At 41.7% G+C, this 45522-nt stretch carries 39 protein-coding genes, 1 tRNA gene and 1 other RNA gene; 27 read left to right on the top strand and 14 right to left on the bottom strand.

Annotated features, from left to right (window positions below; genetic code table 11):
* The 10 genes from Q0P34_RS04590 to Q0P34_RS04545 all read left to right on the top strand — a co-directional run.
* Window positions 1-537 (top strand): spore germination protein (locus Q0P34_RS04590; protein WP_294953540.1); only part of this gene is annotated, 537 nt, incomplete at its 5' end.
* Window positions 530-1561: a GerAB/ArcD/ProY family transporter gene (locus Q0P34_RS04585; RefSeq protein ID WP_294953537.1), complete on the top strand. Its 1032-nt coding sequence runs from the start codon at window positions 530-532 to the stop codon at window positions 1559-1561. The genes Q0P34_RS04590 and Q0P34_RS04585, both read left to right, overlap by 8 nt.
* Window positions 1554-2672, top strand: coding sequence for a Ger(x)C family spore germination protein (locus tag Q0P34_RS04580; protein WP_294953534.1), 1119 nt, complete (start codon window positions 1554-1556; stop codon window positions 2670-2672). Before Q0P34_RS04585 ends, Q0P34_RS04580 begins: the two co-directional genes overlap by 8 nt.
* A gap of 8 nt (window positions 2673-2680) precedes the next feature.
* The gene (locus Q0P34_RS04575; RefSeq protein ID WP_294953531.1) at window positions 2681-2809 is read left to right on the top strand and encodes a hypothetical protein; all 129 of its coding nucleotides are present in this window, start codon (window positions 2681-2683) and stop codon (window positions 2807-2809) included.
* 88 nt (window positions 2810-2897) lie between these two features.
* A complete protein-coding gene (locus Q0P34_RS04570; RefSeq protein ID WP_294953528.1) occupies window positions 2898-4265 on the top strand; it encodes a citrate synthase in 1368 nt (455 codons plus the stop codon).
* 31 nt (window positions 4266-4296) lie between these two features.
* Window positions 4297-5091 carry a hypothetical protein gene (locus Q0P34_RS04565; protein WP_294953525.1) on the top strand — a complete coding sequence of 265 codons (795 nt, stop codon included), beginning with the start codon at window positions 4297-4299 and terminating at the stop codon, window positions 5089-5091.
* Window positions 5092-5102: 11 nt separating this feature from the next.
* Complete coding sequence (locus Q0P34_RS04560; RefSeq protein WP_294953523.1) at window positions 5103-6038, top strand: AEC family transporter; 936 nt, start codon at window positions 5103-5105, stop codon at window positions 6036-6038.
* Window positions 6039-6053: 15 nt separating this feature from the next.
* Entirely contained in the window at window positions 6054-7037 is a 984-nt protein-coding gene (locus Q0P34_RS04555; protein WP_294953521.1) for a hypothetical protein, read from the top strand.
* Between the two features lie 23 nt (window positions 7038-7060).
* Window positions 7061-7882, top strand: coding sequence for a stage 0 sporulation family protein (locus tag Q0P34_RS04550; protein WP_294953518.1), 822 nt, complete (start codon window positions 7061-7063; stop codon window positions 7880-7882).
* A 102-nt stretch (window positions 7883-7984) separates the two neighbouring features.
* Window positions 7985-8155 (top strand): 4Fe-4S binding protein, encoded by a 171-nt coding sequence (locus tag Q0P34_RS04545; protein WP_294953515.1) that lies wholly within the window; start codon window positions 7985-7987, stop codon window positions 8153-8155.
* Window positions 8156-8202: 47 nt separating this feature from the next.
* On the opposite strand, the gene Q0P34_RS04540 is transcribed toward Q0P34_RS04545, so the two are convergent.
* Complete coding sequence (locus Q0P34_RS04540; protein WP_294953512.1) at window positions 8203-9558, bottom strand: O-antigen ligase family protein; 1356 nt, start codon at window positions 9556-9558, stop codon at window positions 8203-8205.
* Window positions 9559-9731: 173 nt separating this feature from the next.
* Here Q0P34_RS04540 and Q0P34_RS04535 point away from each other — a divergent pair, with 173 nt between their 5' ends.
* The 3 genes from Q0P34_RS04535 to Q0P34_RS04525 all read left to right on the top strand — a co-directional run bounded on the left by Q0P34_RS04535 (window position 9732) and on the right by Q0P34_RS04525 (window position 13722).
* Window positions 9732-11558 (top strand): peptidylprolyl isomerase, encoded by a 1827-nt coding sequence (locus Q0P34_RS04535; protein ID WP_294953510.1) that lies wholly within the window; start codon window positions 9732-9734, stop codon window positions 11556-11558.
* 82 nt (window positions 11559-11640) lie between these two features.
* Window positions 11641-13461, top strand: coding sequence for a peptidylprolyl isomerase (locus tag Q0P34_RS04530; protein WP_294953507.1), 1821 nt, complete (start codon window positions 11641-11643; stop codon window positions 13459-13461).
* Window positions 13462-13518: 57 nt separating this feature from the next.
* Complete coding sequence (locus tag Q0P34_RS04525) at window positions 13519-13722, top strand: hypothetical protein (RefSeq protein ID WP_294953504.1); 204 nt, start codon at window positions 13519-13521, stop codon at window positions 13720-13722.
* Between the two features lie 342 nt (window positions 13723-14064).
* Here Q0P34_RS04525 and Q0P34_RS04520 read toward each other — a convergent pair whose 3' ends face one another.
* The 3 genes from Q0P34_RS04520 to Q0P34_RS04510 form a co-directional block, all read right to left on the bottom strand.
* Window positions 14065-15309, bottom strand: coding sequence for a 6-phosphofructokinase (locus Q0P34_RS04520; RefSeq protein WP_294953501.1), 1245 nt, complete (start codon window positions 15307-15309; stop codon window positions 14065-14067).
* Window positions 15310-15414: 105 nt separating this feature from the next.
* A complete protein-coding gene (locus Q0P34_RS04515) occupies window positions 15415-15861 on the bottom strand; it encodes a threonine/serine exporter family protein (protein ID WP_294953499.1) in 447 nt (148 codons plus the stop codon).
* The gene (locus tag Q0P34_RS04510; protein WP_294953496.1) at window positions 15858-16625 is read right to left on the bottom strand and encodes a threonine/serine exporter family protein; all 768 of its coding nucleotides are present in this window, start codon (window positions 16623-16625) and stop codon (window positions 15858-15860) included. Before Q0P34_RS04510 ends, Q0P34_RS04515 begins: the two co-directional genes overlap by 4 nt.
* Before the next feature lie 129 nt (window positions 16626-16754).
* Here Q0P34_RS04510 and Q0P34_RS04505 point away from each other — a divergent pair, with 129 nt between their 5' ends.
* Window positions 16755-19277 (top strand): glycoside hydrolase family 2 protein, encoded by a 2523-nt coding sequence (locus tag Q0P34_RS04505; protein WP_294953492.1) that lies wholly within the window; start codon window positions 16755-16757, stop codon window positions 19275-19277.
* A gap of 38 nt (window positions 19278-19315) precedes the next feature.
* Here the strand turns inward: Q0P34_RS04505 and Q0P34_RS04500 are convergent, their stop codons facing one another.
* From Q0P34_RS04500 to Q0P34_RS04490, 3 genes are all read right to left on the bottom strand, one after another.
* Window positions 19316-20143 carry a pyridoxamine kinase gene (locus Q0P34_RS04500; protein WP_294953489.1) on the bottom strand — a complete coding sequence of 276 codons (828 nt, stop codon included), beginning with the start codon at window positions 20141-20143 and terminating at the stop codon, window positions 19316-19318.
* Window positions 20144-20464: 321 nt separating this feature from the next.
* Window positions 20465-20554, bottom strand: a tRNA-Ser gene (locus tag Q0P34_RS04495).
* A gap of 55 nt (window positions 20555-20609) precedes the next feature.
* Window positions 20610-21143: an inorganic diphosphatase gene (locus Q0P34_RS04490; RefSeq protein WP_294953486.1), complete on the bottom strand. Its 534-nt coding sequence runs from the start codon at window positions 21141-21143 to the stop codon at window positions 20610-20612.
* A gap of 128 nt (window positions 21144-21271) precedes the next feature.
* Here Q0P34_RS04490 and hisH point away from each other — a divergent pair, with 128 nt between their 5' ends.
* From hisH to Q0P34_RS04465, 5 genes are all read left to right on the top strand, one after another.
* The gene (gene hisH / locus Q0P34_RS04485) at window positions 21272-21883 is read left to right on the top strand and encodes an imidazole glycerol phosphate synthase subunit HisH (RefSeq protein ID WP_294953483.1); all 612 of its coding nucleotides are present in this window, start codon (window positions 21272-21274) and stop codon (window positions 21881-21883) included.
* Between the two features lie 2 nt (window positions 21884-21885).
* Entirely contained in the window at window positions 21886-22644 is a 759-nt protein-coding gene (hisF, locus tag Q0P34_RS04480; protein ID WP_294953480.1) for an imidazole glycerol phosphate synthase subunit HisF, read from the top strand.
* A gap of 4 nt (window positions 22645-22648) precedes the next feature.
* On the top strand, window positions 22649-24007 hold the full coding sequence (locus Q0P34_RS04475; protein WP_294953477.1) for an MATE family efflux transporter: 1359 nt from the start codon (window positions 22649-22651) through the stop codon (window positions 24005-24007).
* Between the two features lie 211 nt (window positions 24008-24218).
* Window positions 24219-26909: a cation-translocating P-type ATPase gene (locus Q0P34_RS04470; protein ID WP_294953474.1), complete on the top strand. Its 2691-nt coding sequence runs from the start codon at window positions 24219-24221 to the stop codon at window positions 26907-26909.
* Between the two features lie 106 nt (window positions 26910-27015).
* A complete protein-coding gene (locus Q0P34_RS04465) occupies window positions 27016-27429 on the top strand; it encodes an EamA family transporter (RefSeq protein WP_294953471.1) in 414 nt (137 codons plus the stop codon).
* 67 nt (window positions 27430-27496) lie between these two features.
* Here Q0P34_RS04465 and iolC read toward each other — a convergent pair whose 3' ends face one another.
* From iolC to rnpB, 3 genes are all read right to left on the bottom strand, one after another.
* The gene (iolC, locus tag Q0P34_RS04460; protein WP_294953468.1) at window positions 27497-28516 is read right to left on the bottom strand and encodes a 5-dehydro-2-deoxygluconokinase; all 1020 of its coding nucleotides are present in this window, start codon (window positions 28514-28516) and stop codon (window positions 27497-27499) included.
* A 40-nt stretch (window positions 28517-28556) separates the two neighbouring features.
* A complete protein-coding gene (locus Q0P34_RS04455; RefSeq protein ID WP_294953465.1) occupies window positions 28557-29399 on the bottom strand; it encodes a class II fructose-bisphosphate aldolase in 843 nt (280 codons plus the stop codon).
* 20 nt (window positions 29400-29419) lie between these two features.
* Window positions 29420-29749: RNase P RNA component class A (gene rnpB / locus Q0P34_RS04450), an RNA gene on the bottom strand.
* 108 nt (window positions 29750-29857) lie between these two features.
* Here rnpB and Q0P34_RS04445 point away from each other — a divergent pair.
* The 8 genes from Q0P34_RS04445 (at window position 29858) to trpS (ending at window position 40006) form a co-directional block, all read left to right on the top strand.
* On the top strand, window positions 29858-31138 hold the full coding sequence (locus Q0P34_RS04445) for an LCP family protein (RefSeq protein ID WP_294953462.1): 1281 nt from the start codon (window positions 29858-29860) through the stop codon (window positions 31136-31138).
* Between the two features lie 68 nt (window positions 31139-31206).
* Entirely contained in the window at window positions 31207-32805 is a 1599-nt protein-coding gene (locus tag Q0P34_RS04440) for a beta-N-acetylhexosaminidase (protein ID WP_294953459.1), read from the top strand.
* 1 nt (window position 32806) lies between these two features.
* The gene (locus Q0P34_RS04435; RefSeq protein WP_294953456.1) at window positions 32807-34102 is read left to right on the top strand and encodes a M20/M25/M40 family metallo-hydrolase; all 1296 of its coding nucleotides are present in this window, start codon (window positions 32807-32809) and stop codon (window positions 34100-34102) included.
* Window positions 34103-34218: 116 nt separating this feature from the next.
* Window positions 34219-35472, top strand: coding sequence for a serine hydroxymethyltransferase (gene glyA / locus Q0P34_RS04430; protein WP_294953453.1), 1254 nt, complete (start codon window positions 34219-34221; stop codon window positions 35470-35472).
* A 13-nt stretch (window positions 35473-35485) separates the two neighbouring features.
* Complete coding sequence (locus Q0P34_RS04425) at window positions 35486-36673, top strand: CDP-glycerol glycerophosphotransferase family protein (RefSeq protein WP_294953450.1); 1188 nt, start codon at window positions 35486-35488, stop codon at window positions 36671-36673.
* Between the two features lies 1 nt (window position 36674).
* Window positions 36675-37796, top strand: coding sequence for a CDP-glycerol glycerophosphotransferase family protein (locus Q0P34_RS04420; RefSeq protein ID WP_294953447.1), 1122 nt, complete (start codon window positions 36675-36677; stop codon window positions 37794-37796).
* Window positions 37793-38977, top strand: a complete 1185-nt coding sequence (locus Q0P34_RS04415) for a PLP-dependent aminotransferase family protein (RefSeq protein WP_294953445.1) — start codon at window positions 37793-37795, stop codon at window positions 38975-38977. Before Q0P34_RS04420 ends, Q0P34_RS04415 begins: the two co-directional genes overlap by 4 nt.
* Before the next feature lie 15 nt (window positions 38978-38992).
* The gene (gene trpS, locus Q0P34_RS04410; protein WP_294953442.1) at window positions 38993-40006 is read left to right on the top strand and encodes a tryptophan--tRNA ligase; all 1014 of its coding nucleotides are present in this window, start codon (window positions 38993-38995) and stop codon (window positions 40004-40006) included.
* Window positions 40007-40047: 41 nt separating this feature from the next.
* On the opposite strand, the gene Q0P34_RS04405 is transcribed toward trpS, so the two are convergent.
* The 4 genes from Q0P34_RS04405 to feoB all read right to left on the bottom strand — a co-directional run bounded on the left by Q0P34_RS04405 (window position 40048) and on the right by feoB (window position 45445).
* A complete protein-coding gene (locus Q0P34_RS04405; protein WP_294953440.1) occupies window positions 40048-40515 on the bottom strand; it encodes a hypothetical protein in 468 nt (155 codons plus the stop codon).
* An 8-nt stretch (window positions 40516-40523) separates the two neighbouring features.
* Window positions 40524-41597 carry an alanine racemase gene (gene alr / locus Q0P34_RS04400; RefSeq protein WP_294953437.1) on the bottom strand — a complete coding sequence of 358 codons (1074 nt, stop codon included), beginning with the start codon at window positions 41595-41597 and terminating at the stop codon, window positions 40524-40526.
* Window positions 41597-42634, bottom strand: a complete 1038-nt coding sequence (locus Q0P34_RS04395) for a peptidoglycan bridge formation glycyltransferase FemA/FemB family protein (protein ID WP_294953434.1) — start codon at window positions 42632-42634, stop codon at window positions 41597-41599. Before Q0P34_RS04395 ends, alr begins: the two co-directional genes overlap by 1 nt.
* A 468-nt stretch (window positions 42635-43102) precedes the next feature.
* On the bottom strand, window positions 43103-45445 hold the full coding sequence (gene feoB / locus Q0P34_RS04390; protein WP_294953431.1) for a ferrous iron transport protein B: 2343 nt from the start codon (window positions 45443-45445) through the stop codon (window positions 43103-43105).
* Between the last annotated feature and the right edge of the window lie 77 nt (window positions 45446-45522).

The raw sequence follows: 45522 nt of genomic DNA, 5'->3' as shown, positions 1-45522 counted from the left end.
TTTCATCAGGAGCTCATTCCGTCCAATATGCTTTTTTTGATTGCGTCAAATGAAGCAACAACTCCGTTTTCGCTTATGGCAGAGGCCGTGTTTGTACATCTGCTGTATGAGATTATGCGTGAGGCAGGCTTGCGATTGCCTAAAAATATAGGACACGCAATTTCAATTATAGGTGCAATTATTATCGGTGACGCTGCGGTTTCGGCAGGAATTATCGGTGCCCCGATGCTGATTGTAATTGCCGCAACCGCTATTTCGTCTTATGTGATTTATCCGTTGTACGAACGTCTTACAGTGATAAGAATCGGCTTTATCATTCTCGGCGGAGTGTTTGGAATTTACGGAATAATGCTTGGCGCAGCTATGATGTTTTGCAATATTTGTGCAATTAATCCGTTTGGGGTTGCGTATTCATCTCCGTTGTCACCTCTTACCAAAAAAACACTTGTCGATGTCTTGGTTAGAGGTAGCTGGAAAAAGCTTGCTAAAAGGCGAGTGAGAGTATCTGATTTTGAGGGGGCAACGCTTGATGAGTAATGCATTGAGGGGCATGATATCGCAACGGCAGCTGCTTTCTGTTTTCTTCGTTTCAAGGCTTGTGGTATCGCTTACGAATATTCAGGCTGTGTCAATAGGCAAATTCAGCTCGGATATTTTGATTAGCTTTTCACTTTCGTTTTTGCTTACCTGCCTGCTTTCTCTGCCTGTGGTGCTTTGCCTAAAAGCAAAAAAATCACCCTTGAATTCAAGAGTGTTGTCGGTTGCATATTTGCTTTACTATGTGATGTTTGCATCGCTTTCAGTCAGCAGATTTGCTTATTTTGTCGCAACGGGAATAACCCGTGACAGTCCCATGTTTGTCTTTATTATCCTTGCGTTTGTCGCTGTCGGCTACGGTGCATATTTGGGAATTGAGGCGCTCGGCAGATTTGCCGTGCCGTGTGCCGTCGCAATTTCATTTGTTATAGCCGTGATTGTTGCCTTTAATTTCAAGAGCTTTGATTGTGTAAATCTTTTTCCTGCGTTGGAGAATGACAGTAGGCATATTATAGCAAATACCGTTATTTTCACCTCAAACACTATCGAGCCGGCACTTTTGCCTGTGCTTGCAGGACGAACGAACGGCAGTCCCGTAAAGCCTTATTATGTTGGAATAGGATGCGCATATTTATCTGTTTTTGTGCTTCTGTTGATGTGCAGAGGTGTGCTTGGTAACTCGGCGGATTTGCAGGCATTTCCGATATATTCACTTTTTCAGTGTGCAATCATTAACGATATGTCGCGTCTTGATATTTTGCATCTTGCTTTTTGGGTGCTTGCAGTTTTTGTTAAGTGTGCCGTGCTTATATATTGCTCGTCTGTTGTCTTAAAGAAATTCACTCATAAATCAAAGGTTATCGGTTTGTGTCTTGTCGGCTTTGCTTTATCGTTTGCGTTAAATGAATTTATCGGTATGTATTTTACGTATTATTCAAAGCCCTTGCTGATAGCATTGTTTTTGATTTTTGTTGTGATTGTGCCGTTAGTGAATCTTTTACTCGGGAGGAAAAGAATTGAGTAGGTTGTTAAAAATAGTGCTCGTAATTGTTATAATTGCCGTTAGCCTTTCGGGTTGCTCCGACAGACTTTCCGATATGTCGGTTGCACAGGGAGTAGGCATAGATAAAGAAAACAGCGGTGTAACAGTGAGTGTTCAGTATCTTGATTTGACCAAGGGTAATTCAACAACAGACAATCTTGATAAAAATATTACCTCTGTTCAATCACAAACGGCAGCTAATCCGTCAAGAGCACTTGCCTTGCTGTCAGGTGATTTAAGCACACCTATTTTTTTCGGGCAAAACAAGGTTATAGTATTCGGCAGTGAATATGCTGAAAGTGAACTTGACAGTCTTGTACAATATGCGTTGAGAACTGTCGACAGTCGTCCCGATGTCCTTGTTGCAATCAGTAGCTCAAAGGCGCAGGATATAATGAAATCAAGCGAAAATAAGGCAAGGGTCCCTGCGCAGGATGTTTATGATTTGCTTAAGGTTGGGGAACGCTCGGGGCTTACCTGTGCAGTTAATGTTAAGGATTTGCAAAATCATTATATCAGCAAAACAGCAGATGTTTTTTTGCCGGTGCTAAGTGTAAAAAATGATAAAACTCGAATTGACGGTATTGCCGTGTTCAGTGATAACAAGCCGGTTAAGGTGCTTAAAAATGCAGATGCTTTGGGATTTTTGTTGGTTAATTCAAGGGTGAAAAATGCATCTGTTGTTATCAAAGACAGCAGCTTTGGACTGATTGGTGTAGAGCTTGATTATATCAGAACAAAATGCAGGGCAGAGTATAGGGATTCGGCAGTTGTGTTCAACTGTGATATTCGCTTTAACGTTAAAATTAACGAGTCGCAAAAAGACTCTGTTGTACGGCTTGGGGCTGATGATGTAAAACGAATTGAGGCACTTGCAGAGAAAAAAATAAAAAGGATTTGCACAGATGCCGTATCAAAATGCTTAAAGGAAAAAAGCGACCCGTTTAGACTCGGTATGCTTCTTGCACGATATGATTCGGATGCGTACAATTCTCTTTGTAATGACTGGAAGAGCCATTTGCCTAATGTAAAGGTTTACGTCAGCACAAGGGCAAAAGCTTCCGTCGTCAATGCAAGCTACACAAGAGGGTAGCAAACGAATTGAATAAGGTGACAAGCTCGCTGTCCTGTCCCTGCGGTTTAATCATGGTTATCATAGGCAAAAGCAGGGTTACGGCAAACACAATGATGAATAATATGACAGCTCTTTTCAATGACCTCTCTCCTTGACATATATTATTTTATTTAGTATAATATATTTTCATATTGGGGTTTTATGCATAAAACCTAATTCTAATTTTTAACAAAGGAGGACATTATGGGTTCAAAATTTATTTCATCTATTCCAAAGGACTATGTTTCGGGCTTATGCGGCGAGCTTGAAAAAAATAATCAAATCAGACCCGGCGATTTTGAAAAATACCGTGTAAAGCGCGGACTCCGTAACCCTGACGGTACAGGCGTTATGGCAGGTCTTTCTCATGTTTCGTCCGTTGAGGGCTACTATATTCTTGACAATGAGCGTATCCCCAAGGAGGGCAAGCTTTCCTACCGTGGCTACAATATTCAGGATATTATTGCCGATTGCGTGGAAAAGGATAGGTTCGGCTTTGAGGAAATTGTTTGGCTTCTTTTGTTCGGTGACCTTCCTACAAGCGATCAGTTGGAGGGGATTAAATATGTTCTCGGCAAGTGCAGAACCTTGCCTGATGAGTTTGTTGAGGATATGATTATGAAGCATCCTTCAAAGGATATTATGAACAAGATGGCGCGTTGCGTTATGACCTTGTATTCCTTTGACGAAAATCCTGATGATATTTCTATTCAAAATGTTCTTCGTCAGTCGCTTCAGCTTATTGCCCAATTCCCGACAATTATGAACTCTGCATACCAAATTAAGCGCAGAGCATTTTACAACAAATCGATGTATCTTCATCCCATTAAGCCGGAGCTTTCAACCGCGGAGTCAATTCTTCGTCAGCTTCGTGCAGATAAAAAGTATACCGACGAGGAAGCGAAGCTTCTTGACATTTGTCTTATGCTTCATTCCGACCACGGCGGCGGTAACAACTCAACATTCTCAACCCGTGTGCTTACCTCAAGCGGTACAGATACTTATTCCGCAATTACTGCCGGTCTCGGTTCACTTAAGGGCCCGCGTCACGGCGGTGCAAACATAAAGGTTGCTCATCAAATGGAATACATTATGGAAAATCTTGACGATTCCACAAATGATTCACAGATAAAGGATATGCTTGCAAGGATTCTTCGCAAGGAGGCAGGCGACGGCTCAGGCTTGATTTACGGTATGGGACATGCTGTTTATACACTGTCCGACCCAAGAGCAGTTATTCTTAAAAAGAGCGCAAAGAAGCTTGCCTTTGACCACGGCTTTGAAAAGGAGTTTATGACCCTTGATGCTATTGAACGAATTACTCCGCAGGTGTTTGCCGAGGTTAAGGGTGTTGAAAAGCCGATGTGTGCAAATGTTGACCTTTACAGCGGTCTTGTATACCGTGTGCTTGGCATACCTGAGGATTTGTATACTCCGCTTTTTGCCTCTGCAAGAGTTGCCGGCTGGTGTGCTCATCGTCTTGAAGAGCTTACAACATCATCAAAAATTATGCGCCCGGCATATAAGAGTGTAATTAAGTCAAGAGAGTTTAAGCCGTTGGAGAAAAGGTAGACTTATCTCGATTGCTCAGGGAGGGGAGAATATGAAAATAAAATATTCGCCTTTGAGTGTGATTTCGTTTTTTTCGGCTGTTGCCTTTAGAGCGTTCGGTGTTCTTTCCTCGCACGGCGGCGTGGCAGATATAGGTTTTTTGACGTGTGTATTGCTTTGCTTTTTGTTCATTTGGGCAAACACGCGAAAAAGGGAATTTTTAAGTGTTTGCGGTGTTCAAAGCAAGAGCAGGAAAAGCATAACTGTGTTTTCCGTTGTAGGATGCGTTGGATTTTTTGCAGACTTTATGTTTAATGCCCTGCGTATTCACAGCATTGCTTCATCAAATCAGGGTTACACTGTTGTAAGCCTTGTTACCTACGGCATAACGGGGATTATTGCTATTGTCTGTGCTGTTTGTATGGTTATGGTTGCAATGTCCTTTTCGAGGAATACACGGTATGATTTTAGAGAGCTTCGTGTTCTTAATATCGCACCTCTTTTATGGGCAATATTTAAGGGAGCATCATCGTTGCAGGAGTTTTCGCAGATTCTCGATCTTGATGCTGCTGTTGGCTACATAACTGTTGTCTTTTCAATATTATCGTTCTTTTGCTTCGCTAAAGAGGTTGATAATGACGGCAATGCGTACGGATTTTCCGCTTTTTCGTTTAAGTCGTTCGGTTGCATATCTGTCCTAAACCTGTTTTGTCAAATGGTAAATGCCGTGACAAATCGGGGTGATATGCTCGGCGTAAATACAATATCATCATACATAATGCTTTGTGTAGGCTTGTTTTCGTTTTCTGTCGGAAGAAGCATTTCACAAAATTCCAAAGCAGAATAGAGGTAGTATAATTGGCAGATTTTTTTAGCAATCTGCAAACCGTAGCAATTCAGGTTTTGATTTTATATCTGATTGCAGGCATTGGCTTTGCAGCTGACAAAACAAAAATATTTGTCAGGGCAGATGCTTCAAAGCTTGTAGATTTGATTTTCAATATGATTTTGCCATTTGCAATAATCAATTCCTTCCTTTCAATGGAAAGAACAAGGGAGCATGTTGTAGGGCTTGCAGTTTCTTTTTTACTTGCATTTTTAACTCATGGCTTGGGTATTGGTATTTCTGCCCTTTGCTTTAGAAAAAAGAGCCTTGCCCAACGCGGAATATACCATTATGCCATGGTGTTTTCAAATGCAGCATTTTTGGCGTTGCCGCTTGCACAAAGCGTTGTAGGCGAGGAGGGTGTTTTCTATTCCTCCTGTTATGTGGCAGTGTTTAACATTCTTGCTTTCACCTACGGTATAAGAGAAATTTCGGGAAGGAGTGCAAAGATACAGGTTAAGGATTTGTTTCTTAACCCCGGCTCAATCAGTGTAATTATCGGTGTGCCGTTGTTCCTTTTGCAGTTACAGCTGCCTGATTTTCTTATGGATACCATCGCAAGAGTAGGCGCCTGCAATTCGCCTATGGCTATGATCGTGTTCGGCACATTTTTCGCAAATTGCAATTTCAAAAACATCTTTGCAAAAAAAGAGGTTTATTTTGTTTCACTTATAAGATTGATTGTGGTTCCGCTTATTATGCTCTTCGTGTTTAAGCTTGTCGGAGTTGAGGGCAATATGCGTACCGCTCTTGTAATTTCCGCGTCGGCACCCGTTGCTACAAATACCGCAATGTATGCCGCAAAGTATAATAACGATACGGCACTGTCGTCAGAGCTTGTTGCACAAACAAGTATACTATCGGTTGCCACAATGCCTGTTATAGTTGCATTGGCACAAATTATTTAACATAAGGTTGGCACTATGAGGTTTGAAGCTTTTGTAGGTAATGAAAAAATTAAAGAGCAGCTCTCGTTTCTTGAGGCGTCGGGCAGATTGCCTCACGCCATTGTTATTGAGGGCGATGAGGGTATTGGTAAGCGTACCCTTGCGCGTGAAATTGCTCTGAACCTTATGTGCAGAGCAGAGGATAGACCTTGTAGGTCGTGCCCTCAATGCTCAAAGGTGCTTAAGGGAATACATCCGGATATTTATGAATACAGTGCAACAGGCAGCGCAAGGTCGTTCCACGTTGATACTGTTCGCGACGTTATTGAAAATGCATATGTTCAGCCTAACGAGGCGGATTATAAAATTTACATATTGGGAAACTGTCATTGTATGAACGAGAATGCACAAAACGCATTGCTCAAGATTTTGGAGGAGCCTCCGAAATATGTAATGTTTATCCTCACCGTAAACAATAAATCCGCCCTGCTTGAAACCGTGCTTTCGCGTAGCGTTGTGTTAACTCTTGAGGGTGTAAACGAAGCTGTCGGCGCAAGGTATATTTGCTCAATGGACGATAGCGTCGATTATGATGACGCCCTAAGGGCTTGTTCTGTTTGGGGCGGAAATATAGGCAAGGCAATCGAAAGCCTCGGCGACAGTAAGCTTTCAAGGATTAGCGGTATTGCCGTTGATGTTTGCAATGCTTTAACAGATAATAACGAGTATTCCTTACTTAAGGTTTGCTCTGTGTTTGACCGCGACCGAGAAACGCTTATTTCTACCCTTACACTTCTTAAGGCTGTATTTAGGGACGCTATGGTTTACTCAAAGGATTTTGATTCTATGTCGGGGCAAAGGGTTATTGCGGCAGAGCTTGCTCAAAGCTTTAGCAAGAAAAAGCTTATGAACCTTATTAATGCCTGCGAAGCCCTGCTTGATTTGGCTCTTAAAAACGGTAATAATGCAATTTTAATTACAAAAACCTGCTATGAATTTCGCAGGGCAATAGGAAGATAATAACTTGATTGGAGATATAACATATGACAAAGGTAGTTGGTGTTCGCTTTAAGGACACAGGCAAAACATATTATTTTGATCCTCAGGGTATTGAAAATATCAGCGCAGGCGATGTGCTTATTGTAGAAACCGCAAGAGGAATAGAAAACGGTGTTGCAACCACAGGCATAGAGGAGGTTGCAGATGAAGCGATTGTTGCACCCCTTAAGCCTGTTAAAAGAATTGCCACAAAAAAGGATTTGGCACAGATAGAAAAGAATAAGGCGGCAGAAAAGGAAGCATATGTAATATGCCTGAAAAAGATTGAGGAGCATAAGCTTGAAATGAACTTGACCGAGGTAGAGTATACCTTTGACGCCTCAAAGATTGTTTTTTACTTTACTGCAGAGGGCAGAGTAGATTTCAGAGAGCTTGTTAAGGATTTGTCCTCAACCTTCCATACCCGAATTGAGCTTCGTCAAATCGGCGTTCGTGATGAGGCAAAAATGATCGGCGGACTCGGTGTGTGCGGCAGACCGTTTTGCTGCTCCACCTTCCTTAACGATTTCCATTCCGTTTCAATTAAAATGGTTAAGGACCAGGGGCTTTCTCTTTCGCCTACAAAAATCAGCGGCTGCTGCGGAAGGCTTATGTGCTGTCTTAAATACGAGCAGAATTCCTACGAATACCTAAACAAGATTACCCCAAGGGTTGGCTCTGTTGTTGAGTGGGATTCAAATAGGGGAGTTGTAGTTGAAGCTGCTGTCCTTACCGGAAAGCTTAAGGTACAGCTTGACGGCTCCACCGAGGGCTCTGCTCCTGTTACGGTTATGAGAGACGTTGTAAAAGTAGTCAAAAATAAATAAATTTTAACAATTCTTATAAAGGTATTGACTTTTTTGCTCATCAAATGATATATTATTGTCAATAGAACAAATACTATTAATTCTTATTAGGAGGTATTCACAATGGCTTACGCAATTTCAGATGAGTGCATTATGTGCGGTGCTTGCGCTGCAGAGTGTCCTGTAGGTGCAATTTCAGAGGGCGATTCAAAGTTTGTTATCGACGCTGATACATGCATCGAGTGTGGCGCATGTGAGGGTGTTTGCCCGGTAGGCGCTCCTTCTCAGGAATAATAAATAGCATAATTAAAAGCACAGACGATCAATTCGTCTGTGCTTTTTTACATATTTACCGTTTCTTCCTCAACATCGTTGATGTAGTCGTCTGCCGTAAATTCCTCAAAGCTGTTTTTTTCCTCGGGAGAAAGCTGTATTTCATCCTGCGCCATACGAAGTGTTGCCTGCGAAAAGCCGAGCAGAACAAAGAACACCATCATTTCCTTTGGCGACTGCAATGTGTGCTCATAAAGTGACATTGTGATAAAGCCGATGATCGATGAGGTGTAAAGCACACCGTACGGTCTGTATGCCTTATCCTTTAGATAGAACAGCCTAAACAAACCGATTGCAAATACCGCTATTACAGCAGTAGCAAGTGCAATGCCGATAATACCGCCTTCGGTAGCAATTTGCAGGAATAAATTGTGTGCGTGAGAACGGTTTATACCTATTCGTGCAATGATTTCCTGATGTATGTTTTCCGTTCCTGCACCCATTCCGACAAACCAATTTTCCCTAAACAGCTGTGCACAAACCTCCCAAATGGCAAATCTGTTGTTGTTTGATGCAAGAAATTCGTCAGCCGATGTACTGTTTTTGTACCTTAATGCAATTGTAAGCGGTATTCCCACCGCAAGCACAAACATAAACGGAAGCAGTTTCTTGAATATTTTTTTACTGCTTATCAGTAGTGTTATGATAGACAGAGCAATGGCAATGTAAGCACCTCTCGATTCAGTGCAGAGAATACCCAGAAGAGATGTTATAAAGCATATTCTGCTTATTCTTCTGTTTTGGATATGCTTAAAGTAGATTGATGAAAATGCACAAAACGGAGTTGTCACAACAAGAAATGTAGCAAGTATAAGCGGATTGTCAAAGGTTGCGGCAGCTCTTGAGGGATAAGGACTGTTTACGATTTCAAACGGGAACAGATTAAATATCATCTCGTTGATTTCATAGTACAGCGGATTTGCAACAATAAAGTCAAACCAATCCGTATGCTTGGTAAGATTGTATGTTACAAATTCAAGAATAGCAATTAGTCCTATTATTCCCGACGAAATATTCAGTGCCGTAATGGCATTTTTCAGCTTGTCTTTGGTATTGATAAGGTTTGCCGTTTCTATGTAGAATAAAAAGCAACCCATCCACAGCAGACCTATAAGCGACGACAGAATGTGGGTGTCGCTCCATATTCCGGAGATTATCATATATCCCATATAAACCATTAAGGCTTTACCGAGCTGACCGATTTTTGCATTTCTGCCCGTTTTCTTAAAATGCTTCAAAAACGGAATGTAAAAGAAAAACACAAATAACGGAGCAATGTATTCGGGAAGAATGAACGATACACCTATGATGGCAAGAAGCCATCTGAACAGCCTGCTGTCGTTTTTTATGTTAGCAGAGCTCATAATTCACTCCTTAAAAAATATGTCGTATTATTTGTATGAATTGATAATACCACATAGCATATTTTATTGCAACATATTTATTTTATATTAATAATTTATAAAGTTGTTGCATTGTTGGGGTATTTGTAGTATAATCTATGCGTATTTATATTATTTTATTTAGGAGTGATTACGTGGACGAAAAGGATTTGGAATTGGAAAATCAAAATCTTGATTCTGCAAATGAACCTGAGGTTAATCCCGAAGTATCTGCTCAAGGCGAAGAGGCAACATCCGTAGCCTATGAGGAAAATGATAATTGGCAGTTTGAAGCAGAGGCACATACCTTAAACGCAAGTGTGGTAGAAAATGATATGTTCGAAATACACATTCCGGATGCATCGAGTACAGATTCATCTCAGTATGAAACTGCACAAAGACCTACAAAGCCAAAGAAGGCAGAGCAGGCGGAGGCTGCCGTTAAGAAAAACGGTATCAAGGGCGACAAGCTTAAGTTTATACTTCTTGCTTTTGTACTTGCATGCGTTATCGCAGTTTTGGGCGTGCTCGGTAGCTTTTACTATACAAAGCCAAATACCGATGAACGTATGAATCCGGGTAACGTTGCACTTGTTGTAAATGACACACCCGTTTCTATCGGAATGTATAATTATTACTATTCCTGCATCAGTCAAAATTATATTTCCTATGCACAGTACGGATATTATGATCTTGTTCCGTCAAAGGATTTCAGCAAGCAAAAAACTACTAATAATGATGGTGAGGAAGTAACTTGGCTTGAGCTCTTTGAGGAAGAAACCATTGATCAAATCCGTTACATCACCACCTATTATGAAAAGGCTGTTGCCGATGGTGTAACTCTCACCAAAGCTCAAAAGGAAAATATTCAATCAAGCCTTGACGGAATCAAGGATACTGCCGCAAGCAACAATGTTTCCGTTGACAGATATATTTCCGACACCTACGGCGATTATTGCGGCTATGCAACAATCAAGAAGATGCTTGAGCAATGCTATATTGCCGAAAATTATTATCAAAGACTTTCCGTTACCAAAAAGTATACCGATGAGGAAATTGAAAAGTTCTTCAACGAAAACAAGACAGATTACGAGAATGTAACCTTTGCTTACCTTCAGGTTCCTTACGAAGACAATAATGCACAGGCTACATTTGAAAAGTGTAATTATTATGTAAACCAAATTACGTCAGAGGACGATATGAAGAAGCTTATCCCAACCCTTTGCAAATCCTTGATTGAAAGCTATGTTGAGCAGGGATACGCTACTGATTTTGATACCTGCGCCCAGCTCCTTTCGGCAAATATCGAGGTTTCTATTTCAACAAAGGAAACAGGCTTCCTCGACGAGGCAATTAATTGGCTCTTTGATGAGGAAACAAAGGTTGGCAATGTTAAGGCATTTGATGACTCCGAAAACAAGGTTGTTTACATTCTTTACAAGGTTTCAGAGCCACAGCCGGACAAGGAAGAGGTATATTCCGTTCGTCAAATCCTCATTATGCCTGATGGTGTTGACACATCAACATCCGATGTTAAGCTTACAGATGAACAGCTTAAGCAGGCAAGGCAGGAGGCACAGAAAATCCTCGACAAATATAACGACGGTGCAAAGACCGAGGCTGAATTTGCAAAGCTTGCAGAAAAGTATTCAAAGGATACCGAGTCGACATCAAGCGGTTCATCGGGTAATTACGGTGGCCTTTATGCAGGTGTTCAGCAGGGCACTATGGTTCAAAGCTTTAACGATTGGTCTATGGACAGCTCAAGGAAGTACGGCGATACCGGAATAGTTGATTCAAAATACGGATGTCACATTATGTTTTTTGTGAACAGACAGCCAAAATATATTTATGATTGCGAAACCGATTTGAGAGATAAGGATGAAAAGGATTTCACAAAATCATCAGAGGTTAAGCTTCATAAGGGCGCTATGAAAAAAACAAAGGTTGCTACCCCACAGGCAAGCACCGACGGCGAATAAGCTTGCACAAAAATGATACTTGTAAAATAAGCTTTGATAGTGTAGAATACTATTGATAAAAATCAAAAAAGGATGAAAACAGATGGCAGAAAATAATGAAAAGCTTGCTAAATTAGAGGCAAAGTATGATAAGGCTTATGACAGAAAGGATGCTCTTGCAGAGCAGATTGAGTCATTAAGAAAGGATATTCTTAATGAGCCTGACCAAAAGAAAAAGAATAAGATGCGTGCAAAGAGAGAGCAGCTTATTAAGGAACGCGACAGCATCATTATTACAGAGGATACCGTAAAAATTCCTATGGCACCGAAAACAAAGAAGATTATAACAGCTGCTGTTGCAGTAATTCTTGTTATCGCATTGCTGTTTACATATGTTGCAACAGGCTTTGTTCGCAAGGGCATGGCATCAACTCTCGGTTGGCCACAAAAGGTGCTTACGGCATATACTCTCACCGATGCAGACGGCGAGAAGCACAGCATTAAGGTTAATACATACAATTACTATTTTGCTATGTACTATAACAATCTGCAGTCTACCGTAAGCCAGTACCAGCAGTACGGCATTGACCTTGAGGAAGCAAATCTTGATGTTGATTTTGACAAGAAGCTTTCAGAGCAAACAAGAACAGAGGACGGTAAAACAACAACCTGGCTTGAGTACATTCAGTCAGAGGTTGAGGACACTATTAAGGAAACATATATGTATTACTATCTTGCTGTTAAGGCAAACGATGGTAAGGAGCCTGAGATTACCGACGAGCAAAAGAAGGAGCTTAAGGATGCTCTTAATGATTATAAAGAAACTGCTCATAAGTACGGTTATACAGTATCAGGCTATATCGAGGCAGCTATGGGCCACGGTGTAACCAAGGAAGTGTTCAAGCGAGAGGCAACAATCGCTTATATCGCAGAGAATTATTCACAGGCAAACAGCGAAGAGCTTGCTAACAAGGAATATACAGATGAAGAACTTAATGCTTATAAGAAGGAACACCTTTCATCTCTTCAGTCTGTTGACATCAAGATGTTTGAGTGCGACAGCGAGGATGAGGCTATCAAGTTTAAGAAGGCATTAAAGGCTGACGGCTCAAACTTTGCCGAGCTTGCATCAAAGTATTCAGAGGACGATTTCGATAAAAAAGCAAATAAGAACCCTGTCGAAACAACATATAAGGATATGACTCGCTCAACAATGGAAAGCCTTCCTGTTGCTATCTCAACATCTGATGAAAAGGACAAGGAAAACGAAGAGGACAAAGACCATAGCGATCACGAGCATGTATATCCGGGTCTTGATTGGCTTTACTCAAAGGATCGTAAGGCAGGCGACATTAAGCAGGATTCTACAACAGTAGTTTATGTTATCAAGCCTGTATATCTTTCAAATACAAAGACAGTTAATGTTCGTCATATTCTTATCGCACCGGAATCATCAAATTCAAGCGATGAATCATCCTCAAAGTCAGCTAAGGATTGCTCTGCTGAGGAATGGGCAGCGGCAAAGAAGAAGGCAGAGAGTATTCTTAAGGAATACAAGAAGGGTGACAAGACTGCCGAAGCATTCGGCAAGCTTGCAAAGGCTAATTCATCAGACAGCAATGCCGACGAAGGCGGATTGTATGAGGATGTTATACCTAATAAGATGGTAAGCACCTTTAATGCGTGGATTTTTGATTCATCGCGTAAGCCGGGCGATGTCGGTATCGTAAAAACAGAGTACGGTTACCATGTAATGTACTTTGAAAGCTACGGCGATAAGTCTGTATGGCAGTATACAGCTCAAAATGCTCTTGCAACAGATGACAGCGAAAAAGTAAAGAACGATGCTGTTGAAAAGACGACAATCAAAAAGCATTGGCTTGGCTCTCGCTATTTCGAGATTGATACGGATATTGATGCTTAATCGGCTTACACAAAGGATTTAATTATGCAGTTGAACTCCAAAAAAGAGATTGAACAGTTGAAAAAGGAAAACGCACGATTAAAGGCGGCGTTGAGCGAGGCTGAATACGAATGTCAGCGACTTACTATTTTGAATTCCAATTTGGAAGCTCAACTCAGGGAATCTAATAGGGAGCTTGAAAAAAATATTGATGTTCTCCAGGCTCTAAAGGGTGATATTGAATCCATTGTGAATAATCTAAAAGCAACTGAAAACAAATAAATAAATCACAGAGCAGTTTTTACTGCTCTGTGATTTATACTGTCGATAAAGTGGGCTGAAACACGCCATATAAATTAAATAAACCGATTTGAGCCTCCATTGTGTAAAGGGAGGTGGGTGCGATTTATCGCACTCGGAGGGATTGTAAAAGCGGCTTAGACATCGAATCTAAGCCGCTTTTGGCGTTTTTCGCCTTTTGCTCGGTCGAGGTACCCTCGTACATCTTCCCTCACAAAATGCGAAATTCAGCACCATTTCTCAACAGTCTACCAGCGTGTCGAAATTTATAATTTGACTTTTTCGACACGCTGACAGATTGAACATCGAGTTCAATCTGTTTTTTTATTCCGTGTATTTTTGAGTGTTATTGTTCAGGTGCCTTACATCAATGTAGTCCGGCAGACCGTTGCGATACGGTACCTGCGGAATACCCACAACAAGAGGCCTAACGTATTCCAAAAATTCCTCGGTAACATAATTGCCCTCGGCATTTATCCATTCTCTCGGAACAGATTTAACGCTGTTGGCAATCGTGTGAACATCATCAGTTGAGTATTCAACACAGTATGGAGAATTGCAGGTTCTCTTTATGGTGGAAAACACACCCGTTTCTCCGCTTACAGCCGCATCTACTGCAACCATTCCAAGATTAAATGCTTCGTTAATGTCGGTAAGCGATGCGATATGTCCGGCACTTCTTTGCAAAACTCCGGGCTCCAAGGCTCTTACCTTACAACCTATTTCACCCTCGATAACACTTTTTAGGTATGCACCCACACCGCTAAGGCTTTTGTGACCAAACCTGTCTGTCGTTGTGCCTTCGGCGCTGATGTATTCGCCGCTGCTGTCGCGTATACCTTCACTTACCACAATAATCAGGGAATTATATTTTTCAAGGCCTGCCTTAACATCTTCAAGAAATTGCTCTACCGAAAATTCAACCTCCGGCAAATAAATCAGATGAGGTGCCAAAGCAGTACCCTCGCGAGCGAGAGCGGCAGCGCCTGCTATCCAGCCCGAATCTCTGCCCATTGCTTCTATGATATGAATACTTTTGATGTTGTATATTGTTGTGTCGTACGCAACCTCTCTTACACAGCTTGCGATGTACTTTGCCGCACTGCCGTATCCGGGTGAGTGGTCAATGCCTACAAGGTCATTGTCTATGGTTTTCGGTATGCCGACAAATTTTATATCACTGTTTATTTTCTTTGCATAATCGCTTAATTGCATAACGGTGTCCATAGAGTCGTTGCCGCCGATATAAAGAAAATATCCTATGTTGTGTTTTTTAAGCAGGCTAAAGATTTTTTTCATTTCCTCATCACTGCCCGATAGCTTGTATCTGCAAGAGCCAAGGAACATTGCAGGTGTGTGCTTCAGTCTGTTCAGTACATAAGGCATATCCTTAAATATGGAGGTCAGGTTAAGCAGTTTTTCATTCATAAAGCCGTCAATGCCGTTCACCATTCCATATATGGTGCCGATTTTATCATATTCAAATGCTCTTGTAATTGCACCTGCAAGTGAGGAATTGATAACTGCGGTAGGCCCTCCGGATTGACCGATAATTATATTTTTTTGCATTAATTCGTATCTCCTGATTTTTTACGGTATATATTATATAATTGTTTTTCTCTTTTTTCAACATAAAAGATGCAAGAATATATTTGTATTCTTGCATCTCTATGCTCATTTATTCTTTTTTAGTATAACCTCTTTGATATATGTTATCAAAACAGTACCCACAATAATTCCTGTTGCAAGACCAACCGTTACCGTTGCGGTTGCAATAAGCTTTTCCTTAAACATTGCCTCGTTACCGTCAATTAAGCTTTTCATTGTGTAGTATAAAGCTCCTCCGGGAATTAACGGAATTGTACCGGGCACAAGATATACATTTGACGGAGCCTTTAGTATTGCAGACATTGCCTGACTGTAAAGATAAACAAACAAGGCCGCAGCGAAATTTGCAAAAAACAGGCTTGAGGTTAGGTGGTTTATTATAAGAAAAACCGCCCAGCCAAGACCTCCGCCGATTGTTGCGGCGAGCACATTCTTTTCGCTCGCCCTAAAGTAAATTGCAAATCCCAAAGCACCTATGGTTGCAGTGATAATCTGAATGATGTATTCGTTCATTTCAGCATACCTCCCAACAAAATCATTGAGAGCGCATATCCTCCGGCAATGGCAGTAGCCGTAAACAATGCCTCAATTAGTTTGTAAAGACCTGCAACAATGTCCTTGTTGAACATTTCCTGTACGGAATTAACCAACAAAAGTCCGGGAATAAACAGCATAATGTCACCTATCATTATCTTGTCTATGCTTTCTCCCAATCCAAAGTAGGTGGATATTATTGCAAGCGCACCCGCAAAAAAGCTTGCCGTTAATGTGTAAACAATGTTGTTAATCTTTTTTAGCCTGAAGTGGTAATCCATAAGGTAAATAAATATACCCACAACAGCCGCGGCAAGTCCGTCACGCAGATTTCCGCCGAAGAATATGGCGAAGCTTCCTGCCGCAAGCATATATCCTATTAGCTTAAAAAACGGCTTTGGCTTTGTTTTTTTTGGATGCTTTATTATTTTGTCAAGCTCCTCAAGGTCGGGCTTTGCAGAGCAGATGTATTTGTATACCTCGTTGATTTCCTCAAGTCTGCCAAGGTCTGTTCCGCTTTTTGTAACTCTGACGCTTTGGGTAAAATGCTCTCCATCCTTGTTTTTTATTGTAGCAATAATTAGGGTGGTGATTGCATATATTTCCGCATCCTCAAAGCCGTAGATTTTGCAAAGGTTGATCATAGAGTCTTCAACACGCTTTACCTGTGCACCCGTTGCAACATATTGCTTGCCGAATTCCAATATATCTTCAAGAAAAAGGTCTGTTTGTTCTTTGTTCATATCATTTACCTCTCTTGCTTTTATTATTGAATATAAACCCCGTTTTGTCAATACATTTGTGTTGATTGACAAAGACTTTTGTGTATTATATAATTGTTATAATATATTTTCTGTAAAGGGATAGCTATTATGAAAAAAACTTTGAACGGTGCTTGGCTGTTTAGACAGGCAGATAAAAAAGAGTGGCTTGACGCATCTGTTCCGGGATGTAATTTTCTTGATTTGATGAATAACGGCGTTATTGAGGATCCGTTTTTGAAGGTTAACGAAAATGATGTTCAGTGGGTAGGCAAAACAGATTTTGAATATAAGCGTACCTTTGAAATAACAAAGGAGGAGCTTGAGGCAAAAAAGATTATTCTTGTTGCCGATATGCTTGATACTGTTTGTGATGTCAGCATAAACGGTGATTTGGCTTTCTCTGCCCAAAATTGCTTTATTAAGCATGAGTATGACATTAAGCCTATGCTTAACGTTGGAGAGAATGAAATAAGCATTTATTTCCATTCTCCTGTAAATTGGGTTAAGGATAAGTACAAAAAATGTATGACTCCTCCAAATTCAAACGGCCAAAACGGTATTGTACATATCCGTAAGCCGCAGTGCCATTTTGGTTGGGATTGGGGACCGATTTTGCCGTTGAGCGGTATCACGCAGGATATATTTATTGAAATTGTAAACGAGGGCAGGATTGACGAATTTACCGCATCTCAAGCCTGCAATATCACAGATGCCGTTATTGATGCAAATGTATCCGTAACATCATTTGATGATTGTGCTTGCAGCATTACTCTTTATGCTCCAAATGGAGATGTAATAAAGGCAGTTGACGGTACATCCGCTCGCTTTGAAATTGATAGCCCTGAGCTTTGGTGGACCTATGATTTGTCCGACAAAAAGGAACAACCTCTTTATACCGTCACCGCAACCCTTACACATAACGGAAAAGTGATTGATGAAAAAAGCAGGAAGCTCGGTATTCGCAAGCTTGTTCTTAACAGAGAACGCGATGAGTACGGTCAAAATTTTCAGCTTGTGCTTAATGATGTTCCTATTTTTGCAAAGGGTGCAAACTATATCCCACCGGACAGCCTTATTACCCGCTTCGGTAAAAAGGAGCTTGATTATCTTCTTGACGCGTTCCAATTTTCAAATATGAACGTTCTTCGTAATTGGGGCGGGGGATATTACGGCAGCGATGCGCTGTATGATGAGTGTGACAAAAGAGGTATACTTATTTGGCAGGACTTTATGTTTGCCTGTCAGGCATATCCGTTTTTTGATGAGGAATTTCTTGCCAATGTTAAGCAAGAGGTAGAGTATAATGTAAAGCGCATATCCTCGCATCCGTCGCTTGCATTGTGGTGCGGAAATAACGAAATTGAGGATATGCATATGGCATGGATTAATATGCCAAAGTATATCACCTGGACAGAGAAGTTTTTCTGGAATATACTTGAGCCTGAAATCAGAAAATATGACTCTCAAACTCCGTACACGCCCGGCTCGCCAATCGGTAAGAGCCATAACGTAGGAGTTTATGCAGACAATATCGGCGACACTCATCTTTGGGGTGTATGGCACGGCCTTAAGCCTATGGATTATTACAGAAAGAGGATGACCCGTTTTTGCAGTGAGTTTGGCTTTGAATCTCTCCCGGATATGAACAGTATTCGTATTTTTGCCGACAGGTCCGATTATTCTCTTAACAGTCCTGTGTTCCTGTCACATCAAAAGTGTATGAACGGTAATGACAAGATGGTTTATTACATCGCTACCCGATTTGATTTACCAAAGCATTTCAGAGATTATGTTTATCTCTCACAGGTAACACAGCTTGAGTGCATTAGGGATGCAACAGAGCATTGGAGAAGAAATAAGGGCAGATGCAACGGCTCAATGTATTGGCAGTTTAATGATTGTTGGGGCGTATGCTCTTGGTCGAGTATAGATTATTACGGTAACTACAAGGCATTACAGTACGGTGCAAGACATTTCAATGCACCTTTGACCGTGTCGTTTGAGGATACCAAGGATTACATAAAGCTCTTTGTTCTTAATGATTATATCGAGCCTCAAGACGTTGAGCTTGAATATTCTCTGTTTGATTTTGAAAAAGGGATTATCGACACCGTTACACAGGATTTAACCGTTGAAGTAAGAGCATCGTTTGACATCCCGCCTCAGTGGATGTCGGCAAAGAAGACAAGCGGAATAGTTGCAGTTCTTAAAAAGGACGGCAGGGTGGTTTCAAAGAAAACCTGCCTGCTTGATAAGGAAAAGAAGCTTGATTTGCCAAAGGCAAGGCTTTCAACAAAGATTTTTGTAAAAGGGGACAGCATAGAGCTTCACATCAAGACCGATAGGTTTGCAAGGCTTGTCAAGGCAGAATGCTCTGCTACACATCTTCCGTTTTCAGATAATTTCTTTGATTTGCTTCCTAATGAGGAAAAGGTTATCACAATGAAGCTTGACGGCTCTGTTGATGCAAGGACAGTTGCCCAAAGCATTGTTGTTTACAGCTTAACCGATATCGAGTTTAACACAAGCAAAATAAATTCCTTTGCAAAGCGTGCAAAGCTGTATTTCTCTCCTGTAAATATCGGCAATGCAATTCATCACGGCAAGGTTCCAAAGGACGAAAAGCTATAAAATAAAAAACTTGGGCTTACTGATTTAGCCCAAGTTTTTTATTTGTTGTACCTTGCAAGCAGAGGGAGTGCCTTTTCAAAGTTTACTCCGTATAGCCTCGCGTCTTTATCTCTCATTGTTTTTTGTATGCTTTCAAACACAAATTCACCTGCTATTTCAACGGATCTTTCAAGCGAATTGCCGTTTACAAGTGCACCTACGCAGGCAGACGAAAATACATCTCCCGTGCCGTAAAAGGTTTGGTCAATTTTTTCGTGAGCATAAAAGCCGATGCTGTCTATCTCGCTGTCGAAGCTTATTATTCCGTATTTACCGTCTTTTATTACACCCGTAATTATAGCCTTTTTTGCACCAAGGCATATCAGTTTGTTCAGTATGTAGGTTATGTATTCGTTATCGTAATCTGCTTGGTATTGCGTTCCTGTCAGCAGGCAGGCCTCTGTCAGATTAGGCACAATAATGTCTGCCATTGAGCATAGCTCTCTCATCTTGTCTGTGTGCTCATCGTCAAAGCCCGGGTACAGTGTGCCGTTATCAGCCATAGCAGGATCAACAAGAACAAAACAGCTGTCGGTTCTGAATTTTTCAATCATCCTTTCAACCAAGCTTATTTGCTCCTTTGAGCCGAGATAGCCTGTGTATATAGCATCAAAGGTAAAGTCTTGACTTTTCCAATGATTAATTATCGGTTCAATTATATCACACATATCTCTGTGAACATATCCGTCAAACAGAGTGTGGGTGGATAAAATTGATGTCGGTATAACGCTTGCCTCAATACCCATGGCAGAGATTATAGGCAATGCAACCGTTATTGAGCATTTGCCTAAGCAGGATATATCCTGAACGGTTACTATTCTTTTCATTCGTCCACCTCGCTTTAATACTGCATTTTGGGCAGGTTCGGATTATCTTATATTATAGCATATTACTGTACATTAAAAAAGTGCCAAAAGTGCATAAAATTTGAAGCACAAGTATAATGTTTTGCGATATTTTGGATGATGTTACAAAATGATTTGAAAATTTTGTTAAATCTGTATATTGTATGGGTTGGTAAAATTTAGTATAATAAACTCGGATCTATTTTTAGATTTGTTTTAATAAACCTAAAGTGCTCCCAAATCAGAATTACGCACTTATTAAAAAACAGACAACATGCAAGAGTTGTCTGTTTTTTATTTGTATGGCGGAGTGGGTGGGATTTGAACCCACGGGTGATTGCTCACACGATGGATTTCGAGTCCATGCCGTTATGACCACTTCGGTACCACTCCGTATTTATTTTGCAACGGGTGTTGCCCATTGCAAAAAATTTTTTGTATTATTGCGCTACATTTGAAATTTGTGAATGTAGCTGTCAATGCAATCCTGGATAATCCTGACAGCTTCTTCCTTTGGCTTAACCTCGGTAACAGATGTATTCTTGTCATGTTCAAGAGATTTGTACACCTCAAAGAAATGCTTTATCTCGTCAAACCTGTGGCTTGGGAGCTGATCGATGTCCGTATAGCAGTTGTAGTTAGGATCGTTTACCGGAACAGCGATAATCTTTTCGTCCTTTGCACCGCTGTCCTCCATAATCAAAACGCCGATTGGTCTGCATTCCACAATAGTCATCGGTCTTATTTGCTCACTGCAAAGCACAAGTACGTCAAGAGGGTCGTTGTCGCTTGCGTATGTTCTTGGGATAAATCCGTAGTTTGCAGGATAGTGGGTTGAGGTAAAAAGAACTCTGTCAAGCTTGAGCATACCTGTTTCCTTGTCAAGCTCATACTTGTTTTTACCGCCCTTTGAAATCTCAATTACTGCATAGAATTGATCCTTCTTAATTCTCTTCGGAGATATATCGTGCCAAATATTCATAGCCATCCCTCCTAAAAACACATTAGTATATTAACACTAAAGGATGCTTTTGTCAAACTAATTTATTTGACTTTTTCCGTCAATAAGTGCTATATTATATTAAGTAACAAATTTATTAGGAGAAATCTATGGTAGCAATTATTGATTACGGTGCAGGTAACCTGCAAAGTGTAAAAAAGGCTCTTGATTTTATCGGTGCAAAAAGTATCATCACCTCGGATGAAAATGAGATTAATGCGGCCTCTCATATTATTCTTCCGGGTGTCGGCTCCTTTGGAGATGCTATGCACTCAATCAGAGAAAAGGGCCTTGAGAATGTAATAAAAAAATCTGCAGACGGCTCAAAGCATTTTTTGGGTATTTGCCTCGGCCTACAGCTTTTGTTCGAATCAAGCGAGGAATCTCCGGGTGTTGACGGTCTTGGAATATTCAAGGGCAAGATAGTTACCATTCCTAAGGATAACGGATTAAAGGTTCCGCATATCGGATGGAACAGTGTAAGCCTTAAGCAAACAGATGGTATTTTCGAAAATTTAAGGGACAATAGTTATTTTTATTTTGTTCATTCCTATTATCTTAAGGACGCAGATGAAAAGGTCGTTGCCGGTACAACCGAGTACGGTGTGCCTATTCAGTGTGCTGTTCAGCAGGGGAGAGTAAGTGCAACTCAATTTCATCCCGAAAAAAGCAGTGAAGCAGGCTTGACCATTCTTCGCAATTTTGTTAATAGGGAGGACTGAATATGTACGCAAAAAGAATAATTCCCTGTCTTGATGTAAAAAATGGTAGAGTAGTAAAGGGTGTATCGTTTGTCGATTTGCGTGACGCAGGCGACCCTGTCGAATGTGCCGCTGCTTACGATAAGCAGGGTGCAGATGAGCTTGTGCTTTTGGATATTACGGCAACTCACGAGGGCAGAAGCACTATGATTGATATAGTTTCACGTGTTGCCGATACCGTTTTTATTCCGTTTACTGTTGGTGGAGGAATAAAAAGCGTTGACGATTTTAAGGAGCTTTTGCGTGCAGGGGCAGATAAGATTTCGGTTAACTCTGCTGCTGTTCGCAATCCTGATTTGATTAATGAAGCAGCCTACAAATTCGGCTCGCAATGCGTTGTTGTTGCTATTGATGCAAAGCGAAGAGAAGAGAGAGGTTGGGAGGTTTACCTTAACGGTGGCAGAATCCCTACCGGAATAGATGCTGTTGAATGGGCAGTAGAGGCCCAGCGCAGAGGAGCGGGAGAAATCCTTTTGACCTCTATGGATAAGGACGGTCAAAAGTCGGGCTATGATAACGAGCTTAACCGTGCCGTGTCTGAAAGAGTGGGCATACCCGTCATTGCGTCGGGCGGTGCAGGCAAGGCAGAGCACTTTTTGGACGCCTTTGTTGACGGAAAGGCAGATGCTGTTTTGGCAGCCAGCCTCTTTCATTTTAATGAGCTTCCCATACCGAAGCTTAAGGAATATCTTGATGAAAATAATATTAGTGTAAGAAGATGATTTTTTGAAAAATAATGAGAGTCAATCCGCTGATAAGCAATATGCAAGGATGACTCAAACTCCTGTAAACAGGCTTATATTTTCGCTGTCGGTGCCTACTGTAATCAGTATGCTCATAACGATGATTTACAATATGGCAGATACCTATTTTGTTTCAAAAATCAGTGTGTCTGCTTCGGGTGCTACGGGTATTGTATTCAGCTTTATGGCTGTGTTTCAGGCTTTTGGGTTTATGTTCGGTCAGGGTGCAGGCTCAAATATTTCAAGAAGACTCGGCGCCAAGGATATACAGACGGCAAAAAAGTTTTGCTCTACTGCATTTTTTATATCCTTGGCATTAAGTATAATTATTTCGGTATTTGGTATTGTGTTTCTGGATAGCCTGATGTCCTTTTTGGGCAGTACACCTACCATTTTACCTTACGCAAAAAGGTACGGGTTGTTCATTTTGATTGCAGGTCCTGCAATGTGTACAGGCTGTGTTATGAATAATATTTTGCGGTACGAAGGGCTTGCAAGGCTTGCTATGGTTGGTTTGACCTTTGGCGGATTGCTTAATATCGCCCTTGACCCGTTGTTCATTTTTGTGTTTGATTTGGGCATTGCCGGTGCAGGTCTTGCAACGGCAGTCAGTCAATATGTCAGTATGGCTATATTGCTTTCGGCATTTGTGCTCAAAAAATGCCAATGCCGTATCAATCCAAGGCTTGTACAGCTCAATCCAAAATTTGTTTGGGAAATTGTTGCCACAGGTTTTCCAAGCTTTATGCGTAATGCACTTGGCAGTATTTCCACTATGGTTCTTAATGTAATGTCTGCGCCGTACGGAGATGTATGCATTGCCGCAATGAGCATATCAAACAGATGTGCAATGCTTATTTTCAGTGTTTGCGTCGGTATCGGTCAGGGCTTTCAGCCTGTTTGCGGGTTTAACTACGGAAGCAAAAATTATGATAGAGTTCGTAAAGGCATCGGTTTTTTGTGGGTATACGGTACAGTTACTGTTGCTGTACTTGCGTCGGCTATGTATATTTTTGCACCTTTTGTTGTCAGCAGGTTTAGGCATGAGGCAGAAATTATAGATATTGGCTCAACAGCACTTCGCTTCCTTTGTATATCGCTTGTTTTTTTGCCGACAGCTCTTACGGCAAATATGACATTTCAAAGCATTGGCAAAAAGGGCAGAGCATTGTTTCTTGCCTGCTGTCAAAACGGATTGTTCTTTGTTCCGCTTGCGATGATTTTGCCTAAATTCTTTGGCTTAACGGGTCTTGAGCTTTCTCAACCGATAGCATATGTGATATGCGCGGTTGTGTCTGTACCGTTTTTGCTGTCGTTTATGAAGCAGTTAAGAAACTGTTAATAATTAGTTTGTTGACTTTTTTTGCCAAATATGCTATATTTATTAAATACAAGGGAGTAATTCCATGCGATAGCGTGAGTTAAATCAACATCATGCCAAAATAGGCTGGTTTAACTATTAAGAATGAGACTTGTGCATAGTGTAATACTATGTATAGGTCTTTTTATATATACTAACAGGTCTTTTATAAATTATTAGAAAGGAGCTTTCTATGAAAGAATATTTGGAGCAAAAAGAGGATGTTCTGTCACAGGTTGAATCCAACGAAAACGGCTTAACCTCGGCGCAGGCATCGTCAAGACTTGAAAAGAACGGCAAGAACAAGCTTGCCGAGGGTAAAAAGGACAGCCTGATAAAACGCTTTTTGTCACAGCTTGCCGACCCTATGATTATCATTTTGATTGTTGCAGCCGTTATCAGTGCTGTTACAGCCGCTGTAGGCGGTGAGGGTGAGGGCTACGCAGATGTAATCATCATTATGGTTGTAGTTATTATCAACGCAGTTCTCGGCGTTTATCAGGAAAGCAAGGCTGAAAAAGCAATAGAGGCGTTGCAGGAAATCGCCGCAGCTACGTCCAATGTTATTCGTGACGGTAAGGTTGTTACCATTAAAAGTGAAGACATTGTTGTAGGTGATGTCATTGTCCTTGAAGCAGGCGACAGCGTCCCTGCCGATTGCCGTATTATAGAATGTGCTTCTATGAAGATAGAGGAATCTGCACTTACGGGTGAATCCGTTCCCGTAACAAAAACTGCAGATGTCATTGATCCTCTCGGCTCCGACGATGTACCTCTCGGCGACAGAAAAAATATGTGCTATATGGGCTCATCGGTTGCATACGGCAGAGGTAAGGCTGTTGTAGTTGCAACAGGTATGGATACGGAAATGGGCAAGATTGCCGATGCTCTCACACAGGCAAAGGACGAGGAAACTCCTCTTCAAATTAAGCTTAATCAGCTTTCAAAGATTTTGTCATTTATCGTACTTGGTATTTGCGTATTTATATTTGTATTTGATATTGTAAGAGCAGCTGTTGTAGGTGATGCTATAACATTGTCATCAACACTTGAATTCTTTATGGTTGCGGTATCTCTTGCAGTTGCAGCAATTCCGGAGGGACTTGCCGCTGTTGTTACCATTGTTCTTTCAATCGGTGTTACAAAGATGTCAAAGCGCAATGCTGTTATCCGTAAGCTCACAGCCGTAGAAACCTTGGGCTGTACACAGATTATTTGCTCTGACAAAACAGGTACATTAACCCAAAACAAGATGACTGTTGTTGACCATAGAGGAACTGACGAAAAGCTTCTTGCAACCGCTATGGCACTTTGCTGTGATGCCGAAATTCAGGAGGACGGCACGGTTAAGGGTGAGCCAACCGAGGCAGCACTTGTTGTTTATGCAGATAAGCTCGGCCTCAAAAAGTCAGAGCTTGAGCAAAGCTTTGCAAGAGTGGGCGAAGCACCGTTTGATTCGACCAGAAAGATGATGTCAACCGTTCATAAAACAGAGAATGGCTATGTTCAGTATACAAAGGGTGCTCCCGATATTGTACTTTCTCTTTGCACATCTGCATATCTTGATGGCAAAAAAGTGCCTATGACAGATGAAATTCGCACCGCCATTGCAGATGCAAATAAGGAAATGGCAGATCAGGCTTTGCGTGTTCTTTGTGCGGCAATGCGTACCTATAAGGAGCAACCGTCAAACGAGCCTCAGGAGCTTGAGCAGGATCTTTGCTACATCGGCTTGGCAGGTATGATAGACCCTGTTCGTCCCGAGGTTGTGGATGCTATTAAGGAATGTAAAAACGCAGGCATCCGTCCTATTATGATTACAGGTGACCATAAGGATACTGCTGTTGCCATTGCAAAGCAGTTGGGCATTATTGATGACAGTCACAATGCTATTACCGGTATGGAGCTTTCAAAGATGTCCGACGAGGAGCTTGATGCCAATATTGAAAGGTATTCGGTATATGCCCGTGTTCAGCCGGAGCACAAGGTTCGTATTGTTCAGGCTTGGAAAAAGCGCGGTATGATTACTGCTATGACCGGTGACGGTGTAAACGATGCCCCGTCAATCAAAAATGCAGATATAGGCGTTGGCATGGGTATCACAGGTACAGACGTAACAAAGAACGTTGCCGATATGGTGCTTGCCGACGATAACTTTGCAACCATCGTTTCCGCTGTTGAAGAGGGCAGAAGGATTTACGATAATATCCGTAGCTCAATTCAATTCCTGCTTTCGTCAAACCTGTCGGAGGTGTTGTCTATATTCTTTGCAACCCTGTTCGGCTTCACATTGTTTGAGCCTGTTCATTTGCTTTGGATTAATCTTATTACAGACTGCTTCCCGGCACTCGCACTCGGTCTTGAAAAGGGAGATCCGGATATTATGAAACGCAGACCGCGTAACAGCAAGGACGGTATCTTTGCAGGCGGTATGGGCATTGATTGTGCATACCAAGGCGTTATGGTAACTGTTCTTACCCTTGTTGCTTATGTTGTAGGTATTATGATGGCAAGCCCCGAGCATCTTTCTCTTGCACAGGTATTTGCAGTAAACGATGCTTCCGACGCTTCACATTTTATTCACCAAAACGGTATGACTATGGCGTTCCTGACACTTTCTATGTCAGAGATTTTCCATTCGTTTAATATGCGTTCACGCCGTCAGTCAATTGCAAAAATGGGCAGTATGAACTGGTATCTCGTCGGCGCCATGGCATTGTCGCTTGTGCTGTCAACCGCAGTTATTTATATCCCGTTCTTAAGCAAGGCATTTGATTTTGCACCGATTGATGCAAGAGAATACTTTACGGCTCTTCTTTTGGCATTCCTTGTTATCCCTATCGTAGAGATTGTAAAGCTTATTCAACGCAAGGCAAACAAGTAAACAATATAACAAATATCCCCTCGGCTTTCGTTTTAAGACCGAGGGGTAATTATTTCCTTTACATTTCCTCGTTTTAGGTATAGAATAACTTTAGAGGTGAATGTGTATGTGGCTTGTTTTTGCTTTGCTTTCAGCGGTGTTTGCGGCACTAACATCTATTTTTGCAAAGGTCGGCATAGAAAAGGTTGATTCAACCCTTGCTACCGCTATCAGAACGGTAGTAGTTGTGGGTATGTCGTGGCTTATGGTATTTGTTACAAATACGCAGTCAGGTATTTCAAATATCAGCAAAAAAGGCTGGATATTCCTTATATTGTCCGGCTTGGCAACAGGTGCGTCGTGGCTGTGCTATTACAAGGCAATTCAGCTTGGTGACGTGTCAAAGGTTGTACCTGTGGACAAGTTGAGTGTAGTTATAACCCTTGTGCTTGCCTTTGTCTTTCTGCACGAGGAGTTTACCGCAAAATCCGTGATAGGATGTATACTTATCGCGGCAGGCACGTTGTTTATGGTTTTGTAGCTTAATACATAAAAAGCCGTTGGGTTATTTGAGTACCCTAACGGCTTTTAATTATTCTATTATATGTTTATGCACGGGCAACCATTTCGCCGTATTCTTCTTTTGATTTTCTTATGAATTCCTCAACCTGCTTTGCAGACGGCATTGCGTCCGAGCAGCTGTGAGATGCGATAAGTATGCTTGCAGATGCAGAGCCGAATTCAAGGCAGTCGATGATGTCCTTGCCCTGAAGCAGACTGTAAAGGAATGACGAGCCGTAGCCATCACCGCCGCCGAAGCCTTTAAGCATAACAGCAGGGAATGGCTTGATGTTGTAGAACTTTCCGTCGTTTGTATAGGCTGTTGAGCCGTCCTTGCCGTGCTTGATAACACAGATCGAGGCACCGAAGCTTTGCCAATACTTTGCAGATTCGGGGTCACTGCCTTTAACTCCTACAATTCCTTCGGTAAGGTCAAATTCCTCTCTGCTGCCCATAATGATGTCGGCATTCTGTGCAACAATGCTGTAATATACCGCAATTTCGTCCTTACTTTTCCAGGTGTATTCTCTGTAATCAATATCAAAAACAATTCTTGTGTTGTTTTTCTTTGCCAGCATCATAGCCTTTAGGCAGGCCTCTCTTGACGGGCTTTTTGCAAGTGCTGTACCGCTTATTACAATAGCCTTTGCAGATGCTATGTATTCCTCGTCAATATCTTCGGGCTCAAGGCAAAAATCAGCTACATTATCTCTGTACATAAGGATTGATGAGCTTTCCTTTGAAAGAATTTCGGTAAAGGTCAAGCCGATTTTTTCACCTTTTTTTGCTCTTGTAACCCTTGATGTGTCAATGCCCTCCTTGTCGAAATAATCAACAACATAGTCGCCGAATTGGTCATCGCTTACACAGCCGCAAAAGCCAACCTTGCAACCGAGTCTTGCCAAGCCTACTGCAATGTTTGCAGGTGATCCGCCGACATATTTGTTAAAATTAGACGACTCCGATAACGGTCGGTACATATCCGTTGGGTTAAAGTCAATTGCTATTCTGCCAATCGGAATAAAGTCAAGTGGCTTTGACATATCAAATGTAACATAATTTTGCATAATTTTTACCCCTTTGTATTTTATATGCTTATTCTATTTTTTATGCTTTGTTGTTTGAACCAAAAATCATTATGTGCTTTTTGGCATTTTGGTACGCACCATCAATTTCCGCCAGGTGCAAATCGTAGTATCCGTTAATAGCATCCTGTTCATACGCCTGCCTTACGGATTGCTCAACGCAATCAAAGGTAGCGGTGGCAATGTTGATTTTTTTGATACCGTTTTTGCTGCATTTAACAAAATCATCAGGGCTTATTCCCGTGCCTCCGTGAAGAACAAGAGGTGTATTTGTTATTTCATTAACCTTTTGCAAAATGTCAAAGCGGAGCTTTGGCACGTCCTTGTAATTTCCGTGAGCATTGCCGATAGCAATAGCAAGTGCGTCAACACCCGTTTCGGCTTCAAATCTAACAGCGTCCTGTGGCTTTGTGCAGTTGATTGCAATATCCTCGCTTCCGTCCTCGCTTCCGCCTACACAACCGATTTCCGCTTCAACTGAAGCGTTGTATTTGCCTGCAATGTCAATTATTCTTTTGGTTGTTGCAATGTTTTCGTCAAGCGGTAGGTGAGAGCCGTCAAACATAACCGATGTAAAGCCAAGGTCAAGTGCCTGCTTAATTTTCTCCTCTGTTTTGCCGTGGTCAAAATGCACGGCAACAGGTGTGTCTGCATTTTCGGCAGCAGCCACCATCAGCGGACCGATTATTTCAAGCGGGCTTTGCTTAAGCCTAACCTCTGCAATTTGCAAAATAACAGGAGCGCTTAACTCCCTTGCAGCTTTAAGTACACCAAGCACCATTTCCATATTAGCTACGGAAAATGAGCCGACAGCGTAATTGCCATCCTGTGCGTCCTTAAGGAGCTCCTTCATATTTACAAGCATAGTTTTACCTCAAATAATTAAAGTAGAGTTGTCCGTAAGCCGAGTTCTGTCGTGGACGGTTATCTATCTCGACAAGATGTTGCCACCTTGCTCAAGCCACCCGTGGGAGTTGTGTAGCGAGCAACTAACTCTCCGGTCGGTGTTGCAGCGGATAGGGTTTACATGGCAGAGAATGTCTCCACTCTCTCGGTGAGCTCTTACCTCGCCTTTCCACCCTTACCGTAAAAACGGCGGTTTATTTCTGTTGCACTTTCCCTAAGGTCACCCTCGGCGGCTGTTAGCCGTTATCCTGCTCTGTGCTGCTCGGACTTTCCTCATGGCATATGCCACGCAACCGTCTGGACAACTCTAAACATTATAATAAAATATTTTAGGCTAAAATGCAATAAAAAAAGTTGAAAATATTTATCATATGGTGTAAACTTTATATGTTAAATAATTAAGAAGGGGGATTTGCTGTGCCTCGATTTGATAAAGAGGGCTTTAATCCCGAAAAAAGAATAAATAACGACAGTAGGGACAGATTTGTTCCGGAGGATGAGGATTATAATTCTCTGTCCCGTAATGATGAAATAATTGATAATCAGCATACAGATTTTGACCTTGATGCTTTTATGCGGGAAATTAATGAGCCAAAGCGTTCAAGCCGTCAAAGCAAGGATGATTTCATTCCTGAGGTGTATGTTGACCGAGATGCTCAAAGGCGACAACTCAACGAAGAAAACGCACGCCAAAGGCGTAATGCTCCGTCAAAAAGCAATAAACCTAAAAAACGTTCGTCAGCAGGCAGTAAGGCTAAAAATGTTTTCAGAGCCGTTGTTGCGTTGATTCTTGTTTTGGTAATCGGTGCAGGCTGTATTGTCGGCAGTGCAATGGGCAAAATCAACTATGACGACAACCGCAAAAATCAGTATGTCGATAGGGCAGAGCTTGCACATTCAGCGTCTGTCACCAACATTCTTTTGCTTGGTGTAGATGCCCGCGATCCAAAGGACGACTCTGCCTCCCGTGCCGATTCAATGATGCTTATATCCATTGACAAGGCACATAACTGTATAAAAATGATTTCGTTTTTGCGTGACACTTGGGTGTATATTCCGTCTGCCGACAAAAAGCAAAGACTTAATGCCGCATGCAGCTACGACGGATATAACGGTGTTGTCGATACTATCGAGTATAATTTCGGCATTGACATTGATGGCTACGTTGTTGCTGACTTTGAGATGTTTAAGGTGCTTGTTGACAGCATAGGCGGTGTAGAGGTTGAGGTTACCGAAAAGGAGGCCAAGGAGGTTACCTCTCACAAAAAGCGCTACGGCAATGTAAAGCTTGATGTAGGTAAATATAAGCTGACAGGCGAGCAGGCTCTTGCTTATTGCAGAATAAGAAAGATAGACACCGATTTTATGCGTGCCTACCGTCAAAGAACCGTTATGCAGTCCATACTTAAAGGCATCAAATCTTCAAGCCCTGTTAAGCTTGCTGTGATGGCAACAAAGGCGGCACCGTATATTCAAACAAATCTTTCAAAGGCAAAGATTATTTCTGCCGGAATCAAGGCGTTGCCCTGCATCAGCGAAATGGCAGAGGTTCGTGTTCCGTTTGACAAAACATGGCAGTATTCCACCATAGGCGGTGCAAGTGTTATCACAATTGATGTTGATAAAAATAAGGAACAGCTTATAGATTTGATATACAACAAAACCGCTTCGGAAATTAAAGCACAGCAAAATAATTAGTCGCATAAATTGACTTTATAAGTGTTATTTGCTATAATATTTCAAATTGTTATTTTTAGGAGAGAATTATGCTTTCAGTTATACCTAAGCCGAAGCTTGCAACAGAGCTAAAGGGTAGTTTTTCTTTGCCCGAGTCGGCAAAAGCTTATTCGGATTTTGATATGCCGTTGCTTGCTCAAAGGGCACAGCTTTGCCAAACTGCTGATGAGGCCTGCATTGTTATCAGCAGGGATGAAAGCCTTGCAAAAGAGGGCTATATTCTTGATGTTACGGTAAACGGCATTATCATTTCGGCAAACAATAAAATAGGAGCTTATTATGCACTTCAAACCGTAAGAAAGCTCTGTCATTATGATACAGGCGGCAGGCAGGTGCCTTGCTGTCATATTGAGGACGAACCGAGATTTTCGTTCAGAGGTATTTCTCTTGACGTTTCGCGTCATTTTTATAGTGTTGAATATATTAAGCAATTTCTTGATTGGATTTTTATGGAAAAGCTCAATGTGTTCCATTGGCACCTTACGGACGATAACGGCTGGAGAATAGAAATTAAAAAATTCCCGCTTTTAACCGAAATAGGCTCAAAGCGCTCCTTTACCCAAATCGGCGGATGGAAATGTGCCAAGATGGAAAAGAAGGAGTACGGCGGATATTACACACAGGAGCAAATTAAGGATGTTGTTGCATACGCAAAGGAAAGGGGAATTACCGTTATTCCCGAGATAGATTTTCCTGCTCACTGTGCTGCTGCCTTTGCTGCTTATAACAACCTTGCCTGTCGTGAGGAAAAAACCGATGTGTTCGGCTTCTTCGGCGGTCTTATTCCGGTGGCTGTGTTCAAAAACCGTGATTGGAACAGAACGCTGTGTATGGGTAAGGACGAAACATTTGAGTTTGTATACGGAGTTCTTGATGAGGTATGCGAGCTTTTTGATTCTCCGTTTATTCACCTCGGCGGTGATGAGGCACCGAAAAACGAGTGGAAAAAGTGCTCTCGCTGTCAGCAGGTTATGAAGGAAAACAACCTAAAGAATGAGGATGAGCTTCAGGGCTGGTTTGAAAATAAGCTTTGCGAATACCTCAAAACAAAGGGTAAGCGAATGATTGGCTGGAACGAAATTCTTGCCGCAAAGAATGTAAATAACGAGGAAAAAAGCATCGTTGCACAGTATTGGACTCCGCAGCGTGATAAAAACGCAGAGGAATATGTAAATAACGGTGGTCAGATGATTATGAGCAATCATCGCTCGTTTTATTTCGATATGACCTACGGTCAGTATCCGCTTAAGTATACATACGATTACAGCCTTAAAAAATACGGTGTAACCGATGAAAATGTAAAGAACGTTCTCGGTGTAGAGGGCGAGCTTTGGACAGAGTGGATAAGAGACAAGGATAGGCTTGAGATGCTCGCGTTTCCACGAATTCAGGCTCTTGCCGAGGTTGCGTGGACGCCGGAAGGCAAGCGTGATTTTAACGACTTCAAGGCAAGGCTGGATGATTATAAGCCAACCTTTGATGCCTTGGGTATCAACTATGCTGTTGATAAGGTGTGTATGATTAAAAATCCAATTAAACGCAAGCACATCATCAACAAATTCTTCAGGGGCAACCCTGACCTCGAAAATCAATTAAATGCCGAATATAAAGCTAAAGGAGACAGATAGTATGAAATTTAAGGATTTTCCACAGGCAGTCATCGACGAAAATGTTGACTATACCGTAAAGGAAATTACAAACGTAATTAAGAGATACGGCCCGCGTGAGTCAGGTAATAAGAATTGTCTTGCCACCCAAAAGCATATCGACAAGGAAATGAAGCCGTTTTGCGATGAAACAGGCTTTGAATCATACAAAATGGCACCAAAGGCATTTTTGCACTTTACAAAAACAGTATCCGCTTCTGTAATTATTGCGGTTGTTGTTTGTCTTATTTTGGTTTATACAGGTGTAATCAGCGGTATCGGAGGCTCAGATTTCTTCCTGCCGCAGTGTATCGTAGGCGGTGTTATTCTTGTCAGCTTGTTCATTACTCTTATGGAGTTCTTGCTCTATAAGCCGTTTTGCGATGTTTTCTACAAGAAAATCGAGGGCAATAACTATTATGCCGTTCGCAAGCCAAAGGGTGAGGTAAAAAGAAGAATTGTTATTTCAGGTCACTGCGACTCTGCATATCAGTGGCGTCATATTTACTACGGTAAAAAGCTTCCTCTTATGACAATCTGTATGGCGGGTACAATCGGATGTGCGTTTGTATCTGTTGTTGTTGCTGTTGTTGCCATTATCGCAAACTTTGTTGATATGGGCGCGTTTGGCGATTTTATGGTAAATTACAGCTTCTATTTCCATTGCCTTACTGCATTGTTTATGGTTACTCTTTTCCTCTTTGTAGATTTTAAGACAATTTCTCCGGGTGCAAATGATAACCTTACAGGTACATACTCTGCTGTTTGTGCTCTTCGTATGCTTGATATGGCAGGTGTAGAGTTTGAAAACACAGAGGTTGTTGCTATGATTACAGACGGCGAGGAGGCAGGTCTTCGCGGATGTAAGCAGTGGGCAAAGGACCATAAGGATGAATATATGAATTCCGGTGTAGAAACTGCCGTGCTTTGCGTTGATACACTTACAGACCTTGAGTATCTCAATGTTTACAGCCGTGATATGACAGGTACGGTTAAGCACGACCAAGGCTTCAGTAATCTTGTTATGGAATCTGCAAAGGAAGCAGGTCACAATGATTTGAAGTTTGCTAATGTATTCTTTGGCTCATCCGATGCAGCGGCATTTACTCAGGCGGGAATTACCGCTACATGCCTTGCGGCTATGGATCCGGCTCCGGCAGATTACTATCACAATGTTCGCGACAGCTATGACCGTCTTGTTCCCGAGGCTATCAAGACAGGCTACGAGGTTATTTTGTCAACAATATTTAACTTTGACGAAAAGGGCATTAACGGTTAATAACGAATGATTATTAAGAAATCCATATTTATTAATGTGGATTTCTTTTATTTTATATTGTATATTTTATTTCTATGTGTTAGAATAAATGTATTATACTTATTGGAGGTTTATATATGTACAACGATTATTTTGATTCAATAGCCGAGGTTGCTAAAACCGACAAAGAGGTTGCCGATGCGATGTCATTGGAGCTTAAAAGACAAAGAGAAAATATTGAGCTTATTGCCTCCGAAAACCTTGTATCCCCACAGGTTATGGCTGCTATGGGCTCTGTTCTTACAAATAAGTATGCAGAGGGGCTTCCGTCAAAAAGATATTACGGCGGATGTCAGTATGTTGATATAGTTGAGGAAATCGCAATTAAGCGTGCATGTGAGCTTTTCGGTGCAAAGTTTGCAAACGTTCAGCCACATTCGGGTGCACAGGCAAACACTGCTGTTTATCTTGCACTTCTTAAGCCGGGTGATACTGTTATGGGTATGAGCCTTGATAACGGCGGTCATCTCACTCACGGCTCACCTGCAAATATTTCGGGCAAGTATTTCAACTTTGTGCCTTACGGTGTAAATGAGGACGGCTATATTGACCTTGCAGAGTTTGCAAAGCAGGTTAACAGAGTTAAGCCAAGGCTTATTGTTGCAGGTGCTTCTGCTTATCCGAGAGAGATTGATTTTGCCACAATGGCAGATATAGCTCATGCAAACGGCGCAATGTTTATGGTTGATATGGCTCACATTGCCGGCCTTGTTGCAGCAGGTCTTCATCAATCACCCGTACCGTATGCAGATGTTGTAACAACCACCACCCACAAAACATTAAGAGGCCCTCGTGGCGGTCTTATCCTTTGCAACAACCCTTATCTTGCAAAGAAGCTTAATTCTGCTGTGTTCCCGGGCACACAGGGCGGTCCGCTTATGCACGTTATCGCCGGCAAGGCTGTTTGCTTCGGCGAGGCTCTTAAGTCTGAATTTAAGGAATATCAGCAAAGAGTAATTGACAATGCACAGGCTCTTGCAAATGGTCTTATTTCAAGAGGTCAAAATCTTGTTTCGGGCGGTACCGATAATCATCTTTGCCTTCTTGATTTAAGAGGAACAGGCGTAACGGGCAAGGAGCTTGAGGCAAGACTTGACGAGGTGCATATCACTCTTAACAAGAACACAGTGCCTAATGAGCCTCTTTCACCGTTTGTTACATCAGGTGTTCGTATCGGCACACCTGCCGCTACAACACGCGGACTTAATACAGACGATTTTGATAAGATTGCAGAGTTTATTTCTCTCGCTGTTACAGATTTTGAGTCAAGCAAGCAGAAAATTCTTGACGGTGTGGCAGAGATTTGTGCAAAGTATCCACTTTATGAATAATAATCGGTGAACTATGATTAACCTACTCGGTAGAATATTCGGGGCGATAATGAACCTCGTTTATTCGTTGTTTAAGCTGCGTAAAACTAAAAATCAAATTGCCTTCATCTCAAGGCAAAGCGAGGAGCCGTCCCTTGATTTTCAGTATTTAATCAACGAAATCAGGACAGGCTATCCACAGTATGAGGTTGTTGTTTTGTGCAAAATGATACCTGCGTCACTCGGCGGTAGGGTAAAATACCTTGCAGAAATCTTTAGGCAGATGAACGCATTGTCAAGGTCAAAGGTTGTTGTACTTGACGGTTACTGTATTTTAGCGTCTGTGCTCAATCATAAAAAGGATTTGCACATCATCCAAATTTGGCATGCTCTCGGTGCGTTTAAGAAATTCGGAAAGTCAATTCTCGATAAAGCGGGCGGCAAATCATCCGCAACTGCAAGTGCCTTTAAGATGCATAGAAATTATGAGCTTATAGCAACCTCGGGTGATAAGTGTGTTCCTCATTTTGCCGAGGCCTTCGGTCAGCCGGAGGATAAGTTTATCCCCATTGGTATTCCGCGTATGGATTATTTAACCGATGAGGCAAAGGACAGGGAGGTTAAAGGCAGAATTTTTGCCGTGTATCCACAGCTTGATAATGGCAAAAAAACTATTCTGTATGTTCCTACCTTTAGGGATAACAGGGAGGATATTGAAGCCTTGCACCACGCAACGCAGGAGCTTGTTAACAGTATTGATTATTCAAGCTATAACCTTGTTGTAAAGCATCACGTTGTTGATACAAACGAAGAGGAAATATATGTTGACTCTCCTCAAAACATCACTGTAGGCGAGCAGTTTGCCGGTATGGACTTTATGTGCGTTGCCGATTATGTTGTAACGGATTACAGCTCTGTTATATATGAGGCGGTGCTTAAGGATTTACCGATATATATCTACTGCTTCGACAGCGAAAGATACATTGATGAGCGAGGCTTTTATATTGACTTTTGGAATGATATTCCTGCTGTTTACGGCAAAACAGGTGAAGAAATTGTTGATGCAATTTCATCGGGAGTTACTGCTGATAGGTCAAAGATTGATGCGTTTAAGCAGGATTACGTTAATAAAAAATTTGACAGCATTACATCCGTGTACGGCGAAATAATAGATATGCTTATGCACGATAGCTACGATAACAGATACAACTTTAAGGCATAGTATGGGAAAGATTAAATCGGCTATTTATCCACATCTTCAAAGGATGAGATATAAAAACTTAATATCAGCCTTTGAAAAGGGTAAAAAGCAGGATATGATTGATAATCAAATTCTTATGCTTTCAACCTCAAAGGGTAGGCTTGGCGGAAATCTCGGTGCAATTAAGTCTTATATAGAGCTTAATTTGCTTGATTATAAAATAATTACCGTAACGAGCGTTGATCAAATGAGCATTGAAGAGCTTGGCAGTGTAATGGCACAGTCAAGATTTATTATGGTTGATGATTTTGAGCCCATGGTATACGTTCTTTCGCTTCGCCCAAATCAACAGCTTGTTCAGGTTTGGCATGCTATGGGAGCATTCAAACGCTTCGGCTATGGCAGAGCAACCGCCGAATCGGGTTCTTTAACTCATAAAAACTATACAAAGGCTATTGTTTCCTCGCCTGAAATTGTCGACATTTACGCTGAGTCCTTTGGCATTTCGAGGGATAAAATTATTCCCGTAGGCACACCGAGGACTGATGCTTTCTTTGATGAAAAATATGTTTCGCTTGCCAAAGAAAGATTGTACGGCAAAGCCCCCGAGTTGAAAAATAAAAGGATTTGCCTTTTTGCTCCGACCTTTAGGGGACAGAATGTGAATGATGCCTTTTATCCAAGCGAATTTATCGACCTTCAGGCTTTGTCAAATTCTCTCGGTGAGGATTGGGCAGTTATCGTAAAGCTTCATCCCTTTGTCAAGGGTAAGCTTGATATACCCAAATCAAACAGTATTTTTGATTTCAGCGATGAACGGGAGATTAATGATATTCTCTTTATAACCGATGTTCTTGTAACAGATTATTCTTCTGTTATTTTTGAAAATGCAATTATCGGCAATTCGGCTGTTTTGTATGCTCCCGATTATGAGCAGTATAATGCAAACAGAGGCTTTTATTACGATTATAACGATTATTCCTGCGGCAGTATCGTTACCAATCAGAGCGAGCTTGCCGATGCAATAAAGTCTATAACAAACAACAACCCACAGTATATGGCGTTTAAGCAGAGATTTGTTTCGCTGTGCGACGGCAATTCCTGCAGGCGCTTCGTTGAAAAAATCTTGGAGGAAAATAAATGAAATTACAGGTTTCAAAAAAATATGCAAATATGAAGCCGTCAGCTACAAGAGAAATACTTAAGGCAACCTCTGACCCGTCGGTAATCGCATTTGCAGGCGGCTCTCCTGCTGTTGAGGCTTTTCCCTGCGAGGAGGTTAAAAAAATAACCGCAGAGATTTTGGAGGAAAATACCGTTTCTGCTCTTGTTTACGGTGTTTCGGAGGGCTACGAACCTTTGCGAGAGACCGTAAAGGCTTGGCTTAAAAGAAGAAACAATATTGGCACAGATGATGATGTGGTAATCATTACGGCAGGCGGCACACAGGTTATGGATATTGCAACAAGGGTGCTTTGCTCCGAGGGCGATACCGTTATCTGTGAGGAGCCTTCGTTTATCGGCTCACTCAATGCCTTTCGCTCTCACGGCTGTAATCTTGTGGGTGTGCCGATTGACAGCGACGGTATGAATATCGAAGCGCTTGAAAAAGCAATTAAGGACAATCCTGATGCAAGGTTTATTTATACAATTCCTAATTTTCAAAACCCCGGCGGCACAACTCTTTCGTTAGAAAAGAGAAAGGCGATGTATCAGCTCGCAAAGGAAAACGGTATTGCAATTTTGGAGGATGATCCTTACGGAAATCTGCGTACCGAGGGCGAGGATGTTCCTGCCATAAAAACTCTTGATGAGGACGGAATTGTAATTTACGCAGGCTCGTTCTCAAAGATTTTGGCACCGGGTATTCGCGTTGCTTATGCGGTTGTACCAAGCTCCATTGCAGGCGCTTTCACCATTGGAAAGCAAGTATCGGACGTTCATACCGGTGTTCTCAATCAAATGATTGTTGAGCGTTGGTTTAAGGAATATGACGTTGATAAGCATATCGATGAAATAAGAAAGATTTACAGAGAAAAGATTAATTTGATGTGCGATATGCTTGATGAACACTGCCCTGAGATTGAGTATGTCAGACCGCAGGGTGGCTTGTTCCTTTGGGCAAAGCTTCCCGATTATGTTAATATGCTTGATTATTGCAAAAGGCTTGTAGATAATAAGGTTGCCGTAGTTCCCGGCAATGCCTTTATTGTTGACGAATCAAAGCCCTGCAATTATATTCGTCTTAATTTTTCAACCCCAAGCAATGAAAATATTGTTAAGGGCGTAAAGATTATGGCAAAGGTTATTAAAGAATATAAATAGAAAAGAGAAGATACTATGTCAGAAGAAATTAAGGTAGAAAGAAAAAAGAGGTCGTTGTCCCTCATTCAGCCAACATCAATTCCAACCCTTGGTAATTATCTTGGCGCAATGCGTGGTTGGCCTACATTTCAGGACGATTTTGATACTATATTCGGTATTGCGGATTTACATTCAATCACCGTTCGACAGGAGCCTGCAAAGCTTCGTCAGCAAACAACACAGCTTTATGCAATGCTTATGGCTGTCGGACTTGACCCTCAAAAGAGTATTCTTTTTGTTCAGTCACACGTTGCACAGCACAGTCAGCTTGCGTGGCTGCTTAATTGCTACACGCAGTTTGGCGAGCTTAACAGGATGACACAGTTTAAGGACAAATCGGCTCAGCATGCAGACAATGTAAACGCAGGCTTGTTCACATATCCCTGCCTTATGGCTGCCGACATTCTTTTGTATCAGGCAGATGTTGTTCCTGTCGGTGCCGACCAAAAGCAGCATCTCGAGATTACACGTGATATTGCAGAACGCTTTAACGGTATTTACGGTAATGTATTTACTGTTCCTGAGCCTTATATTCCAAAGCAGGGAGCAAGGGTAATGTCGTTGCAAAATCCTGTTTCAAAGATGTCAAAGTCCGACCCTAATCCAAAGGGTACTGTTTACCTTACCGATGAACCAAATGTAATAATGAAAAAGTTTAAGTCAGCTGTTACAGACAGCGAAATGTCTGTTCATTATGCAGACGGCAAGGACGGAATTAATAATCTTATGACAATCTATTCTGCTGTTACCGGAGAAAGCTTTGAAGCTATTGAGCGTGACTTTTCCGGTAAGGGTTACGGTGATTTCAAAAAGGCTGTCGGCGAGGCTGTTGTTGCAGAGCTTGAGCCTGTTCAAAAGAAATATAACGAGCTTTTGAAGGATAAAAAGTATCTTGAGGAGTGCTGGACAAACGGTGCGGATATTGCCTCCCGCCTTGCAGACAGAACACTTTCAAAAGCTATGAAAAAAATCGGCTTTCTTGCTAAATAAAAAATATAAACGGCTTGGACTTTTTCGGTCCAAGCCGTATTTTAATACCAATTCCAAGTTATTTTATTTGCAAGAAGAAATACATCAATTATTGAAATTTCTTTGTATTTTTTGTATTTTCCTTTTGCGTCATAGAAGCGTGAATAAAATTGAATTATCCATCCGTATCCATTTGAAAGGCAGTCTAAAAAAGAAATGCAATTTGCTTTTTCATACAGTTCACAAAACTCGGCAAGCGATATTTCAATACCATTAAATTTGTTATGCTTATCAAGAAATGTGTAAAGGTCAGCATAATTATCTTCATTGCTATAAAGCTCAACCGTCATTTCACAATTCTTAAAATCCTTGTACTTACTGTATACTTCAGCGGTGTAATCATTTTCGTACAAATCGATTTCAAAGGTGAACACAATCTTATTATCAACAAGCTTTATGCTATTTACAATTTGATCGTGCAAAACACCGTATGGTATTTGAACATCGTTAGCTTTGATTTCTTCTTTCATTTTATCTCCTATTTGTATATCCTTTCAATCCTTGGATTTACCATAAGCGGTGATATGTCCACACTTGCAAGGTCACCGGGCTTAACGTCACTTCCCGTAACATCCACTGCCGTGTGGCTTAATCCTATTCCGCCGATTACGTGGTACATTCTTCCGTTGATTCTTACATACATCTGTTGCTTTTTCAGGAATTTTTTGAACACACTCAAAACATATCTCAGGTCAAACAATTCCTTTTCCTTTGCCAAACCGAAGCCGTCATAGTGTCCGATAGGCACTATGGCTATTTTTGTTTCTCGCTTTGTTTGGTAGGTTGCGTTGTAGCCTACATAGTATCCCTTTGGCACAGTCTTAACATCAACAACCTCTGCTTCAAGCGAGCCGAGCCTGTTTAGTCCGCTTTTTGATTTTGTTATCACTCTGCCCGTAAATGCAGAGCCTATTCTTACAGTATCAAGGCAAACGTCCTCAACGTTTAGCAGAGCAGGGGAGTTGCTTGCGTGCAAGGTGCCGACATCTCCCACTTTTTCGCTGATTTTAGCCATTGTGTCCTTAAATAAGACTAACTGTGTTTTTGTTAAGTCGTGATTTCTAAACGCTGACGAAAAATGCGTGTATGCACCTACAAATCGTAAATTAGGCATTGAGTAGCATTTTATTGCGTCTTCAATTTCGCTTGGCATAAATCCGTATCTGCCCATACCCGTGTCAATCTTTAGGTGGCAATTAACGGTTGCTCCTGCCTTTTCACAAGCATTGTTCATAGCCTGTGCCGCCGCTAAAGAGCCGATGGTTGCCGTTGCGTTGTACCTGATTATTTCATTACATTCCTGCTCAACGCAGGTTGAACGCATAACAAGTATTTCCTCATCCTTAAGTATTTCACGCAAAATCGGTAGGTCTGTAACCTCTGTTACGGCAAAGGTCTTTATGCCGTGGCTGACAAGAATTTGTGTTAATTCTTTTATGCCAAAGCCGTAGCCGTTGCCCTTAACAACACCTATCAACGGTACACCGGCCTTGTCCTTTATAATTTCGATGTTTTCGTCAAGCTTCTTTTTGTCAATTACGTATCTGCTCATTATCTTATTTTCTTTAATACCTTTGTTGCAATATTATATAGGTTGTATACAGGCTTGTTTATTACATAGTCAAACTCGCCTACAAATTCCTTCATATATCCGCCGAAGCCGTGCTTAAATCTCCACAACCCGTAGTGAGGGTTGTCCGGATTTTGACAGTCACCGCTGATTCCGCCAAAGTCGTAAACCTTGCAGTTACATTCCATACCCCATTTAATCATAGCCCATTGCAATGCATAGTTAGGGTAAACGTTTCTGTGAGCGTTTGATGAAGCACCGTATTGGTATTTCATAACATTTTCGCCCCATTTGATAGCGAGTGTGCCTGCGATAGCCTTGCCCTCGTAGTATGCCATATACAGCCTTGCGTCATCCGTCATACAGTCAAGTATCTTTTCAAAATACCATTTCGGTCTTGTGGAAAATCCGTCACGCTCTCCGGTTTCCGCCATAATCGTAACAAAATCGTCAAGCGCTTCCTTACCGCAAATTTTAACCTCAACGCCCTTTTTGGTAGCCTTTCTTATACGATTGCGATAGTCAGGCTTAAAGGTGAGCATAAGCTCGTCCTCGTTCATATTGTTGTAATCAAAGCAGTATACAAATCTTGGCTGTACATTTTCAAAATCCATACAGCCCGGATTTAATTCCTTAAAGCCCTTGTTCAAAAGATGCTTTTTGTATTCTGTGTTTTCAATTACAATTTCAGGGTCGATTTTAAGACAGTATGCCTTGTATTCCTTGCCTATTTCAAGCAAAGCGTCAAATAACCTGTTGAATGTGTCAAAATCGTTTTCATCACAAACAAAGCCTCTGCACGCGTACATTAGGGAATACTTGATTACAGGGATGCTTCTAATCAAAACATCGGCGGCACCGATAATTTTGCCGTTGTCATCTTTAAGCATTACAGCCTCCCATTTCCAAGCGGATTTAACCTTTGCCCATTTTGACGAGTGCTGAAACAGTCCTTTTGGATGCTTTTTTATAAAATCCTCGTATTGAGCCAAATTGTCGTTGTTCACTCTAACTATCATACTTTTCACCTTGTAAAATATATTATAACAATTATATCATACAACATATAGAATGTAAATATTAAAAAGACTTAATCACATCAATAAAACTCCCCTTGTCTTTATCAAGGGGAGCCGTTGAGCATAGCGAAGCCGATGAGATAAAAGGCTTTTCAAAAAAAGCCCCAGCGTGTCGAAAAAGTCAAATTATAAATTTCGACACGCTGGTAGACTGTTGAGAAATGGTGCTGAATTTCGCATTTTGTGAGGGAAGATGTACGAGGGTACCTCGACCGAGCAAAAGGCGAAAAACGCCAAAAGCGGCTTAGATTCGATGTCTAAGCCGCTTTTACAATCCCTCCGTCAACGCATACGCGTTGCCACCTCCCTTTACACAAGTGAGGCTCAAATCGGTTTGTTTAATTTATATGGCGTGTTTCAGCCCACTTTATCGACAGTCTGAGGCTCCTCAAAAAAAGGAGCCTTGTTTTATAATAGTATCGAGCCAATAACATACACCGCACCTGAGCATAGCCAAGCAATCGAGCATTGAAGTATGACGGTAATCATTGCCCATTTTCTTCCAAGCTCCTGCTTAATTGCGGCAATTGCCGCTACGCATGGTGTGTACAAAAGGCAAAATGTCAAAAAGCTTGCCGCACTTACAGGGGAGAGCAGGGCAGTAATTCCACCTGCCTTGCCTGTCAAAACAGTAATGGTGGATACAACGCTTTCCTTTGCAATAAAGCCTGTTATAAGCGATGTCGACAGCCTCCAATCACCAAAGCCAAGCGGTGCGAATATAGGTGCAATCAGACCGGCAACCTCGGCAAGTATGCTGTCCTTTGAATTTTCAACTACGCTTAAATGGAAGTTAAATGTTTTTAAGAACCATATAACTATTGTCGCCACAAAGATAACCGTAAAGGCTCTTGTTAAAAAGTCCTTTGCCTTGTCCCACAAAAGATGCAATGTGTTTTTTGCACTCGGTAAACGGTAGTTTGGAAGCTCCATAACAAACGGAACCGCCTCACCCTTAAAGACAGTGCTTTTGGAAATAAACGCAGTAAGTATTCCCATAGCAATTCCGCCAAAGTATAAAAGCACCATAACAAGAGGGGCTTTGTCCGGAAAGAACGCCGCTGTAAAAAACGAATATATGGGCAGCTTTGCCGTACAGCTCATAAACGGAATTAATGTTATGGTCATTTTTCTGTCACGGTCGGACGGCAGGGTACGGCTTGCCATAACAGCAGGTACGGAGCATCCAAAGCCAATAAGCATAGGCACAATGCTTCTGCCCGAAAGTCCTATTTTTCTTAACAGCTTATCCATAACAAAGGCAACCCTTGCCATATATCCCGTGTCTTCAAGCAATGATAGGAAGAAGAACAGCGTTACAATTATCGGCAAAAAGCTCAGTACACTGCCCACACCCTCAAAGATACCGTCAATTATCAGCGAGTGCAAAATGTGGTCGACATTCCAGGCAGTCAGCCAATTATCAACTAAGCCTGTAAAATGTCCGATTAAAAATTCCAAAAGCTCCTGCAGCTTAAGTCCGATTACATTAAAGGTTAGCCAAAATATAACCGCCATAATTATTACAAATGTAGGTATGGCCGTATACTTTCCCGTAAATATTTTGTCTATTTTTCGGCTGCGCTTGCTTTCCTTGCTTTCTCTTGGCTTAACAGCACATTTTTCCACAAGCTTTTTTATAAATGAAAAACGCATATCCGCTATTGCGGCAGCTCTGTCAAGTCCTCGTTCTTCCTCCATTTGAACGATGATTGCCTCAACAAAATCCTTTTCGTTTTTGTCAAGGTGCAAAGCCTCTTCAATTTTGCTGTCGCCCTCAACAAGCTTTGTTGCGGCAAAACGAACAGGTATTCCCGCATTTTCGGCATGGTCTTTTATCAGGTGCATTATTCCGTGCAACGCTCTGTGAACCGCACCGTTGTGGTCGTTCTCATCACAAAAATCCGTTCTGCCCGGCTTTTCCTGATACTTTGCTATGTGAACGGCGTGACGCACTAATTCATCAATGCCCTCATTTTTTGATGCGGAAATAGGCACAACAGGTATTCCGAGCATATCCTCGGTTTCGTTGATAAGCACACATCCGCCGTTGCCCTTAACCTCGTCCATCATATTAAGCGCCAGCACGATGGGGATTTCAAGCTCCATCAGTTGCATTGTCAAATATAGATTTCTTTCTATATTTGTTGCGTCAACAATGTTTATTATGCCTGTCGGCTTTTCGTTGAGTATGTACTGCCTTGATACTATTTCCTCGCTTGTGTACGGCGAAAGCGAGTAGATACCCGGCAGGTCAACAACCTCTGTGTTTGGGTATCCCTTTATTATGCCTGATTTTCTGTCAACCGTAACACCGGGGAAGTTGCCGACGTGCTGATTAGAGCCTGTCAGCTGATTGAACAGTGTTGTCTTGCCACAGTTTTGGTTACCTGCAAGTGCAAAGGTCAAAACAGTACCGCTCGGCAAAGGATTTTCGTCTGCCCTTGTATGATATTTTCCGTTCTCACCGAGACCGGGGTGTTCAATCCTCGGGCATCTTTTTTGCACGGGCTTGCTGTTGCTTGCCTTGGTTGGCAAAACATCAATGCTTTTTGCGTCGTCAACACGTAGGGTTAATTCGTAGCCGTGAATTTTGAACTCAATAGGGTCGCCCATCGGTGCAAATTTTATCAATGTAATCTCTGCACCGGGCAGTAGTCCCATATCTAAAAAATGCTGTCTTAATGCACCGTCGCCTCCAACGGATTGCACAATACCTGTTTGTCCCTGTTTTAGCTTGTTTAATTCCATATCTGTCTTCGCTTTCTTATGATATTACAATTATACCACTTTTTCTTTTCTTCTACAATTATATTATTGTACAAAAT

Origin of the sequence: uncultured Eubacterium sp. (genome assembly GCF_945980375.1) — a bacterium.
GTDB lineage: Bacteria > Bacillota > Clostridia > Oscillospirales > Acutalibacteraceae > Eubacterium_R.
Note: the sequence above shows the minus strand (reverse complement) of the source record. Positions and strands in the feature narration are given on the sequence as shown.

Excerpts from the sequence above, each read along its gene's own strand:
- Q0P34_RS04550 (WP_294953518.1), top strand. The coding sequence starts at position 7,061 with ATGACAAAGGTAGTTGGTGTTCGCTTTAAGGACACAGGCAAAACATAT.
- alr (WP_294953437.1), bottom strand. The coding sequence starts at position 41,597 with ATGAGCAGATACGTAATTGACAAAAAGAAGCTTGACGAAAACATCGAA.
- Q0P34_RS04530 (WP_294953507.1), top strand. The coding sequence starts at position 11,641 with ATGGCAGAAAATAATGAAAAGCTTGCTAAATTAGAGGCAAAGTATGAT.
- Q0P34_RS04555 (WP_294953521.1), top strand. The coding sequence starts at position 6,054 with ATGAGGTTTGAAGCTTTTGTAGGTAATGAAAAAATTAAAGAGCAGCTC.
- Q0P34_RS04440 (WP_294953459.1), top strand. The coding sequence starts at position 31,207 with ATGCTTTCAGTTATACCTAAGCCGAAGCTTGCAACAGAGCTAAAGGGT.
- hisF (WP_294953480.1), top strand. The coding sequence starts at position 21,886 with ATGTACGCAAAAAGAATAATTCCCTGTCTTGATGTAAAAAATGGTAGA.
- Q0P34_RS04520 (WP_294953501.1), bottom strand. The coding sequence starts at position 15,309 with ATGCAAAAAAATATAATTATCGGTCAATCCGGAGGGCCTACCGCAGTT.
- feoB (WP_294953431.1), bottom strand. The coding sequence starts at position 45,445 with ATGGAATTAAACAAGCTAAAACAGGGACAAACAGGTATTGTGCAATCC.
- Q0P34_RS04570 (WP_294953528.1), top strand. The coding sequence starts at position 2,898 with ATGGGTTCAAAATTTATTTCATCTATTCCAAAGGACTATGTTTCGGGC.
- Q0P34_RS04505 (WP_294953492.1), top strand. The coding sequence starts at position 16,755 with ATGAAAAAAACTTTGAACGGTGCTTGGCTGTTTAGACAGGCAGATAAA.
- Q0P34_RS04470 (WP_294953474.1), top strand. The coding sequence starts at position 24,219 with ATGAAAGAATATTTGGAGCAAAAAGAGGATGTTCTGTCACAGGTTGAA.
- Q0P34_RS04515 (WP_294953499.1), bottom strand. The coding sequence starts at position 15,861 with ATGAACGAATACATCATTCAGATTATCACTGCAACCATAGGTGCTTTG.
- Q0P34_RS04490 (WP_294953486.1), bottom strand. The coding sequence starts at position 21,143 with ATGAATATTTGGCACGATATATCTCCGAAGAGAATTAAGAAGGATCAA.
- Q0P34_RS04565 (WP_294953525.1), top strand. The coding sequence starts at position 4,297 with ATGAAAATAAAATATTCGCCTTTGAGTGTGATTTCGTTTTTTTCGGCT.
- Q0P34_RS04500 (WP_294953489.1), bottom strand. The coding sequence starts at position 20,143 with ATGAAAAGAATAGTAACCGTTCAGGATATATCCTGCTTAGGCAAATGC.
- Q0P34_RS04540 (WP_294953512.1), bottom strand. The coding sequence starts at position 9,558 with ATGAGCTCTGCTAACATAAAAAACGACAGCAGGCTGTTCAGATGGCTT.
- Q0P34_RS04465 (WP_294953471.1), top strand. The coding sequence starts at position 27,016 with ATGTGGCTTGTTTTTGCTTTGCTTTCAGCGGTGTTTGCGGCACTAACA.
- iolC (WP_294953468.1), bottom strand. The coding sequence starts at position 28,516 with ATGCAAAATTATGTTACATTTGATATGTCAAAGCCACTTGACTTTATT.
- Q0P34_RS04585 (WP_294953537.1), top strand. The coding sequence starts at position 530 with ATGAGTAATGCATTGAGGGGCATGATATCGCAACGGCAGCTGCTTTCT.
- trpS (WP_294953442.1), top strand. The coding sequence starts at position 38,993 with ATGTCAGAAGAAATTAAGGTAGAAAGAAAAAAGAGGTCGTTGTCCCTC.
- Q0P34_RS04435 (WP_294953456.1), top strand. The coding sequence starts at position 32,807 with ATGAAATTTAAGGATTTTCCACAGGCAGTCATCGACGAAAATGTTGAC.
- Q0P34_RS04405 (WP_294953440.1), bottom strand. The coding sequence starts at position 40,515 with ATGAAAGAAGAAATCAAAGCTAACGATGTTCAAATACCATACGGTGTT.
- Q0P34_RS04415 (WP_294953445.1), top strand. The coding sequence starts at position 37,793 with ATGAAATTACAGGTTTCAAAAAAATATGCAAATATGAAGCCGTCAGCT.
- Q0P34_RS04425 (WP_294953450.1), top strand. The coding sequence starts at position 35,486 with ATGATTAACCTACTCGGTAGAATATTCGGGGCGATAATGAACCTCGTT.
- Q0P34_RS04455 (WP_294953465.1), bottom strand. The coding sequence starts at position 29,399 with ATGCTTGTAAATATGAAGGAGCTCCTTAAGGACGCACAGGATGGCAAT.
- hisH (WP_294953483.1), top strand. The coding sequence starts at position 21,272 with ATGGTAGCAATTATTGATTACGGTGCAGGTAACCTGCAAAGTGTAAAA.
- Q0P34_RS04545 (WP_294953515.1), top strand. The coding sequence starts at position 7,985 with ATGGCTTACGCAATTTCAGATGAGTGCATTATGTGCGGTGCTTGCGCT.
- Q0P34_RS04395 (WP_294953434.1), bottom strand. The coding sequence starts at position 42,634 with ATGATAGTTAGAGTGAACAACGACAATTTGGCTCAATACGAGGATTTT.
- Q0P34_RS04420 (WP_294953447.1), top strand. The coding sequence starts at position 36,675 with ATGGGAAAGATTAAATCGGCTATTTATCCACATCTTCAAAGGATGAGA.
- Q0P34_RS04510 (WP_294953496.1), bottom strand. The coding sequence starts at position 16,625 with ATGAACAAAGAACAAACAGACCTTTTTCTTGAAGATATATTGGAATTC.
- glyA (WP_294953453.1), top strand. The coding sequence starts at position 34,219 with ATGTACAACGATTATTTTGATTCAATAGCCGAGGTTGCTAAAACCGAC.